Annotated in this window: 50 protein-coding genes and 1 tRNA gene (2 of these 51 cut by a window edge); 19 read left to right on the forward strand and 32 right to left on the reverse strand. The window is 64.8% G+C overall.

The window, feature by feature from the left end; genetic code table 11:
• Positions 1 to 824, reverse strand: partial view of a DMT family transporter gene (locus tag JQ592_RS12780; RefSeq protein WP_211403206.1) — the 5' portion only. It extends 76 nt beyond the left edge of the window; 824 of the gene's 900 nt are visible here — the first part of the coding sequence; it begins with the start codon at positions 822 to 824; its stop codon lies beyond the left edge, outside the window.
• A gap of 89 nt (positions 825 to 913) precedes the next feature.
• Between JQ592_RS12780 and JQ592_RS12785 the strand changes: the two genes are divergently transcribed.
• From JQ592_RS12785 to JQ592_RS12795, 3 genes are all read left to right on the forward strand, one after another.
• Positions 914 to 1777, forward strand: a complete 864-nt coding sequence (locus JQ592_RS12785; RefSeq protein ID WP_211403207.1) for a LysR family transcriptional regulator — start codon at positions 914 to 916, stop codon at positions 1775 to 1777.
• A 75-nt stretch (positions 1778 to 1852) separates the two neighbouring features.
• Positions 1853 to 2533 (forward strand): site-2 protease family protein, encoded by a 681-nt coding sequence (locus tag JQ592_RS12790; RefSeq protein ID WP_211403346.1) that lies wholly within the window; start codon positions 1853 to 1855, stop codon positions 2531 to 2533.
• A 63-nt stretch (positions 2534 to 2596) separates the two neighbouring features.
• Entirely contained in the window at positions 2597 to 3019 is a 423-nt protein-coding gene (locus JQ592_RS12795) for a hypothetical protein (RefSeq protein WP_211403347.1), read from the forward strand.
• On the opposite strand, the gene JQ592_RS12800 is transcribed toward JQ592_RS12795, so the two are convergent.
• The 6 genes from JQ592_RS12800 to JQ592_RS12825 form a co-directional block, all read right to left on the reverse strand.
• Complete coding sequence (locus JQ592_RS12800) at positions 3007 to 3840, reverse strand: energy transducer TonB family protein (RefSeq protein ID WP_211403208.1); 834 nt, start codon at positions 3838 to 3840, stop codon at positions 3007 to 3009. The genes JQ592_RS12795 and JQ592_RS12800 overlap by 13 nt on opposite strands.
• Before the next feature lie 8 nt (positions 3841 to 3848).
• Positions 3849 to 4304, reverse strand: coding sequence for a TonB system transport protein ExbD (exbD, locus tag JQ592_RS12805; RefSeq protein ID WP_211403209.1), 456 nt, complete (start codon positions 4302 to 4304; stop codon positions 3849 to 3851).
• Positions 4305 to 4307: 3 nt separating this feature from the next.
• Positions 4308 to 5288: a tonB-system energizer ExbB gene (exbB, locus tag JQ592_RS12810; protein WP_211403210.1), complete on the reverse strand. Its 981-nt coding sequence runs from the start codon at positions 5286 to 5288 to the stop codon at positions 4308 to 4310.
• Positions 5285 to 5974 (reverse strand): Fe2+-dependent dioxygenase, encoded by a 690-nt coding sequence (locus JQ592_RS12815; protein WP_211403211.1) that lies wholly within the window; start codon positions 5972 to 5974, stop codon positions 5285 to 5287. The genes exbB and JQ592_RS12815 overlap by 4 nt, the downstream gene beginning before the upstream one ends.
• A 2-nt stretch (positions 5975 to 5976) precedes the next feature.
• Positions 5977 to 8379 (reverse strand): TonB-dependent receptor, encoded by a 2403-nt coding sequence (locus JQ592_RS12820; RefSeq protein WP_211403348.1) that lies wholly within the window; start codon positions 8377 to 8379, stop codon positions 5977 to 5979.
• Between the two features lie 226 nt (positions 8380 to 8605).
• A complete protein-coding gene (locus JQ592_RS12825) occupies positions 8606 to 8845 on the reverse strand; it encodes a hypothetical protein (protein ID WP_027571757.1) in 240 nt (79 codons plus the stop codon).
• 380 nt (positions 8846 to 9225) lie between these two features.
• Here JQ592_RS12825 and JQ592_RS12830 point away from each other — a divergent pair, with 380 nt between their 5' ends.
• The 3 genes from JQ592_RS12830 (at position 9226) to JQ592_RS12840 (ending at position 14175) form a co-directional block, all read left to right on the forward strand.
• Positions 9226 to 10398, forward strand: a complete 1173-nt coding sequence (locus tag JQ592_RS12830) for an efflux RND transporter periplasmic adaptor subunit (RefSeq protein WP_211403212.1) — start codon at positions 9226 to 9228, stop codon at positions 10396 to 10398.
• Positions 10395 to 13541 carry a multidrug efflux RND transporter permease subunit gene (locus tag JQ592_RS12835; RefSeq protein WP_211403213.1) on the forward strand — a complete coding sequence of 1049 codons (3147 nt, stop codon included), beginning with the start codon at positions 10395 to 10397 and terminating at the stop codon, positions 13539 to 13541. The genes JQ592_RS12830 and JQ592_RS12835 overlap by 4 nt, the downstream gene beginning before the upstream one ends.
• Positions 13542 to 13605: 64 nt before the next feature.
• Complete coding sequence (locus tag JQ592_RS12840; protein ID WP_211403214.1) at positions 13606 to 14175, forward strand: invasion associated locus B family protein; 570 nt, start codon at positions 13606 to 13608, stop codon at positions 14173 to 14175.
• Between the two features lie 49 nt (positions 14176 to 14224).
• Here JQ592_RS12840 and JQ592_RS12845 read toward each other — a convergent pair whose 3' ends face one another.
• The 6 genes from JQ592_RS12845 to JQ592_RS12870 all read right to left on the reverse strand — a co-directional run bounded on the left by JQ592_RS12845 (position 14225) and on the right by JQ592_RS12870 (position 19536).
• Complete coding sequence (locus JQ592_RS12845; protein ID WP_211403215.1) at positions 14225 to 14944, reverse strand: ABC transporter ATP-binding protein; 720 nt, start codon at positions 14942 to 14944, stop codon at positions 14225 to 14227.
• Positions 14941 to 15708, reverse strand: a complete 768-nt coding sequence (locus JQ592_RS12850) for an ABC transporter ATP-binding protein (protein WP_211403216.1) — start codon at positions 15706 to 15708, stop codon at positions 14941 to 14943. The genes JQ592_RS12845 and JQ592_RS12850 overlap by 4 nt, the downstream gene beginning before the upstream one ends.
• Entirely contained in the window at positions 15698 to 16699 is a 1002-nt protein-coding gene (locus tag JQ592_RS12855) for a branched-chain amino acid ABC transporter permease (protein ID WP_211403217.1), read from the reverse strand. The genes JQ592_RS12850 and JQ592_RS12855 overlap by 11 nt, the downstream gene beginning before the upstream one ends.
• A complete protein-coding gene (locus JQ592_RS12860) occupies positions 16699 to 17562 on the reverse strand; it encodes a branched-chain amino acid ABC transporter permease (protein WP_211403218.1) in 864 nt (287 codons plus the stop codon). The genes JQ592_RS12855 and JQ592_RS12860 overlap by 1 nt, the downstream gene beginning before the upstream one ends.
• 65 nt (positions 17563 to 17627) lie before the next feature.
• Positions 17628 to 18881 (reverse strand): ABC transporter substrate-binding protein, encoded by a 1254-nt coding sequence (locus tag JQ592_RS12865; protein WP_211403219.1) that lies wholly within the window; start codon positions 18879 to 18881, stop codon positions 17628 to 17630.
• 292 nt (positions 18882 to 19173) lie between these two features.
• On the reverse strand, positions 19174 to 19536 hold the full coding sequence (locus tag JQ592_RS12870) for a DUF1428 domain-containing protein (protein WP_211403220.1): 363 nt from the start codon (positions 19534 to 19536) through the stop codon (positions 19174 to 19176).
• Positions 19537 to 19751: 215 nt separating this feature from the next.
• Here JQ592_RS12870 and JQ592_RS12875 point away from each other — a divergent pair, with 215 nt between their 5' ends.
• From JQ592_RS12875 to JQ592_RS12885, 3 genes are all read left to right on the forward strand, one after another.
• Positions 19752 to 20816 (forward strand): DUF3616 domain-containing protein, encoded by a 1065-nt coding sequence (locus JQ592_RS12875; RefSeq protein WP_211403221.1) that lies wholly within the window; start codon positions 19752 to 19754, stop codon positions 20814 to 20816.
• 31 nt (positions 20817 to 20847) lie between these two features.
• Positions 20848 to 22884 carry a hypothetical protein gene (locus tag JQ592_RS12880; RefSeq protein ID WP_211403222.1) on the forward strand — a complete coding sequence of 679 codons (2037 nt, stop codon included), beginning with the start codon at positions 20848 to 20850 and terminating at the stop codon, positions 22882 to 22884.
• 71 nt (positions 22885 to 22955) lie between these two features.
• The gene (locus JQ592_RS12885; protein ID WP_211403223.1) at positions 22956 to 24182 is read left to right on the forward strand and encodes a peptidase S8/S53 subtilisin kexin sedolisin; all 1227 of its coding nucleotides are present in this window, start codon (positions 22956 to 22958) and stop codon (positions 24180 to 24182) included.
• A gap of 53 nt (positions 24183 to 24235) precedes the next feature.
• Here the strand turns inward: JQ592_RS12885 and JQ592_RS12890 are convergent.
• Positions 24236 to 24309: transfer RNA gene (locus tag JQ592_RS12890), tRNA-Gln, on the reverse strand.
• Positions 24310 to 24495: 186 nt separating this feature from the next.
• The gene (locus JQ592_RS12895) at positions 24496 to 24816 is read right to left on the reverse strand and encodes a hypothetical protein (RefSeq protein WP_211403224.1); all 321 of its coding nucleotides are present in this window, start codon (positions 24814 to 24816) and stop codon (positions 24496 to 24498) included.
• Positions 24817 to 25373: 557 nt separating this feature from the next.
• On the opposite strand from JQ592_RS12895, the gene JQ592_RS12900 reads away from it, so the two are divergent.
• Genes JQ592_RS12900 through JQ592_RS12910 form a run of 3 tightly spaced genes read left to right on the forward strand, consistent with a single transcriptional unit; the run spans position 25374 to position 29376 of the window.
• On the forward strand, positions 25374 to 27407 hold the full coding sequence (locus JQ592_RS12900; protein ID WP_211403225.1) for a BTAD domain-containing putative transcriptional regulator: 2034 nt from the start codon (positions 25374 to 25376) through the stop codon (positions 27405 to 27407).
• A gap of 36 nt (positions 27408 to 27443) precedes the next feature.
• Complete coding sequence (locus tag JQ592_RS12905; protein ID WP_211403226.1) at positions 27444 to 28403, forward strand: phosphatase PAP2 family protein; 960 nt, start codon at positions 27444 to 27446, stop codon at positions 28401 to 28403.
• Positions 28390 to 29376 (forward strand): G1 family glutamic endopeptidase, encoded by a 987-nt coding sequence (locus JQ592_RS12910; RefSeq protein WP_211403227.1) that lies wholly within the window; start codon positions 28390 to 28392, stop codon positions 29374 to 29376. Before JQ592_RS12905 ends, JQ592_RS12910 begins: the two co-directional genes overlap by 14 nt.
• A gap of 47 nt (positions 29377 to 29423) precedes the next feature.
• Here JQ592_RS12910 and JQ592_RS12915 read toward each other — a convergent pair whose 3' ends face one another.
• From JQ592_RS12915 to JQ592_RS12940, 6 genes are read right to left on the reverse strand one after another with little or no spacing between them, the layout of a single operon-like run.
• Positions 29424 to 30395 (reverse strand): Bug family tripartite tricarboxylate transporter substrate binding protein, encoded by a 972-nt coding sequence (locus JQ592_RS12915; protein ID WP_211403228.1) that lies wholly within the window; start codon positions 30393 to 30395, stop codon positions 29424 to 29426.
• A gap of 59 nt (positions 30396 to 30454) precedes the next feature.
• Entirely contained in the window at positions 30455 to 31585 is a 1131-nt protein-coding gene (locus JQ592_RS12920) for an iron-containing alcohol dehydrogenase (RefSeq protein ID WP_246820381.1), read from the reverse strand.
• A 13-nt stretch (positions 31586 to 31598) separates the two neighbouring features.
• Positions 31599 to 32636 carry a 4-hydroxythreonine-4-phosphate dehydrogenase PdxA gene (gene pdxA / locus JQ592_RS12925; RefSeq protein WP_211403230.1) on the reverse strand — a complete coding sequence of 346 codons (1038 nt, stop codon included), beginning with the start codon at positions 32634 to 32636 and terminating at the stop codon, positions 31599 to 31601.
• Positions 32633 to 33739, reverse strand: a complete 1107-nt coding sequence (locus JQ592_RS12930) for a four-carbon acid sugar kinase family protein (RefSeq protein ID WP_211403231.1) — start codon at positions 33737 to 33739, stop codon at positions 32633 to 32635. Before JQ592_RS12930 ends, pdxA begins: the two co-directional genes overlap by 4 nt.
• Before the next feature lie 2 nt (positions 33740 to 33741).
• Positions 33742 to 35181, reverse strand: a complete 1440-nt coding sequence (locus tag JQ592_RS12935; RefSeq protein WP_211403232.1) for an FAD-binding oxidoreductase — start codon at positions 35179 to 35181, stop codon at positions 33742 to 33744.
• Positions 35182 to 35209: 28 nt separating this feature from the next.
• The gene (locus JQ592_RS12940) at positions 35210 to 36133 is read right to left on the reverse strand and encodes a dihydrodipicolinate synthase family protein (RefSeq protein WP_211403233.1); all 924 of its coding nucleotides are present in this window, start codon (positions 36131 to 36133) and stop codon (positions 35210 to 35212) included.
• A gap of 120 nt (positions 36134 to 36253) precedes the next feature.
• Between JQ592_RS12940 and JQ592_RS12945 the strand changes: the two genes are divergently transcribed.
• Positions 36254 to 37099, forward strand: a complete 846-nt coding sequence (locus JQ592_RS12945; protein WP_211403234.1) for an IclR family transcriptional regulator — start codon at positions 36254 to 36256, stop codon at positions 37097 to 37099.
• Positions 37100 to 37212: 113 nt separating this feature from the next.
• Here JQ592_RS12945 and rnz read toward each other — a convergent pair whose 3' ends face one another.
• From rnz to JQ592_RS12970, 5 genes are all read right to left on the reverse strand, one after another.
• Positions 37213 to 38115: a ribonuclease Z gene (rnz, locus tag JQ592_RS12950; protein ID WP_211403235.1), complete on the reverse strand. Its 903-nt coding sequence runs from the start codon at positions 38113 to 38115 to the stop codon at positions 37213 to 37215.
• Positions 38116 to 38167: 52 nt separating this feature from the next.
• Positions 38168 to 39151, reverse strand: a complete 984-nt coding sequence (locus JQ592_RS12955) for an antibiotic biosynthesis monooxygenase (RefSeq protein ID WP_211403236.1) — start codon at positions 39149 to 39151, stop codon at positions 38168 to 38170.
• Positions 39152 to 39162: 11 nt separating this feature from the next.
• Positions 39163 to 40560 carry a guanine deaminase gene (gene guaD / locus JQ592_RS12960; protein WP_211403237.1) on the reverse strand — a complete coding sequence of 466 codons (1398 nt, stop codon included), beginning with the start codon at positions 40558 to 40560 and terminating at the stop codon, positions 39163 to 39165.
• A 15-nt stretch (positions 40561 to 40575) separates the two neighbouring features.
• On the reverse strand, positions 40576 to 41793 hold the full coding sequence (locus JQ592_RS12965; protein ID WP_211403238.1) for a multidrug effflux MFS transporter: 1218 nt from the start codon (positions 41791 to 41793) through the stop codon (positions 40576 to 40578).
• A gap of 212 nt (positions 41794 to 42005) precedes the next feature.
• Positions 42006 to 42779, reverse strand: a complete 774-nt coding sequence (locus JQ592_RS12970; RefSeq protein WP_211403239.1) for an alpha/beta fold hydrolase — start codon at positions 42777 to 42779, stop codon at positions 42006 to 42008.
• A gap of 144 nt (positions 42780 to 42923) precedes the next feature.
• Here JQ592_RS12970 and JQ592_RS12975 point away from each other — a divergent pair, with 144 nt between their 5' ends.
• From JQ592_RS12975 to JQ592_RS12990, 4 genes are all read left to right on the forward strand, one after another.
• On the forward strand, positions 42924 to 43574 hold the full coding sequence (locus tag JQ592_RS12975) for a GntR family transcriptional regulator (RefSeq protein WP_211403349.1): 651 nt from the start codon (positions 42924 to 42926) through the stop codon (positions 43572 to 43574).
• Complete coding sequence (locus tag JQ592_RS12980) at positions 43571 to 45100, forward strand: aldehyde dehydrogenase (RefSeq protein ID WP_211403240.1); 1530 nt, start codon at positions 43571 to 43573, stop codon at positions 45098 to 45100. Before JQ592_RS12975 ends, JQ592_RS12980 begins: the two co-directional genes overlap by 4 nt.
• A gap of 74 nt (positions 45101 to 45174) precedes the next feature.
• Positions 45175 to 46542, forward strand: a complete 1368-nt coding sequence (locus tag JQ592_RS12985) for an MFS transporter (RefSeq protein WP_211403241.1) — start codon at positions 45175 to 45177, stop codon at positions 46540 to 46542.
• 163 nt (positions 46543 to 46705) lie between these two features.
• Positions 46706 to 48202: an amidase gene (locus JQ592_RS12990; RefSeq protein WP_433996416.1), complete on the forward strand. Its 1497-nt coding sequence runs from the start codon at positions 46706 to 46708 to the stop codon at positions 48200 to 48202.
• On the opposite strand, the gene JQ592_RS12995 is transcribed toward JQ592_RS12990, so the two are convergent.
• Entirely contained in the window at positions 48203 to 48808 is a 606-nt protein-coding gene (locus JQ592_RS12995) for a TetR/AcrR family transcriptional regulator (RefSeq protein WP_211403243.1), read from the reverse strand.
• A gap of 200 nt (positions 48809 to 49008) precedes the next feature.
• Here JQ592_RS12995 and JQ592_RS13000 point away from each other — a divergent pair, with 200 nt between their 5' ends.
• On the forward strand, positions 49009 to 50253 hold the full coding sequence (locus JQ592_RS13000; RefSeq protein WP_211403244.1) for an efflux RND transporter periplasmic adaptor subunit: 1245 nt from the start codon (positions 49009 to 49011) through the stop codon (positions 50251 to 50253).
• Positions 50254 to 50438: 185 nt separating this feature from the next.
• Complete coding sequence (locus JQ592_RS13005; RefSeq protein WP_211403245.1) at positions 50439 to 53639, forward strand: efflux RND transporter permease subunit; 3201 nt, start codon at positions 50439 to 50441, stop codon at positions 53637 to 53639.
• Between the two features lie 111 nt (positions 53640 to 53750).
• Here JQ592_RS13005 and JQ592_RS13015 read toward each other — a convergent pair whose 3' ends face one another.
• The 5 genes from JQ592_RS13015 to JQ592_RS13035 all read right to left on the reverse strand — a co-directional run.
• Complete coding sequence (locus tag JQ592_RS13015; RefSeq protein ID WP_211403246.1) at positions 53751 to 54263, reverse strand: hypothetical protein; 513 nt, start codon at positions 54261 to 54263, stop codon at positions 53751 to 53753.
• 98 nt (positions 54264 to 54361) lie between these two features.
• Positions 54362 to 54808: a MaoC family dehydratase gene (locus tag JQ592_RS13020; RefSeq protein ID WP_211403247.1), complete on the reverse strand. Its 447-nt coding sequence runs from the start codon at positions 54806 to 54808 to the stop codon at positions 54362 to 54364.
• A gap of 390 nt (positions 54809 to 55198) precedes the next feature.
• Positions 55199 to 55621, reverse strand: coding sequence for a hypothetical protein (locus JQ592_RS13025; protein WP_211403248.1), 423 nt, complete (start codon positions 55619 to 55621; stop codon positions 55199 to 55201).
• Positions 55622 to 55633: 12 nt separating this feature from the next.
• On the reverse strand, positions 55634 to 55855 hold the full coding sequence (locus tag JQ592_RS13030) for a hypothetical protein (protein ID WP_028135731.1): 222 nt from the start codon (positions 55853 to 55855) through the stop codon (positions 55634 to 55636).
• A 199-nt stretch (positions 55856 to 56054) separates the two neighbouring features.
• A protein-coding gene (locus JQ592_RS13035) for a lytic murein transglycosylase (RefSeq protein WP_211403249.1) crosses the window boundary here: on the reverse strand, positions 56055 to 56853 show its 3' portion. 17 nt of this gene lie beyond the right edge of the window; only the last 799 of its 816 coding nucleotides appear in the window; its start codon lies beyond the right edge, outside the window; it ends in the stop codon at positions 56055 to 56057.

Below are 56853 nucleotides of genomic sequence, written 5' to 3' on the forward strand. Positions count from 1 at the left end.
ATGCCGGCCGCCAGATTCCAGCGCAGCGGTTCGTTCAGCAGCCAGGCCCCGATCAGCGAGGCCGTGATCGGATTGACCGTCACCGAGATCGCGACCCGCGTCGGCGTCGTCCGCTCCAGCGCGAAGGCCCAGAGATAGAACGTCAGCGCCGCGCCGAAAGCACCGAGATAGAAAGCCGCCAGCCATTGCGGCGTGCCGAAGCCGGTGACCGGTGCAAAGCTGCCGCGCACATGGGAAAGCAGGATGAGGCAGATGGCGCCGGCCGCCATGCTCATGGTCGTGAAGGCGATCGGGCCGGAGCGCCGGATCATCGGCTTCGACCAGATGCCGTAGAGCGCCATGCATAGCGCGGCCGCCATCATCAGGAGATCGCCGCGCCAGGCGCCTGACGGCGCCGAGGCAAGGTCGGAGAGCAGCGCGACCGCAACGCCGGACGTCGCGATCACGACACCGATCGACTTGCGCCAGGTCAGGGCTTCGGCGCCGAGAGCGGCGCCGATCACGAGCGACAACAGAGGAAGCGTCGACAGGGCGAGCGCACCACGCGCTGCGGTCGTGAAGATCAGCGACGCATTGAACAGGATCGGGAACAGCGCGAAGAACAGGATGCCGAGCCCGATTGCCGCAACCCAGTCCCCTCGCTCCGGCCAGCGATCGCCGCGCAGCAGCGTCAGGGGCAACAACAGGAGAAAACCGATGCCGAACCGGAATGAGCCGATCGCCAGCGGATCGATGCTGCCGACGAGATAGCGCGTCGCGCCGATCGAAGTCCCACCCAGCGCGCTCGACAGCACCGCGGCCAGAACGCCAAAAATCTCGCCCACGCTTCCTCCCGTTGATGCCTTGAAAGCAGCATAGGAGGCGCGCCGAAACAGGGAATGGAATTTCCGTCATGCCAGGATAAGTTTTCGTCATGACCGCACCTGTTCTCGATCCCGATCTGCTGAAGGCCTTTCTCGCGGTCGACGAGCATCGTTCGTTCACGCGCGCGGCCCATGTGCTCAACCGCACGCAATCGGCGGTGAGCGTCCAGATCAGGCGGCTGGAGGAGCGACTGGGCACCAAGCTGTTTCAGCGCACCAGGGCAGGCGTCGTGCCGACCGCGACGGGCCAAGAGTTGCGCGCCTATGCGCGGCGCATTCTCGCGCTCAACGCGGAGGCGGTCGGGGCGCTCCGCGCACGCAAGGCCGACGCCGTGGTGCGCCTCGGCGTGATGGACGATTACGGCACCATCATCATTCCGCCCCTGCTGGCGAGCTTCGCCAAACACTATCCACTGGTCCGGGTCGAGATCGAGACGGGACTGACGGCGACGATGCCGGCGCGGCTCGGCGATGCCTACGATCTCGTCATCGCCATGCATCCGCAAGGATGCGGCGACGGCGAGCTATTGAGGCGCGAGCAGGCGGTCTGGGCCGCCGCCTCGTCCTATCGGGTCGCGGCGCAGCGTCCCCTTCCCGTGGCGCTCTATCCGCGCGGCTGCCTGTTTCGCCAATGGGCTGCGGAGGCGCTCGACACCGCGGGCCTGCCCTGGCGTCTCGCCTATGTCAGCCGGACGCTCGCAGCGGTCGAGACGATCGCCGCTCAAGGTCTCGCAGTGACAGTGGTGAAGGCCGGGACCTTGCCACCGAGCCTCCGCGCGCTGTCCGATCGTGACGGCATGCCGCCGTTGCCGGCGGCGGAGATCCGCCTCCACCGCGCACGCGACCTGTCGACCGCAGGCTCCCTTCTGGCGGATCATTTGCAACGGGCAATTTCGGAATTGGGCGCCATATAACGGTAGATCGCGAAGGCTTGTGGCCCTATACGGCCTGCTTTGCGAAACGCGCAGACAGAACGGACGGATGAGCTGGTGAACATTTCCTTCTATGACATTTCCGTCTGGGTGCTGCCGCTGGTGCTGGCCATCACCTTCCACGAAGCCGCGCACGCCTTCGTCGCGCACCGTCTCGGGGACAACACGGCCTCGCAGCTCGGACGCGTCAGCTTCAATCCTATCAAGCACATCGATCCCTTCGGCACCCTGGTCCTGCCGGCGATGCTGCTGTTTGCGCATTCGCCATTCCTGTTCGGCTATGCCAAGCCGGTGCCGGTGAATTTCCGCAAGCTCAACAACCCCAGGCTCGACATGGTCTGGGTGGCACTGGCCGGGCCCGCGACCAATATCCTGCTGGCGCTGGCGGCGGCTCTCGCCCTCCACGCCCTGCCCTTGGCACCGGCGGGGTCGGCGCAGTGGATCTTCGACAATCTCAAAAATGCGCTGGTCATCAACGCGATCCTGGCGGTGTTCAACATGATGCCGATCCCGCCGCTCGACGGCGGCCGCGTCGCGGTCGGGCTGCTGCCGCGGCCACTCGCCTTGCCACTGGCCCGGCTCGAGCCGTTCGGTATGCTGATCCTGATCGGCCTGTTGATCCTGCTGCCGCTCGCGGGCTCGCAGTTCGGTCTAAATCTTGATGTTATTTCAGCAATACTGCGAACGTTGACCGGTTATGTGATTCAGGCTGTTCTCTTCCTGACCGGCAATGCGTAGTTGAACAGACCACTCCGAATACACGCCGAAGGGCCAGAGGCCGACTTGGTCAAAGCTGCCGATATGCTGATCGCGCGACGCGCGGACACCCGTGCCCGCGCCGATTTTGCCACCTGGAAGATGATGGCCAAGCTCAACGGGGCGTCCGCGCTGCCTCCGGAGGCCCAGGAGTTCCTCAGCAGCTACAAGAACCTGCTGGCCCAGATGAGCGAGGGCGAGGCCAGCGAAGCCACCATCGTCGCGATCTACAAGGCCTACTACGCAGAAATGGGCGGCGGCGGAACTCCGCCCGATGTCCGCCCGCGCCAGGCCGCGCCGGCGGCGGACAATGTTACCGCTTTCCGACGCCCGGCACCGAAGCCGAAGACGACCAGCTTTTTCGGGGCTGGCACGGCCGCCGGAACCCAGAAACGGCCGTTGCCGGTGGCGCTGATCTTCGCCTGCCTCGTCGTGGTCTATGTCGGGATCCGGTATTACTGGCGCTGAGCCTGGGCCGACTTCTTCTTTTTCTTCTCGTCCGCCGGCTTGAAGGTGATCGGGACCATGCGTTCGAAGCGGTCCTCGGTTAACCCCGCCGGAGGTGTCGGAAAAGGATCGGATTTGTGAACCATGGCGATCGCAGCCGCATCGTAAGCCGCATCACCGGATGACTCCAGGACGTCAACCGACAGCACGTTCCCCCTTCGGTTGAGCGCAAAGCTCACTTTTACGGTCTGATTGTTGGGCTCCTTGCCCTCCGGATTGACCTTGTGCGCCGAAAGATGCGCGCTGATCTTCCGGTTCCAGTCGGCCGTCAGCTTCAGGAGGTCCTTGCCGATGCCGAGTACGGGCGCCATCGCCTTCTCGGCCTCGCGGGTGGCGTCCTCGAAGGTTTGCCGCTCCATGGCGACTGACTTCTGCGACGCTTCCATGGCCGGCGTTTCGACCGCGGCCAGCTTCGGATCGTCGTCCTGCTCCTTCTTCGGCTTGTTTTCGGTAACGATCCGGTCGGCCTCCTCGACCTGTTGCGGCCGGTCCTGCGGCAGATCCGTCTCCTTGACCTCGGCCTTTTGCTCAGGCAGCGCCGGGCGCTCTTCCTGCTCGTCGGAGTCCGTAGGCCCGGGCGGCATGTCGGTCTCCCGCGCAGGCGGCGACGTCATCTCGACCGCGAACTCCGCTCCCGCAGCGCCGAGTCCCTCGTCGCCATCATCGGCCTGCAGGTTTGCGAGCGCGAGCGCGGCCCCACCCAGATGGAGCGCGACCGCCGCGATGGCGGCCAGGATCCACAGCTTCCGGGATGATCTGGGTTCGTGCTCGACGTCGGACATGGCAATCCCTATGGCTGCGCCGCTGCCGGTCCCGCCTGCCCGGCCGGACCTTCCAGCGCAACCAGCTTCACCCGCGTGTAGCCGCCGGAGCGCAACAGCTCCATGACGCCCATCAACTCGCCATAGGGCACGGAGCGGTCGGCGCGCAGGAACAGGTACTTGTCCTTGCTCATGTCGGACATTGAATCGAGCGTGGCGATCAAATCGGCCCGGGGGACGGAATCCTCTCCGATCGCCAGCGCCAGATCGCGCTTGATGCTGAGATAGGTCGGCTTGTCCGGCTTCTTCTGCGGCGTCGCGCTCGAGGTCGGCAGGTCGATCGGCAGATCGACCGTGGAGAGCGGCGCTGCGACCATGAAGATGATCAGCAGCACCAGGATGACGTCGATGAACGGCGTGACGTTGATGTCATGCGTTTCCGAGAAATCGTCGTCGTCATCATTGTCTGTGAGCGAGACGGCCATGGTTCACTCCGCTGCGCGCGAATGCACGCTGCCGTGGCTACGGTCGAGATCGCGCGAGAGCAGCCGGGCCGCCGCGCCCGAGGCACGGCTGACCAGCTCGAGATAGCCCTTCGTCACGCGCGAGAAGTGATTGTAGATGATGACGGCAGGAATGGCGGCGACGAGGCCGATCGCGGTGGCGAGCAGCGCCTCGGCGATGCCGGGCGCGACCACGGCGAGGTTCGTCGTCTGCGACTTCGAGATGCCGATGAAGCTGTTCATGATGCCCCAGACCGTGCCGAACAGGCCGACGAAGGGGGACGTGGAACCGATGGTGGCGAGCACGCCCATGCCGATGCGGATGCGCCGCGCCTCCGCGCGCACGATCTCCTGGAAGCTCGAGGCTGCGCGCTCCTTGATGCCGGCATCGCTGGACAGGCCGGCCGACATCCGCGCCTCGCGCAGCGCCGCCGCCAGGAACGACGGCAGAATGCCCTCCTTGGCGCCGAGCGCCATCTGCGCCTCGGCGAGCGAGCGCGCCTCCGCGACCTTCTTCAGCGCCGAACGAAGCTTGGCCGAGGCGACCGACAGCTCGATCGACTTCGCGATCAGAACCGTCCAGGTCATCAGCGATGCAAAGGCGAGCCCGATCATCACCGCCTTCACGATGACGTCCGCCGACATGAACATCACCCAGGGCGACAATTCCTTCATCGCCGGGGCAGTCGACACAGCCTCGGACTTCGCAGCCGTCGGTGCGGCGGCCGTAGGGGCTGCGGCGGCCGAGGGAGCCGCAGGCGCCGCCGTTACGGGGGCGGTAACGGGCGCGGGCGCGGTTGCCGATGGCGCCGCCGCCGGAGCGGCCGCGGCCGGCTGACCCTTCGACTGGGCCGGTGCCGGCGCGGCCGGCTGGGTCTGTGTCTGGGCAGAAACAGGCGATGCGAGCCAGGCGGCCGCCAGAAGGACGGCTGCGGCTAGGCTGGCTTGGAAGGTCATGGTCTTCATACTTCGGCCCAGTAGCGAATGAGATTGTGATAGATACCCGTCAATTTGACCGTTTCGGGATCGTCACGCCCGAGCCGTTCCACCAGCGCCTGTATCGCGGTGTCGAGGTCAAAGATCATGCTCCGGGCTTGATCGTCCCGTATCATGCTCTGGAGCCAGAAGAAAGACGCAACCCGCGTTCCCCTCCTCACCGGCGTGACGAGGTGGAGGCTGGTCGAGGGATAGAGCACGCAGTCGCCGGCTGGCAACTTGACTTCGTGCGAACCGTAGGTGTCCTCGATCACAAGTTCGCCACCGTCGTATTCCTCCGGCTCGGCCAGGAACAGCGTCACCGACAGGTCTGTGCGGATGCGAAGGCCGGTCAGACGGTCACCACGGATCGCATTGTCGACATGCAGGCCGAAATGGTGGCCGCTATCGGCCGCATAGCGGTTGAACAGCGGCGGAAAGATCTGGAGCGGGATTGCCGCCGCGATGAAGCGCGGGTTCGACGTCAGCGCCGAGATGATGCGGTTGCCGAGCTTGCGCGCAACCTCGCTGTCCGGCGGCAATTGCTCGTTGCGCTTGACCATGGCCGACTGCGCACCCGCGGTGGAGCGGCCGTCTTCCCACGCGCTGGCGTCCATGATGCGGCGGAAATCCGCCACATCATCTTTGCTCAGGATGCCAGGCAGGCACGTCAACATGATCAGAACTTCGCCGTCGTCACGATGTAGAAGGCCCGGCCCGGTGCGACCGCCACGAACGGTACGTTGCTGCGATAGAACGAGTCGTAATAGAGCTTGTTGGTCAGGTTCTGCGCGTAGAACTTCATGGTCCAGTTCTGGTCGATCTTCTTTTCGACGAACGCATCGAAACGCCAATAGCTCGGCAGCTCGTTGGTATTGGCCGCGAAGGTGCCGCCATAGACCTTGGAGCGATACACCGCCTGGCCGCCGAGCTCCCAGCCGTCGTCGAACTTGTACTTGGTCAGCATGCTGAACGACTGGTGGGCAATGTTGGCGAGCTGCAGGCCGAGATTCGAGGCGACGCCGCTCTGCGTGACCTTGGACTGCATCAGCACCAGGCCGCCAAAGATGCTCCAGCGGTCGGTGATCTTACCCTCGGCTTCGATGTCGATGCCCTGGATCCTGTAGGCAGCGCCCGACGTCAGCAGGCCGTTGACGGTCTCGCGCGCGTTGTCCTTGGTGGTTTGGAACAGCGCACCGGTCACCAGCAGGTGGCGATCGGCGAGCTCCCATTTGGTGCCAAGCTCGATCGCCTTGTTCCGCTCGGGCCCGAGCAAGATGGTCGAGTTGGCGGGAACGCCGCCGTAGTCGGTGCCGGTCGCGTCCAGCTCCGAGCCGAACGGATTGGCCGAGGTCGCGTAAGCCGCATAGACGCTGCCGATCGACATCGGCTTGTAGACCAGACCGACATTGTAGTTCACCAGATCAGCATTCTGCTTCACATAGTTCGAATTGTTCGACGCGCTCTGGCTGTAGCCGTCGTAGCGCACGCCGCCGTTCACGATGATCGTGTCCTGCCAGTTCGCGGTATCCATGACATACACGCTGCTGGTGTTGACACCGTAGCGCGTGGGGTTTCCGACCAGCGAGGGAATGCCGAAGGGAATGTTGGTGTACTGGGGCGAGTAGAGATTGACCCCCGTCACGGCGCCAGTGCTGGTGAAAGCGGAGCCGGACAGTTCTGATGCGAGGCCGGCATAACGGTCGATCGAGATGTTCTCGTTCGAATATTCCACGCCGAACACCGCGGTGTGCTTGACCCCGCCGGTGTCGAGCTTGAACGTGGCCTCGTTCTGGTTGGCCCACACATCCACGTTCTGGTAGCGGCTCTGCGCGCTCGCCGTCGTGGTCCAGAGCAGCGGATTGGCGTTGGTCGTCACCGGGTTCTGCGGCAGCGTGCCGATATAGTTCAAGAGCGAGTGCTCGCCGCGCACCTTGCTGGTCAGCGTGATGGCTTCGTTGACCTTGTACTCGATCGTGCCGGTGCCGAAATCCTGTCGCGCGGTCTGGAAGTCGCGGTTGAGGAAGCCGTACCAGTTGCCGCGGGGAATGCCCGCCGACGTCACCGGCACGTTGCCCTGCTTGTAATAAGGCACGCCGAAATCGGGATAGCCGCTGAGATCGGTGTGGACGTAGTTCGTCGTGATCTTGATGTCGTTGGTCGGGGTGTACTTGGTCGAGATGAAGCTGCCCCAGCGATTGTCGGTCACGTAGTTGCGCCCGGCGACGTTGGCGTCCTGGAACAGGCCGCCCGTGCGCACCGAGAAGGTCGGGTCGATGACCTGGTTGACGTCGAGCGTGACGCGCTTGGTCATGTCGGTACCGAACTCGGTATCCATGCGCTTGAAATTGACGTCGCCGGCCTGCTTGGTGACGATGTTGATGGCGCCGCCGGCGGTGCCGCGGCCAGCATAGGACGACGCCGGGCCGCGCAGAATCTCGATCTGCTCGGTGAAGAAGTTCTCACGGATGGAGACCGCGGGATCGCGAATGCCGTCGATGAAGACGTCGTTGCGCGCGTCGAAGCCGCGGATGAAGAAGCGGTCGCCGAACGCGTTGCCGCCCTCGCCCGAGCCCAGCGTCACGCCAGCAGTCGAGCGCCCGATCTCCTTCAGCGTCGTGGCGTTCTTGTCCTCGAGCACCTCCTTGCTGAGCACCGTGATGGTCTTCGGCGTGTTCAGCATCTTCTCGGGAAACTTGCCCGAAGCCTGGACGTGGTCGACCTTGTAGGGCGCCGCCGGATCGGAATAGGGATTCCGGTCCACCTCACCGGCCGGTGCCGCGGGAGCGGCCTGCTTCTGCGCCGCCTGCTGCCGCTGCGCGGCGCGGCGAAGCGCGTTGCGCGCGCGGACCTGATCAGGTGTCGGCTTCGAGGCCGTCGGACGCGGCCGCTGCACCGGAGCATCGACCGTCACCGGCGGCAGGTTCGACTGCTGCGCCTCTGCGCCGCTCGAGACCGACGCCGCCGCGATCAGGCTCGCGACCGCCGAGACCTTCTTGCCGGAAATCCCCGAAGACTTTTCATCCACCGGATTGAATACTGCGACCGAACGCAACGATTTCGGTGCGACCACCTGCCCCATTACAACACGCCCCATCTTCATGTTCGCTCACTCACTTCGACGAGCGATTGGGCTGTTGGTATCGGCGGCAAAATAGTGGGTCAATGCGGGCAAGCCGCGAGAACCTTTGAATAAGTCCAGATCAAAACGATTCTAAATTGAAGTTTGAAACGGTTCTAAAGATAGATTGGACTCGTTCTAAAACGCTCGCGGAAAATACCGCCAATCGGCGGTGATGCTCACACCATCAATCGCTGCTCGGCGGCTTCATCAGCGAGAACAATTCGTCGACAGTCTTTTGCGCGACGGCGCGCACACGATCGGTGCTGTCCATGCCGGCGATGTTGACGCCATTGACCACGGCTTTGATCTCGTCGCGGAAGTCAGTGAGGAAGCGCAAGGGATCGCGCTGCTCGTTGGCGACGCGCGCAATCAATCCCGTGATCAGAATCTGGCACGCGATCAGCTTGCCGTTCAATTCGTCCATCCTGCGCTCCCTTTGTGGCGGCGCCGATATGGACGATGCCGATTTTCCTGACAACCGAAACGGGACCTGCGCGATTTAGAACCGTTCTTGCAAAGTGCGCACCCGGCGGCCTGACCGAGACGCCTCGCCAGTCCCGCCGCATCCCCCGCGAGCATTGCCTTATTTTTACTCGCCGATCGCTCGCGTTGATAAAAATGCAGCACTGCACACCGGCGCGCCAGAGAGTTGCCTAGGCGGTGCAAAGCTTTCCAATTGTTTAGATTTCTCACCCGATAGTGCTGTTTACACTGGAACTTGGCGTGTATTATACAAACGCCCTGGAACCCTACGATTGCCCCAAAATTCGTAAGCTAGGGCACAAGAGCCGACAACGAGCCGACATGAAAAAAACACGGCCGATCCTCTGGATTCTGATCCTCGCGGCCGTGGCCTCCGCGGGTTACTATGGTTGGCAGAAATACGGCTCGCCGGACGCCGGAAAATCCCAGACAGCGCAGAAAGGTCCGCCTCGCGCGCCCGCCGTTCCCGTGAGCGTGGCGCCGGTCCAGAAGGTCGACTTTCCGGTCTATCTGACCGGTCTCGGCACGGTTCAGGGCTTCAACACCGTCCAGGTCCGGAGTAGGGTCGACGGCCAGATCGACAAGATCGCCTTCAACGAAGGCCAGATCGCCAGGGAAGGCGAGCTTCTGGCCTCGATCGACCCCCGCCCCTATCAGGCTGCGCTCGACCAGGCCAAGGCCAAGAAGGCGCAGGACGAGGCGAATCTCGCCAACGCCAATCTCGAGCTCCAGCGCGCCATGAAGCTCGGTGAATTCGCCACCGCGCAGCGGGTCGACACCCAGCGCTCCACGGTCGCCCAGCTCACTGCCCAGATCGCCGCCGACGAGGCCGCAATCGCCAACGCCCAGACCCAGCTGGACTACACACAGGTCAAGGCGCCGATCACCGGCGTTGCCGGCCTGCGCCAGGTCGACGTCGGCAACATCGTCAACGCCTCGACACAGACCGGCATCGTCACGATCTCGCAGGTCGAACCGATCTCGGTGATCTTCACCGCGCCGGAAGACCAGCTTCCCTACATCAGCGAAGGCCAGAAGGCCGGCGCGCTCAAGGTGATCGCGTTCACCACCGACGGCAAGAAGACGCTAGCCGAGGGCAAGCTCGCGGTCATCAACAACCAGGTCGACACCACCAGCGGGACTATTCGGCTCAAGGCGGTGTTCGACAACAAGGACCACACGTTGTGGCCGGGACAGTCGGTGTCGACGCGCCTTCTGGTGCGGACGTTGAAGGATGCGACGGTGGTTCCGGATGACGCGGTCCAGCATTCCACCAACGGCCTCTACGCGTACACCGTCAATCAGGACAACAAGGCCGAAGTGCACAAGATCAAGGTCAGCTACGCCATCGACGGCCGTTCGGTCGTCGACGAAGGGCTCACGCCCGGGCAGCAGGTGATCACTGGCGGTCAATTCAAGGTGCAGCCCGGAAGCCTCGTCTCGACGACGGTGGCAAGTTCGGAACCGGGACAGAACAAGGTACGACGGGAATGACCGAGGGCGGGATTTCGGCACCTTTCATCCGTTATCCCATCGGCACCTCGCTGCTGATGGCCGGCATTCTCTTTGTCGGTCTCGTCGCCTATCCTCTGCTGCCGGTCGCGCCGCTGCCGCAGGTGGACTTCCCGACCATCCAGATCACCGCCAATCTGCCGGGCGGCAGCCCCGAGACGATGGCCTCGTCGGTGGCCCAGCCGCTGGAGCGCCAGTTCGCCCAGATCCCGGGCATCGCCCAGATGACCTCGACGAGTTATCTCGGCACGGCGTCGATCACCATCCAGTTCGACCTCAACCGCAGCATCGACGGCGCCGCCAACGACGTGCAGGGCGCCATCAACGCCGCCAGCGGCCAGCTGCCGAAGAACCTGCCCTCGCCGCCGACCTACCGCAAGGTCAACCCGGCCGACGCCCCGATCCTGCTGCTGTCGGCGACGTCGGAGACACTGCCTCTGACCAGCGTCAGCGACGCGGTCGACGCCCAGCTCGCCCAGCAGATCAGCCAGCTGTCCGGCGTGGCCCAGGTCTTCATCGGCGGCCAGCAAAAGCCCTCCATCCGCATCCAGGTCGACCCGGCGAAGCTCGTCGCCAAGGGCCTGTCGATGGAGGACGTGCGCAGCCAGATTGCGATCACCACGGTCGACAGCCCCAAGGGCAATATCGACGGCGAGAAACGCGCCTACACCATTTACGCCAACGACCAGCTCACCCAGTCCAAGGACTGGAACGACGTCATCATCGCCTATCGCAACGGCGGCCCGTTGCGCATCCGCGACATCGGCCAGGCGGTCAGCGGCGCCGAAGACGCCAAGCAGGCGGCCTGGGCCAACGGCAAGCGCGGCGTGTTCCTGGTGATCTTCAAGCAGCCGGGCGCCAACGTCATCGAAACGGTCGACAGGATCAAGGCGACCCTGCCTCGCCTCGTGGCGGCGATCCCGCCCGCGATCAAGATTGAGCTCATCAGCGACCGCACCACGACCATCCGCGCAGCGGTCGAGGACGTCCAGTTCACGCTGCTGCTGACCATCGCCCTCGTGGTCATGGTCATCTTCATCTTCCTGCGCAGCTTCTGGGCCACCGTCATCCCCACCGTCACGGTTCCACTGGCGCTATTGGGCGCGTGCGCGCTGATGTGGGTCGTCGGCTATTCGCTCGACAATCTGTCGCTGATGGCACTCACGATCGCGGTCGGCTTCGTCGTCGACGACGCCATCGTGATGCTCGAGAACATCACGCGCTACATCGAGGAAGGTGAATCGCCGATGGCGGCCGCCTTCCGCGGTTCCAAGGAAATCGGCTTCACCATCGTCTCGATCAGCATCTCGCTGGTCGCGGTGCTGATCCCGCTGCTGCTGATGGGCGGCATCATCGGGCGCCTGTTCCGCGAATTCGCGGTCGTGCTGGCGATGACCATTTTCGTCTCGATGTTCGTGTCGCTGACCCTGACGCCGATGATGGCCTCGCGCTTCCTGCGCGCCCATGGCGAGGTGCAGCACGGCAGGTTCTATCAATGGAGCGAGCGCGCCTTCGATTCGATGCTGCGCGGGTATGAATACGTGCTCGATCACGCCCTGGCCTGGCGGCGCACCACGCTCGCGATCTTCTTCGCCACGCTCGGCCTGTCGATCTACCTGTTCGTCCTGATCCCGAAGGGCTTCTTCCCGCAGCAGGACGTCGGCCTGATCACCGCGACCTCGGAAGCCTCGCAGGACATTTCGTTCAGGGAGATGGTCCGGCGCCAGGAACAGCTCGGCAAGATCATCCTGGCCGATCCCGACGTGGCCAGCGTTGCCATGTCGATCGGCGGCAGCGGCCGCGCCGGCAACAACGGTAACCTATTCATCACGCTGAAGCCTCGCGACAAACGTGAGGCCTCAGCCCAGCAGATCATCGCGCGACTGCGTCCGCAGTTCGACAAGGTCGAGGGCGCCCGGGTCTACATGCAGGCGGCCCAGGACGTCCGCCTCGGCGGCCGGCCGACGCGTACGCAGTTCGAGTTCACCCTGCAGGATGCCGATCTCGCCGAGCTCAACGACTGGGCGCCGAAGATCCTCGCCAAGATGCAGACGCTGCCTGAGCTGCGCGACGTCGCCACCGACCAGCAGACCCAGGGCACCACGGTCCAGCTCAAGATCAACCGCGACACCGCATCGCGCTACGGCATCCAGCCGCAGTTGATCGACGACACGCTGTATGACGCGTTCGGACAGCGGCAGGTCACGCAGTATTTCACCCAGCTCAACACCTACAAGGTGATCCTCGAGATCCTGCCGGAGCTGCAGGGCAATCTCGACAGCCTGAACAAGCTGTATCTGAAATCGCCGCTGACCGGCGACCAGGTGCCGCTGTCGACCTTTGCGACCTGGACCACCGATCCGGTCCGCCCGCTCTCGATCAGCCACCAGGGCCAGTTCCCGGCGATCACGATCAGCTTCAATCTCGCGCAAGGGACCGCGCTCGGTCAGGCCACGGAAGCCGTGCAGCGGGCGATGGCCGAGCTCGGCGCGCCGCCGACGCTGAATTCGAGCTTCCAGGGCACCGCGCAGGCGTTCCAGCAATCGCTCGGCACCGTGCCGCTGCTGATCCTCGCAGCCCTCGTTGTGGTGTATTTGATCCTCGGCATTCTCTACGAGAGCTACATCCACCCGATCACGATTCTGTCGACCCTGCCCTCGGCCGGCGTCGGCGCGCTCGCGATCCTGATGGCGGCCGGCTTCGACTTCAGCCTCATCGCGCTGATCGGCATCATCCTGCTGATCGGCATCGTGAAGAAGAACGGCATCATGATGGTCGACTTCGCGATTGCCGCCGAACGCGACGAGCACAAGACGCCGGCGGAATCGATCCGGCAGGCCGCGCTGTTGCGCTTCCGCCCGATCATGATGACGACGATGGCGGCCCTGCTCGGCGGCGTGCCGCTGATGCTCGGCCACGGCACCGGCGCCGAGATCCGCCAGCCGCTCGGCTACGCCATGGTCGGCGGCCTGATCGTCAGCCAGGCGCTGACGCTGTTCACGACGCCCGTGGTCTATCTCTATCTCGACGAGCTCAACAACTGGTTCTCGGGCTGGGGCCGTACGGGTGACGGCGAAGGCCACGAGACGCACGAGCACGGCACCGTCAAGCAAGCCGCCGAGTAAGCTTGCGCCGCGGCTCCCGCGACGCTACAGCGAGACCCCCGGTTCACGCCAACGCGGTTTCGCCATGCCCATGCAATCCAGACTTGCCGCCCTCGCCGCTGCTCTCCTGTTGTCGACCGGCGCAGCGTATGCCCAGCAGGGCGCCAAGAAAAACGGCGCGCCCCCTGCTCCGGCAGCGCAACCCGCGCCTGCGCCCACGCAGCCGCAGGCTGACGGTGCTCCCGGGCAGCCCGGCTGGATCGTCCGCTGCACCAGTGCCAGCCGCGAGGCGCCGCTCGAATGCGCGATGGAGCAGAACGCGGTGCTGACCAAGACCGGCCAGACCGTGATCCTGATCAACATCCGCATCGCACCCGACACCCGCACGCCGATCGCGCTGCTGCAATTGCCGCTCGGCCTCAACCTTCCCGTCGGCGCCAAGCTCCAGGTCGACGAGGGCAAGACGTTCGACCTGCAGATCCAGACCTGCGAGAGCCGCGGCTGCTACGCCTCGACGCCAATCGCAGCGGACCTGCTCGCAGTGTTGCGGTCGGGCAAGCAGCTGAAGGTCTCCTTCCAGAACATGGCCAAGGAGACGATCGCGATCCCGATGCCGCTCGGCGATTTCGCCGCCGCCTACGACAAGATCAAGTAACGGATACGGCTCGCGGACCGCCTGTTGCTGCTGCTTCAGGCCGGCTTGCTCAGTCCACGCCGAGATAGGCTTTCTGCACCTGCGGATCCTGCGCGAGCGCAGCCGACGTGCCTGACAGCACGCTCTTGCCGACCTGGAGCACCGTCGCGAAGTCCGAGACTTCCAGCGCCAGCTCGATCGATTGCTCGGCGAGCAGGATCGTCAGGCCCTCGCGATGCAGGCGGCCGAAGGTCTCGTACATGGATTCGACCACCGCCGGCGCAAGGCCAAGCGACGGCTCGTCCAGCATCAAGAGCTTCGGGTCGCTCATCAGCGCGCGGCCGACCGCGAGCATCTGCCGCTCGCCGCCGGACATGGTGCCGGCGCGCTGGTTGCGGCGCTCCTTCAGGCGCGGGAAGATTTCGTAGACGCGCTCCAGCAGCGTCGCCTGCCGCGACTTGTTGTGCAGCGGTGTCGCACCTAACATCAGGTTGTTCTCGACGCTCTGCTGCACGAACAGCCGCCAGCCCTCCGGCGACAGCGCCAGCCCCTTGCGCACGATCGCAAACGCCTTCTGTCCCGCGATCTCCTCGCCGCGAAAGCTGATCGATCCGGAATGCACGGGAATGAGACCGGCGATCGCATTCAGTGTCGTGGTCTTGCCGCCGCCATTGGAGCCGAGCAGCGCGACGACGCTGCCTTCCGGCACCTCCAGCGAGACGTCGGAGACGCCGATGAGGTCGCCATAGCGCACCTCGAGATGCTCGATCCTGAGAAGCGCCCCGCTCATAGATCCGGCCCGCCCATCAGCTCGACCGGCGTATGGCCGGCGGCGGCCTTCGCGGCGCGCGTTCCGAGATAAGCCGCGATCACGGCCGGATTGGACGTAACCTCGCGTGGGCTGCCGCGCGCGATCTCCTTGCCCTGGTGAAACACCATCACGCGGCTCGCGAGCGACATGATCACTTCCATGATGTGCTCGACGATGACGAGCGTGATGCCGGAGCGATGGATGTCGCGGACGAGATCGATCGCGAGCCTCACCTCATGCGCGTTGAGACCGGCCATGGCCTCGTCGAGCAGCAGCACCTTCGGCTCGGTCGCAAGCGCGCGGGCGATCTCCAGCCGCTTGCGGCCGGGCGTGCCGAGCGAGCGCGCCGGCGCATCGGCAAGCCTGATCATGCCGACACGCTCCAGCACCGCACGCGCCCGGGTCTCGGCCTCCTTGCGATGCGGGGTGCGCAGGAAGGCACCGATCATGACGTTCTCGAGCACCGTCATGCCCTCGAAGGTCTGCGGCACCTGGAAGGTGCGCGCAAGCCCGAGCCCGGCGCGCTGCTCCGGGGCGACGTCGGTGATGTCGGCCCCCTCGAACAGCACGCGGCCGGAGGTGGTCTTGAGGTCGCCGGTGAGGCAATTGAAGAAGGTGGATTTACCCGCGCCGTTCGGGCCGATCAGGCCGAGGATGTCGCCCTGCTCCAGGGTCACGGAGGCGTCGTCCACCGCCTTGAAGCTGCCGAACGCCTTGGTGATGCCGCGCGCCTCAAGGAGCATGGCTTGCTTCCGTGTCGGTCTTCGACGTGTCAGTCTTCGAAGTGTCAGTCTTGGGCTTGCCGCGCCGCATGAGCAGGCTGAGCAGCCCGCCCGGCTGGAAGCGCGCAATCAGCACGATGATCGCGCCATAGACCACGAAGGTGAGCCCGGCGCCTTTGCCGCCGAGCCAGCTGTTGGAGATCTCTTCCAGCGGCACCAGGATCGCAGCGCCAACGAGCGGCCCGAACAGCAGCCCTGCCCCGCCGAGCGCCGCCATGATCAGGATCTTCACCGAGATCAGGATCCCGAGCCCGGACTCGGGATCGACGAAGCCGAACATCATTGCATAGAGCGCGCCGGCAACGCTGGTCAGCGCCGCGCTCAGCATGTAGGCGTAGAGTTTCGTGCGGCTGGCCGGCGCGCCGAGCGAGCGCGCGGCGCGTTCGGAATCCTTGATCGCGCGCAGGTAAAATCCCATCCGGCTGTTGGTCATCCACCAGGTGATCGCAAGCGTGATCGCGAGGATGGCGAGGAAGAGATAGTAATAGGGCAGCGCCGACAGGAACGAGAGATCGAAGATGTTGCGCGGCACGGTCGGACCGGAGAGACCGACGGCCGCGCCAAGCCATTCGGTGTTGGTCACGATCAGCCGCATCGTTTCGGCGACCGCGATCGTCGCCATGCTGAAATAATGCCCGGACAGCCGCAGCGTCGGCACGCCGACGATCGCGGCGAGTCCCACCGCCAGCACGATGCCGCCGGGAATGCCGAACAGCGGCGACAGGCCGAATTTGGCGTAAGCGCCCATCGCGGCGTAAGCGCCGCAGCCGAAGAACACGACATGCCCCACCGAGACCTGCCCGGCATAGCCGCCGACGATGTTCCAGGCGGAGGCCGCAATCGCATAGAGCACTACCAGCGCGCCGAGGCGCTGCTGGAACGGCGAGGACAGCAGCAGCGGATAGGCGATCGCAAAGGCTGCGACGACCGAGAGCCAGATCCAGCGCCGCATCACATCTTCCCCATCAGGCCCTGTGGCCGGAACCAGAGGAAGAACAGGAACAGGACATAGACGACGATGTCCTTGTAGATCGCGCCGATCAGATAGCCTGAGAGCGACTCGATGACGCCGATCAGGAGTCCTGCGACAAGCGCGCCGGGCACGCTGCCGAAGCCCCCGAGCGAGACCGTGACGAAGGCGACGATGCCGAGCGTCTCGCCGACGGTCGGCACGATGTAGAAGAAGTTCGCGATCAGCGCGCCGGCAAGACCGGTGGCGCCGGCCGCGATTGCCCAGGCGATCGCCTGCATGGTGTCGGGCCGGATGCCCATCAGCTGGGCCGCGGTCGCATCTTCCGCCACCGCCAGCATTTTCGAGCCGAGCGAGGTGCGCGTCAGCAACAGATGCAGGCCGAGCGTCACCAGGAGCGCGACGACACCCGCGAGCAGCCGCGAGGCCTCGATGCGCAGGCCGGCAAAGGCATAGGTGCCGCCCACGATGTTCGGCGGCATCGACAGGAAGTTGGCGCCGAACCACCAGAACACGGAATAGCGCAGCAGCAGCGCGAGGCCGAAGGTGCCGAGGATCTGCGCCAGCATCGGCCCCTTCATGATGTCGCGGATCAGGCCGAAATAAACCACGACACCGAGCGTGGCGAGCACCAGCGTCGCCAGCGGGGCGCCGAGAAGCGGCCCTCCCCCCATCAGGGTGTAGACGACATAGGCGACGTACATGCCGAGCATGACGAAGTCGCCATGCGCGAAATTGACGATGTTCATCATGCCCCACACAAGCGTGAGGCCCGAGGAAAACAGGGCGTAGACGGCGCCAAGCAGAAGGCCGCCGATAATCACCTGCACGAGAACAAAGGACATGAGCTGCGCTGCTCTACCAAGCCTTGTGAAAAAGGCGGGACTAGCCAAGTCCCGCCTTCGCGTGATCACCAGCCCTTGTAGGGCAGCATCGGCGCCTTCTGGGCATTGGCCTTCGGCCACACCGAGACGTAGTTCTCGCCGTCCTGAAGCTGGATGATGTAGGCCGAAGCCAGGATGTTCTGGCCCTTGTCGTCGAACTTCACGCCCTTGTAGCCCATGATGAGCTGTTCGGGCTTGAGGTCGGTCGCCTTCAGCGCGGCCTGGATCTTGGCCGGATCGGTCGAGCCGGCGCGGTCGATGGCGTCGACCAGCGCGAAGAAGCCCTGCATCTGGCGGCCGACGGTGTCGTCCATCTCCTCGCCGCTCTTCTTCTTGTACATGTCGGCGACGATGGCAGACGGCGATCCGGACGGACCCACTGCCCAGGACGAGCGGTTGAAGACGCCTTGTGAGAGCTTGCCGACCGCCTTGATGAAGGACGGATCGGAATAGCCGGCGTCGTCCGCGAGCAGCAGCGGCGGCTTGTAGTCGAGCGACTGCATCGTCTTGGCGAACAGGATCGCGTCCGACGTGTAGCTGATCATCAGCACGACATCGGGCTTCTTCTCCTTGAGCTGAAGCACCTGGGCCTGCACATCGGTGGCGTTGACGGGATAGGCGATGTCGATGACCCCGTTGCGCTCCTTCGCCTTGAATCCGGAAGCGATCGTGTTGGCGACCGAGGTGCCGTATTCGGTGTTGTCATGGACCAGCGCGATGCTGTCGGTCTTGGCGCCGGCCGCCTTCATGTCGGTGAGGAATTCGTCGTAGATGCGGACGAAGTCCGGCGCGATCGGCGTGGTGCGGAAGAACCATTTGAAGCCGCGCTCGGTGAGATTGGCGGCAACCGATTCCGGCGTGAGGAACGGGATGCCGTATTTCTCGGCAATCGCGCTCGATGTCAGCGTGATGCCGGACTGATAGGCGCCGAGGATCGCGGCGACCTTCTCTTCCGTGATCAGCCGCAGCGCCTGGTTCTGCCCTGTCGCCGGGCTACCCTGGTTGTCGGCGAACACCACCTCGACCTTGGCGCCGCCGAGGCCGGCAAGGCCGGCGTTCTTCGCCAGCGGGAGACTGCCGAGCTCCGGATGCGCGTTGTTGATGATGTCCATGGCGACCTCGAGCGCCGCCTTGGCGTGCGCGCCGATCGAGGCCGTGCCGCCGGACATCGGCAGGATCGCGCCGATCTTGACGACCTTGTCCTGCGCCTTTGCGCCCGGGACGAGCGCAAGGGACATTGCGGCCGCGCAAAGCAGCCCTGTGACCTGCTTCGATGTCATGAAATCAGACCTCCCAAAGGGTTTCCCCAACCAAGATTTTTTGGAGAGCTTGGGCGAAACGCCTGCCTCCGTTGATTATGCCTGGCTGCGGGAGGATGGCATGCCGACTGGCGACCGGCAAGGTGAAACGGACTGCGACGATGCTGCATGAGCGGGGGTGGCAACTCCGACGAGGACCGCCGGTGCAAGAACGTGTAGCCCGGGTGAGCGCAGCGACACCCGGGACAACCGTGACCGCGACCCCGGATGTCGCTTCGCTCATCCGGGCTACGGATCTCCCGCTCCACTTCGCTCAACTAATTACGTCGCTCGCCCTCAACAGCGTCGTGAAGCCGCCATAGATCATGCGCTTGCCGTCGAACGGCATGTCGCCGTGCTTGAGCCGCGGGTCCGCCATCACCTTCTTGTTGACGGCGTCGCGCGTCTCCCGATCGCGATAGACGATCCAGGCGAACACCACGACCTCGCCTTCCTTCGCCATCACCGCGCGCGGAAACGACGTCAGCTCGCCATAGGGGACGTCGTCACTGACGCACTCGACATAGTCGAGCGCGCCATGCTCCATCCAGACCGCGCAGGCCGTTCGCGCCAGGGTCTTGTAGGCCTCGATCTTGTCCGCGGGGACAGCCAGCACGAATCCATCGACATAGGGCATTCCTGATCTCCTTGGGTTGTATGTATCCCAAGGACGATCGGCGGCGCGGCGATCCGACCCTGACAATGTGATTTCAGATGAGGCAAACCGTCGCGAGCGCCGGCGCGGGCCGGCATAGGCGGCCCGACGCACTTGGCGGTTGCGTAGCAAAATTTGACACGTTTGCGATGCAAGTGCATGCTGCTTTTTTTATTGGTTGTTTTGGGGAATTGCGCATGGTCCGGATTGCTCACGCACTGCGCTTGCTGGCCATCACCACTCTTTCGTCGGGCGTGGTCTTCGGGCTGGCGGCAGCACAAACCCCCGGCCAGATCGTAACCTACCGCGGCGCTTGCGACGGCTCGGCTGCGGTTGCGCTCGATCCGGATCGTTTCGCCGTCGCTGACGACGACAGCAATGTCCTCAACATCTATCGGATCGGAACGCCGGACGCTCTGACACTCAATCTCGATGGGTTCCTCGAAGCGCCGCTGAAGAAAAAACAACCTGGACCAGACGGCAAACCGGCTTTCAAGGAAGCCGATATCGAGGGCGCGGCGCGGATCGGCGATCGCATCTACTGGATCGGTTCGCACGGCCGCGATTCCGACGGGGATGCTGAGCCGGGCCGCGCGCGCTTGTTCGCAACACGCATTGTGCCGGATCCGGCGGGGCCTCGTCTCGAGCAGGTGAATGCTGCCGCCTACAAGAACTTGCGCGAGGACATGTTCGACGACGAGAAGTTAAAACCCTTGAAACTCGCCGAGGCCTACGCGCCGGACAAAAAGAAGAACGGGCCGCCCCCGGAGTCGGACAACGGGTTCAACATCGAGGGGCTCGCGGCGACGCCGGATGGACGTCTTCTGATTGGATTCCGCAACCCGCGCCCCGGCAACAATGCCGTGGTGATCCGTCTCGACAATCCGGCCGAGGTGGTGGACGGCAAGAAACCCGTCTTCGGCAAATCATGGCAGCTGGAAAACCTCGAAGGACGGGGCATCCGCAGCATCGAACGGATCAACGACACCTATGTCATCGTCGCCGGCCCCCATCTCGATGCCGAGAATTCGAGCATAAAGCCGCCGTTCGCGCTCTACACCTGGAGTGGCCGGGAGACGGACAACAAGCCGGCCGAGATGAAGGGCGTGGCGATCCCCGCCGATTTTACACCCGAGGCGGTGTTTGCGATTCCAGGCAGCTCGAACATGATGCTGCTGTCCGACGATGGCAACAAGACGTGCAAGAAGGCGGACAAGTCCGAGAAATCCTTCCGGGCACTGACCCTGCCGGCGCCAAAATGACAGTTCGCCGTGGTTCGGCAGGAGTGCTCCGGTGAAAGTATCGCGATGCCCTTTCTTGCAGCTAGCGGCGGCACTGCTGCTGCTGACCGTGCCCGCTGTTGCCCATCCGCTCGACCGAGGTCTCGCGATCGTCGATCCCGCGGTCGTCGAGAAGCTCGATCGCGATTTTGGCGTCGCCCAGATGCTCGGAGGCGTTGCGCCCGGTGGCGGCACCATCAGCAATGACAAGCTGTTCGCGCGCCCGGGCATGGCCGAGGTTCGCAAATACATTCTGCAGCGGATCGAGGACTACAATCAGGAATTCAACCACGGTCACGACGACCCGCGCGTGCTCGACGTGCGGTTCGTGCAGGGGGCGATCGCGCGCTTTCAGCTCGCCGGTGTCGTCAACCGTATGGACCGCGGATTCGTCGGCGAATTGAAAGAGGCTTGCGGCGAAATCCGGCTGATCTACCGCCTGTTCTACAAGGGCACCGCCACGGTGGGAAACATCTCCGCCCCAGTTGAATCGCGTCTGCCGATGACGCTCAATGTCACCTTGAAAGCGAACACCGGAGACGGCTGCGCTGCCGCGGCGAAGCGCTGGCTCGATGCGCCACCCGAGACGGCCTCGGTCGCCGAGCAAGTGCAGCACTTCAAGACCAAGGGGGCGCTGGCAGGCGTCAAGCCGGCGCAGATCGACCGGCTCGAATTCAATTACCAGATCCTGCGGCGGCCAGCCGGCGAGGCGGACAATGGGGTCGGCGACTTCGGCGGCCGCGCCGAGTATCTGCTGTCCGTCTTCCGCTGGAGCAAGCAGGACAAGGCCTTTGTCCGCAACCGGATGGAGAACCAGATCGATCCGGAGCGATTCCAAAAAAGTGCCGCCGATCGCAAGGCGTTGAACGATGCCGTGATGCTGCTCGACTTCCTGCGCGACCTCGACAACGGCCGGGCCATGCTTCCGACCGCGCTGACCACGCGCGAAGCGATATCGATCTCCCCGGGCGGGCAGACCCGCACCCGTAACCGGCCGTTCGATGACTTGATGGACGAGGCGCGCTTCCAGCAGTTGATGGCGCAGCTGAAGGCCAAGGGCGAACGACTGCAGAATATCGCCTCGTTCGAGGGCTTCGTGGCGCGGCTCAATGACCTGACTTGCGCGGGCTGTCACCAGACCCGCGCCATCGCCGGCTTCCATTTTCCCGGCGCCGACTGGGCCGCCGCGCCGAAGATCAACGCGGTGTTCGTCGCAGGCTCGCCGCATTTTTACGGCGACCTGCCCCGCCGCCGCGCGATCGTCGAGGCTTATGCGAAGGGTGCCGCACCGAATTTCCGCCGCAGCTTCGCAGCCCGGCCCGAGCCCTCGACGGTCGCGGCGCTGGCGGGCACGCAAATCGCCGGCGGCTGGGGCGCGGTCTGCTACAAGCCGCCCGATCCGAACAAGCCGGATGGCTCCTTCACTGCGATGACGAGTTGCGCCGAGGGGCTGGAATGCCAGATCATCACGCGCAGCAAGCGGCACCCCGGGATGGGCATGTGTCTGCCGCCCGAAACATCTGTTCAGGTCGGCGACCCGCTCGAGATCACGACCGTCACGTACGGCGAAGGCAGCAATGCCTTTGACCACGAACATCTGAGCAAGCCCGAACCGGAAGCAGGACGCGAACGCGCACCGGGTGTCGGGGAATTGCCCGAGAATTCGACCACGTCGAAATATATCCGACAACATCAGCGCGGGATGAGCGGTTTTGGCGGCTTCCCGGCCGGCATGTTGCGAATCCGCGGATGCAGCGGTGCACCCGGTGAACAGGCCAGTCCTGACAACCCCGAATCCATCTGCGTGCAAATGGCCGATGACGGGTTCAACAAGTGCGTCAGCGAGAAACCGTTTTCGCTCTGTCTTGCGGCCAACGTTCAGAATCCGGTGGTCAAGCCGGGCGGCCCGCGTGCCTGCAACGTCGCCTCCCCCTGCCGCGAAGACTACATCTGCACAGGCAGCGAGAAAGCCGGAACCGGCGCCTGCATCCCTCCCTATTTCGTTTTCCAGTTCAGGGTGGACCGCCACCCAAGCAACATTTCCCCTTGATGCGCGCCGGAAGGGGCGCGCTGACAAGGTTCGTGAAACCTTCAATCGCAGATCTGACCAGGGAGCGTTGAATGCCGATCGTGGGAACGGGATGGGAGCTTCATCTCAAACGTCTTGGGATGCACAAGAGCGGCCCGAGGCAGCGCACCTATGGCAGCTATCAGGTCTATATCGACGGCCAGGCGCAACCGGGCCTGGCGGGATTCATCTGCGAAAGATTGGGGCCCGGCAACAACGTGACCGCAGGCAACGGCAAGCGCATCGAGGCGAAGACCTATCCGCTGTGGACGCAGTTCGGTCAGTACCGCTCTATCGGCTACTCGACAGATCAGGAGGTGGCGGGCAAACCGCCGATGCCCGCGATCCTGCTACTCGGAACCGGCGCGCGAACTGGCATTCTGATTCACCCCGCGCATCCGCCCAATCTTTATCTGTCGAGCATCGGCTGCCTCAATCCGACCAGCGCCGTCGGACCCGCAGATCTCATCGACTTCTGGGATTCACACCGCCGGGTGATCGCCCTGCTGGAGAGCCTGAAGACCTATGCGCCCACCGCTTTCGCCCATGAAGTCACGAGCCGGATCAAGGACGCCTCGATCGTCATCGACGGCGAACCGACGGAGCAGCTCACCGCGACGCCCGTCGCTGCTCTCGCGGCGGTGTCGGCAGAGACCGCTCTGTTGCTGCCGATCTCGAAGGCGTCAGCGCTGATTTGCGCCAGATGGCTGATGGACAATTTCGGCGACAGGATCACAAACGCCTGTACGGACAAGATCTACAAGCCAAAACATCTGTGCGCGATCGTGTGCCAGGAGACCGCCTACAAGTGGATTCCGTGGATCGGCACCCAATCGGTCCAGACGATCGTCGAGCGGGCCGTGTTCGATGCGAGCGGCGATTACCCCGGCACCTCGCGCGGCCCATTTCCGAAGAACACCGCGGCGTTCCGCGACAAATACGGAGATTCCTTCGCCGACCTACTGATCGAGGAAGCGAACAAGACCCGTCGCCTGCAGGGCTGGGGCGACAAGTCCTGGGTCTACAAGGGCTACGGCCTGTTTCAGTACGACCTGCAGCATGTGAAGACCGCGGAAGGCTTCTTCAAGAACAGGGAATGGTACAGTTTCGACAATTGCCTGAGCCGCGTTGTCGAGGAGCTCGACGACAAGCTGGCCGCCCAGGGCGGAGACCTCTGGAAGGCCATCAAGGCCTACAACGGCTCGGGTCCAGCCGCCGAGAAATACATGCAAAACGTCAAGGCGTTCACGGAATACTGCGAGGAGGTGACGGGGGCCTGATCATGTTCGCGGAGCGTGCTGGAACGCCGCGCCGCCGGTCTTCGCCGGATAGCTGGCTGGGGAACCTGGATTCGAACCAAGACAAACAGAGTCAGAGTCTGTTGTGCTACCGTTACACCATTCCCCAACGGAATAGCCGAACAAATTCAATGGTTTACTGACTTTGTCCGACTGCGGCCGGAAGCGCGTTTGGCGCAAATCACGGCTCAGGCGTGGCAGCCTTCTACCCGGTCATATCTGGGCTGGCAAGCGCTCCGGTGGATGGCCTGTCAGCCCAATGCGGGGTCCGGGATACGACCGGCGCGAACGTCCCCTAATGCGTGCGGCCAATGCTGACGACGATCTCGCCCCGGCCATGTGCGATCATCACCTGACCATATTCGTCCTGCGGCGGGCTCTCCTCGTAGCGGAGCGGGATGGTGGTGATCTCCTCCTGCGCCACGCCGGCCGGCTGCTCCGCGTTCACATCGAGGATCAGGATCTTCGGATTGATCCCCTGCGGTGAGCGCCTCGTCAGGCGGGCCTGCCAGCCATTGCTCGGGACCCGCACGTCGCCGATCATGATCAGCCTGGGCGGCGCACCCGGCGCGCGGTCGATCCAGGCCCTGAAAGTGTTTCTCAGCAGGACAGTCATGATGCACCTCTCCCTCGCCAAGTTGCGCGATCCTGCGATCGCGGGCGAACCATAGGCGGGCCAGCGAAGCGAAACGTGAATGGCCCGTGAATCGGGCGAGCCGGCGAGCTCCCCGCGGCGAAGACCACGAGCCTGCCACCACACGATACCGACCGGGGCGGAGCCTGTGCCGGTTCGCGACACATGTCGGCCGGCGAACAAGTCGGACTTACTCGCGTGTGAGTTGCCGACGGCTTGCGACCCGCATCGCGCGCTTGGTGCAGTTGAGCGAAAACTCGCCATTCACGCTCATTTCACGCTGGTCGGCTCCAACTGAGGAGCGATTTTCATTTCGCCCGCAAGGTCGCATTCCGACCGATCAGCAACCCTTGACCGTCTGACAACCCAAGATGTACCATTTCTGCATTGCACCAGATCCGGCGGGCTGCATTCCTGAGCTCACGAGTCATTGGCTTCGCGGACAACGCGAACCGATTATCTGCATTTCACCAAGCCTAAGCTCCCGGGACCTGCCCTCCTGTATTGTCGTCGACGATGTCGACGGGGGATGGGACGAGATGTCGGGAGTTGGCGGCGACAAGGCGGCAGGCGGGAGCGCGACCGGCCGCCTGCGGCTGAACATCATCGAAGCATTTTCAGCATCGGTGGACGGACACGAGATCGCGCTCGGCCGAAAAGCGCAAGCGCTTCTCGGCTACATGATGCTCTCCTCCGCACGCCAGTTGCCCAGAACCAAACTGGTCGGCCTGCTCTGGAGCGAGAAGGAAGACCCGCTCGCCAAGGGTTCGCTGCGTCAATCGCTGAGCCAGATCCAGCGCGAACTGAAGACGCGCGGCTGCACGCATTTCCATGCCGATCAGATGCACGTGGCACTCGATATCGAGCAGGTGGCATGTGACCTGACGGAAATCATCGCGGATGCCGAGCGCGGCATCGTCCATCCCACCCTGCTCGCACACGAACGCCTGACCGACAACATTCTCGACGACCTGGAAAGTGTCGATCCGGCGTTTTCGGATTGGCTTGCAGAGACGCGACCGCTGATCCACGAACGGTTGACCGATGCCCTGACGAGGCTGCTTCCCGATGAGGGCCAGAGCGATGTCACGCCCACCGCGGAGGCTGCGGCAAAAGCCATCTACCGGCTGGATTCCGAGAACGAGCGTGCCATTCGCGTTCTCATCAGGAGCCACATCGCGGCTGGAAGTATCGGTGCGGCGCTCGCGATCTATGCACGGCTCTGGCGCCAGCTCGAAGACACCTACGACATCGAGCCGCACAAGCTCACGCAGGAGCTGATTGCCGGTCTGCGACAGCAGCAACCCGAGACGGTCACGCAGCCGGTCGTGTCCTCGGCAGCAGCCCCCGCGCTCGGCCTCGCAGGATTTGCCGTCAGCCGGCCATCGGTCGCCGTTCTCCCCTTCCGCGCGCTGTCGCCGGCGCTCGAGCCCCAGTTCACGATCGGTATCGTCGACAGCGTCGTGCAGGCCCTGTCGAGCCTGAAGGAGCTGTTCGTGATCTCGCGCGGCTCGACCATGATCCCGATGTCGCAGACACCGGATCTGCGCGCCATCGGCCGCGATCTCAATGCGCAATATCTGCTGCACGGAAGCATTCAGCGCGCCGGCGATCAGATCCGGATCTCGACCGAGCTCGTTGCCGCCGAAACGGTCGAAGTCGTTCGTGTCGATCGCCTCAGCGGGACTGCGGCCGACGTCTTCGACCTGCAGGACCGCATCGCCGTCGAGGTCATACGCTCGCTGGCGCCTCAAGTTCGCGACCGGGAGCTACATCGCGCAATGCAAAAAAGGCCCAACGATCTCGACGCATACCAGTTGGCCCTTGTCGGCTACGACCAGATGTTCAGCCCTGACTACACGACATTCGTGACGGCGCGAACCAACTTCGAGCGGGCGCACATGCTCAGCCCCAATTGGGCGCCGCCGCTGTCCTACAGCGCGATCTGGCACATGCAGCGCGTGGCGCGCGGATGGTCCGCGAATGCACCGAACGAGCTCGACACCGCGCGGGCGCTCGCCGAACGGGCGCTGGAGCGCAACTCGGCCGATCCGCTCGCCAATGCGGTGGGCGGCTACACGCTGTCGCAATGCAAGCACGATCATGTCGAGGCGCTCAAACAGCTCGACCGTTCCATCGAGCTCACCCCGAACCTCGCGCTCGCATTCGCATACCGGGCTGCCGTGCATGTTCGCTGCGAACGATATGCGGACGCACTCAGCGATGCGGCGATCAATCTACGCCTGTCGCCGCGAGACCGGCACGCCTGGTTCGCGGAGATGATCTCGGCTCAGGCCCACTTTGCCATGAATGATTTGAGCTCGGCCATCGAACACGCGACGCGGGTCGCGACGCTGCTGCCCAGCAACCAGGTGAACCTGCGCGTTCTCGTTGCTGCACTCGTGGAAAGCGAACGTCTCGACGATGCACGGACTTTTGCGCGGCCGCTGATCACGGACGGCCAGCTCGACCTGAAATGGATCGCGACGTCACCATGGCCAAAGCCGCCCCTGGCGCGCATCGAAGCAGCACTTTCACGGCTGGCGTCGACACTCCGGCACGGAAACACCTGAGGCAGCACCGACAAATCGCAAACAGAGGAGGCACATATGGCGGGCGGATACGGAGGATATGGCGGGTACGGCGGCTACGGCGGCTACGGCGGGTATGGCGGATACGGAGGATATGGCGGCTATGGAGGATACGGCGGCACCGGCGGATCGGGCGGCGCCATGTTCGCCGATCGCGCCAATCTTCCATTCGCAGGGGATCCTGGAATCAGCGAAGTCACATTCAATGCCGCCGGTTTCGGCACGCGGCTCTGGTCGACCCGGTGGTACGCGTGGGTCGTGATGTCCGATCTCGCCAGTCGGGCAGATTGGCTCGAGCGACTCGGCGGGTTTGCACTGCTTGGCGCGGGACCGACGCCATGGGACGGCGATCTCGAAGTCGACATTGTCGAGTTGAGAAGGATGACCGCCGTACCACTCTCCGAGCGCGCCGATGCAATCGACGAAATCGTGACCGAGGCCGACGAGTTCATCAACAAGTTCCTGCACCTCGTGTCCGCCACGGCGACGACACATCCGGCGACATCGCGCATGTTGATCGTTGCCGATGCCCTCACCGCCCTGATCACGATGCACTACAAGGCGCATTTCAATCGTCCGCGCCCTACGCAGGTAGTCCCCGGACTGATGTCGCCGATCCAGCACGGCGGGCACGCCTCCTTCCCTAGCGGCCACGCCACCCAATCGCACGTTTTTGCGGCGCTCCTCACGGAAGTGATGCCGAAGTGGCTCGGTGATCCAACTCTGGAAGCTCCTGAGATAACCACGATCGCAAAGTCGCTCGGCGTTCTCGCCGACAGAGTTTCGCGGAATCGCGAGATCGCCGGCCTACACTATCCGTCGGATACGAGGGCGGGAGTGAAGCTGGCGACGGCGATCACCAAAAAAATTCTCCTGGATCGGACCTACCTGCCGAAGTTCGCAGAGCTCGTCGACAATGCGAAGCGCGAGTGGAAGGACACCGGCGTCTTCACGGGAGGAAAAAATGCCGGAGAATGACAGCTACGGCTTCTACGAAGTCGTGCCCATCGGCTTCAATCTCCTCGACGCGACACCCGACAAGCTCGATCTCTACGGCATCCCACAAAAGCCGGATTCCGCCGCCGAGCCGCGCCTGTTCGAGTTCTGGAAAAGGCTCGTGTCGTCGCCATTCACAGCACGACGACCAACATTCAGCACCATCGATCCTCCGCTGCTGGGAGGTCCGCTCCAGTCGCTGATGAACTGGTCAGGTGCACTCATCGCTCCGTCCGCGCCGGAGCGGATCGTCTTCGCCGCGGCTGGATGGAATGCGCCGAAGGTGAGCCTGCCGTCGGCACCGGCGCTTTTCACGCCCGCAAACGATCCAAGATCGTTGTTATGGGTGGGCCTCGACGGCCACAACGGCGCCATTGCGAACATCTCCCTGCCTCAAATCGGCACCGGCCACTGGCCGAACCACAAGCCCCAGCACTTCGTGTGGTGGGAGTGGTGGCGCAACTCTGCGTTGGACGGAGGGACCGGCGCGCCCCCACAAGCAATCACGCTGATCGACAACCTCCCGATCGACGCCGGCGACGAGATCCTTGCCGGTCTTGCCGTTCAGGTCAGCGGAGACGTGCTCTTCTTCATCAAGAACCAGAGCAGCGGCGAGTTTCGCTCGTTTCTCGCCCGGCCTCCAGGCGCAATCCTGCCGCTTGGATCATCGGTGGAATGGGTGGTGGAGCGGCCGACAGACCCCCCCAGCCGCAAATTGTTCCCGCTTCCAGCTTATGGTTCGGTGGATTTCAGATATTGCCTGGCGCGAGCAACAACCAATGGGCCACTCGCGCCGGGGCGCTTGATGACGCTGGACGACAAGGCGCTCATGATCCACATGCGCGAGGCTTTCGCGGATCCCTATCGTACCGTTTCCGTCTCGACCCCGGAGCTACGGCGGAATAAAGATGGCTCGGTTGACGTGACGTGCACTTTCAATGAGCCGACAAACTGATTGGCCGCCATCCGGTCCGGAGCCATCTCTGATGTCGTTCTCCACCCCTACTCCAGCTTGATGTTCGCGGCTTCAATCACCTTCTTCCAGCGTGCCGTTTCCGCGGCGATGTAGGCTGCGAACGGCTCCGAATCCACCGCCACCGCAGCAGCACCGAGCTCGGCCATCTTCTGCACCGTCTCCGGCTGCTGCATGAAGGCGCGGATCTCCGCCGAGAGCTTTTCGACGATCGGCTTTGGCGTGCCCGCAGGCACGAAGAAGCCGTGCCAGGCCACGGCCTCGAAGCCCGGCAGGAATTCGGCCATCGCCGGGACTTGCGGATCGAAGTCGGCCCGCTTCGGCGTTGCCGTCGCCAGCATCGCGAGCTGGCCGGTCTTCACCTGCGGCAGCAGCAGCGGCACGTTGTCGAAGGCAAGATCGATCTGGCCGCTGAGCAGGTCGGTCAGCATCTGGCTCGAGCCCTTGTAGGGCACGTGCACCATCTTGGTGCCGGTCATCTGCTGAAACAGCTCGCCCGCGAGATGCTGCGAGGTGCCGACGCCGGCCGAGCCGAACGAAACCTTGTCAGGGTTCGCCTTGAGGTACGCGATCAGCTCCGGCACGGTGCGCGCCTTGATCTTGTTCGGATTCACCACGAGCACGTTGGGCACGACGCTGATCTGGGCAACGGGGATCAGATCCTTGTCCGGCTGGTAGCTCAGCTTCGGGCCGTAGAGCGACGGGTTGATCGCAAGCGCGGAGGTGCTGGCGAGGCCGAGCGTGATGCCGTCAGGCGCCGACTTCGCCAGACGCGTCACGCCGAGAATCGAGCCGGCGCCGCCGACGTTCTCGACCACGAACGGCTTGCCGAGCTTGACCTGCAGATGGTTCGACACCATACGCGCAAAGATATCGGCCGTGCCGCCGGCGGCGAAGGGAACGATCACCGTCACCTGCTTGGACGGATAAGCGTCCTGCGCCTTCACCGGCGACGTCGCCAGCAGCACTGCCGACACAAGACCAAGCCACATCGATCTCATCGAAGTTTCCTCTTACTTTCACTGTGTTGTTGATTTGCTGCCGCGCGCGGCGAAGATGGCTAGAATGCGACCTCGTACATGTTCAGGATCGCATCCCGGCTCAAATCGCGCGGATTGTTGTCGAGCAGGCGGCGAATGGCGTGCGCCTCGTCGGCCATCACGCCGAGATCGTTTTTGGGCACGCCGAGCGCGGACAGCCGCATCTCGATGCCGAGATCCTTGCAGAACGCGTAGGTCGCCTCGAACGCGAACTTCGGATCGCGTTGCTCGGGCAGCCCCAGTGCAGCCAGCACGGCGACTGTCTTGTCTTCTACCGCCGGCATGTTGAAGGCGAGCGTGTGCGGGAAGATCACAGCGCAGGCGAGACCGTGCGCGACGTGGTGGCGTGTGCCGAGCGGATAGGCTACCGCGTGACCCGCGGTCGTATTCACCGGTCCCAGGCAATAGCCGCCGTAGAGCGAGGCCAAGGAAAGACCGGCGCGCGCCTCGCGGTCGCTGCCATCAGCCACCGCGCGCTTGAGATAGCGTCCGACCAGCCGCGCGCCTTCGAGCGCGTAGAGATCGATCGTCGGATGCGCCTTGCGGCTGGTGTAGGCCTCGACGCAATGCGCCAGCGCATCGACGCCGGTCGCGGCGGTGACCTCCTTCGGCACGGTCATCGTCAAGTCCGGATCGACGATGGCGATATCGGCGAGCATGAAGCGGCTCTGCACCGCCTGCTTGTTCTGGCTGACGGGATCGGTGACCAGCGCGCGCGTACCGGCTTCGCTGCCGGTGCCCGAGGTGGTCGGGATCTGCATCAGCGCCACGCTGCGGCCGGCGACCTTCTCCGGTCCGACGATGTCGGCAAAGGCCACGTCACTGGTGCACATCACCGCAACCAGCTTGGCGAGATCCATCGCGCTGCCGCCGCCGAAGCCGACGACGAGGTCGGGCCTGGCGTCCTTCGCCATCGCCACCGCCTTCTCGAGATTGGGCAGGTCCGGCTCAGGCTTGACGTCGCCGAACACCTTCACGGCCCCCGGCAGCGCCAGCGTGTCGACACGGCGCGCATTGAACGGATCGGAAATCACCAGCGGCCGCCTGGCGCCGATCCGCTCGGCGAAACGCGCCGCAGCGGTGATCGTGCCGTTGCCGAACTCCAGGATGGTGGGGCGTTGGATTTCGATGGGCGTGAAGGCGTTGGTCATCGTGCGGTCGATCTCATGATTTGGATGCGGAGGCGCCGGCGGCCAGCCGCTCGGCATAATCGATGGCCTCGATCAGGCTATGCTCGTTGGCGATGCCCTTGCCGGCAATGTCGAAAGCGGTGCCGTGATCGACAGAGGTGCGGATGATCGGCAGGCCCAGCGTGATGTTGACGCCGGAGAGCTCCTGCCAGCGGCCGGTCGCCGGATCGACCTGGAAGCCGAGCAGCTTGACGGGGATGTGCCCCTGATCGTGATACATCGCGACCGCGGCGTCGAACTGGCCGGCGCGCAGCTTGACGAAAATGGTATCGCCCGGCACGGGGCCGACGACGTCGAGGCCGTCGGCGACCGCTTTGGCGATCGTCGGCGCCGATACGTCGATATCCTGCCGGCCGAACAGGCCGCCCTCGCCCGCATGCGGATTGAGCGCGGCGATCGCGATCTTCGGCCTGGCAATGCCGAGGCGGCGCAACGCGTCGTTGGTGAGGTCGATCACCATGCGCAGGCGCTCCGGCGTCAGGCGCTTCGGCACGTCCTCCAGCGCAACATGGGTCGAGACATGGCTGACGCGCATGTTGCCATGGGCGAGCAGCATCACCGAACCGCGCACGCCGGTGAGATGCGCCAGCATCTCGGTATGGCCGGGGAAATGGTAGCCGGCCTTGTTGAGCGCTTCCTTGTTGAGCGGCGCCGTGACGATCGCCGCGGTGCGGCCGGCCTGCGTCAGGCGCACGCCTTGCTCGATCGCCTTGTAGGCGAAGCGGCCGCCATCGGCACTGAGCACGCCGGGCTTGATCGGATCGCCCTCGGCGTCGGCCTGCAGGTAGCAGAGATTGGGCCATTCGGGATCGTCGGCCGTCACCTCCGGGATCGCGACGTCGGCGCCGAGCGCCGCCCTCGCGCTGTCCAGCGCCGCGCCGCTGCCGATGACGAGCAGGCGCAGATCGCCCTTCGCGATCCGGTCCTTCAGCCCGACGCAGGCCTTGACGATGATCTCCGGCCCGATCCCGGCCGGATCGCCCATGGTGATGGCAAGATGACGAGAGGTCATATCGGACTCTCCATTCTGAGCGGATGATTGTCCCGGAGCAGGTCACGCCACAGCTCGCTGGGACCGAATGCACCGGATTTCGAGATGACATCCACGCCGGACCAGCGCCCGCCTTGCAGGATCGAGCGCGGCAATCCGGGAACGATACGTCCTGTGACCTGAAGGGCATGCGCGCCAAGGGCAACACAGGCGGCTTTCAAGGTCTCGCCGCCGGCGACAATCAGTGTACCGGGCGGTTCGAGCGCCGCAATCAGTGCCGCCATTTCGCGCGCGATCCGCTGCGCCGCTTCAGTGCGCGTCAGGCCTTCGGCGAGAGAGAATTTGACCATAGCCACGCCGTCGTTGCCCAGCTTGCGCTGGACGCGCGTCGCGTCCTCGCCTTCCGCAAGCGCAATCGTCGCCTCGCCGCACGCAGCCAGCTGAGAGGCGGTGGCGGGCTGGTCGGAGCCAAACAGCCCCAGCACCGGCAGCTTCAACTGGCCCGGCGCATCGGCACGGTGGCTGCGCGCGAGCGCGCCGGCCAATCCACCGCTTCCGCACCACAGCACGGGCGCCGGCATGCGTCGGCCCATCTCGACGACGCGGTCGAGGTCGATGTCGCTCTCGGCATCGAACACCTGAACGCCGCCCTGCGCCAATGTCTCAGCCTGCCCCTGCCGCGCCTCGATGCCGTCTTGCCTCAACTGATCCAGCAAATTGTCGCCGACCCGATGCCACTCGCCTTGCACCGTGCGCGCGAATTGCTGTCCGCCTGCGGTGCGGCGCCCCTGATAGTCGAACGCGGGTGCGACCACGCAGGACGCCCAATGGCCGCTGCGCAGGCAGGCGCCGAGCTCGGCCGCCCAGGCCCCTCGAAGCAGGCTGTCGACCTTCTTGTAGGCAATCGTCGCGCCCTGAAGCTGCGGCGCCAGCCGCTCGACGATCTCGGCGCTCTCTGCCTTCGATCGCTCGCGGGTACCGCTGTCGATCGCGAGACTCCCGGAGACGTGCGTCGTGGGTGCCTCCGGCCAGGTGACGTCGAACGATCCGCACAGGCCAACGAACTCCGCAGCGGTGTCGAGCGCACCGGTCAGATCGTCAGCAAGCAGGCGGACGCTCGTCATCGTCATCTCGCTCCCGCGCCAAAGATCTTGCCAGGATTCATCAGGCCATGCGGATCGAGCAATTGCTTGATGTCGCGCATCAGCTCGATATCGAGGGGATCGGCAACCCGCGCAAGCCTGCCGCGATTGGTGATGCCGATGCCGTGCTCGGCACTGATCGCCCCACCCTGCGCCGCGGTCTCGTCGTCGACGATCTCGTTGATATCAGCCACCAGCCTCGCCGTCGCATCCGGGTCCTGGCAATGCACCCGGTCGATCAGGGCCACGACGTGGATGTTACCATCGCCGATATGGCCGTGCATCACGACGTTCGCATGCGGCACGGCCGCCTTGATCCGCGCCTCGACATTGTTGACGAAGGCTGCCTGCCGCTCCAGTGGCACCACGCTGTCATGCGACACCACATAGCCGCTGCGCTTGTTGCCTTCTGACACGCTGTGCCTGACGGCCCAGATCGCCTTTGCCTGCGCCAGATTGGAGGCCAATATGGCGTCCTCGGCGAGCCCGGCTTCCATCGCGTCTGCAAGCACCGTCGCCAGCGGCTCGTTGAGGTCGACGCCTGCGAGCGTGTCGGTCAGCTCGACGATCAGATACCATGGCGTCGTCAACTCGAAGGGAATGGTGACATGCGGCACCGTCGCGGCGATCGCCTCGATCTGCGAGCGCGACATGATCTCGAGGCTGCCGAGCCGGTCGCCGACCGCGCCGCGCAGGCGCTGCATGATCTCGAGCGCCTGCTCCACGCCCTGCAGCTTCAGCAGCGCCAGGGCTGCGCTGCGCGGCGGCGCGAACAGCTTCAGCACCGCCGCTGTGACGATGCCGAGCGTGCCCTCCGCGCCGATGAAGAGCTGCTTCAGCGCATAACCCGTGTTGTCCTTGCGCAGCGCGCGCAGGCCGTTGAAGATGCGGCCATCAGGCAGCACGACCTCCAGCCCGAGCACGAGATCGCGCGTCGGACCGTAGCGCAGCACGGCGGTGCCGCCGGCATTGGTCGCGATGTTGCCGCCGATCTGGCAGGAGCCCTCGGCGCCAAGGCTCAAGGGAAAATAGCGATCGACGTCCTTCGCCGCGTTCTGCACTTCGGCGAGGATGCAGCCGGCCTCCACCGTGATGGTGTTGGCGAGTGGGCTGACGTCGCGCACGGTGCGCATGCGGTCGAGCCGGATCACGACATTGCCCGCGTGATCGTCCGGCGTCGCCGCCCCGCACATGCCGGTGTTGCCACCCTGCGGCACGATCGCGAGCCGCCTTGCGGCGCAGAACTTGACGACAGAGGCGACCTCGGCGGTCGAGCCGGGCTTCACCACCGCGACCGCGCGGCCGTGATAGCGCCCGCGCCAGTCCACCACATAGGGCTCCTGGTCGGGTCCGGACACGATGACGTGCTTGTCGCCGACGATCGCGGCGAGCCCGGTCAGCGCATCCTGGAAAGCATCGGACATCGGTTCGCCTCGTCGCCCGCGCAAAATCCTAGACGGTAGCGGCGGCAAATGCAGCCGCATCGGCTAGCAGCTCTTTCGCTTGAGCCGGCGGCAGCGACTCCAGCGGCGGCCGCAGGCGCTGCCATCCAGCATGGCCGGTGCGCTCGGCAACGATCGCCTTCAGCGAGGGCATCTGCGGGAAGCGCGAGACCAGCTCGCGCGCTTTCACGATGCGCGCCTGTGCCGCCTTGAGCGCCGCATCATCGTCGCTGTCGCGAAAATGCTTGTAGACATAGGCAAGGTCGCGCGCGATGAGGTTCGAGGTCGCGGTGATGCAGCCCGCCCCGCCCTTGCGCAGCAGCGGCAGGAGCAGAGGATCTGCTCCGACGAGAACCGAGAAGCCCGGGAAGCGCTCGACCATCGCGGTCATGTTGGCGAAGTCGCCGGAGGAATCCTTGATGCCGGTGAAGATGGCCGGATAGGCCTTGCGCAGCCGCTCGATCAGCGCGTGCGAGATCGGCTGCGCCGACATCTGCGGGATATGATAGAGCACGACCTTGAGCCTGGCATCGCCGATGCGCTGCACGACCTCGCTATAGGACGCGTAGATGCCGTCGTCGCTGACGCCCTTGTAGTAGAACGGCGGCAGCATCACCACTGTGTCGACACCGACCGAGAGCGCGTGACGCGTCAGTGCAATGGTCTCGGTGAGCGCGGCGACGCCCGTTCCGGGGAGAAGCCGCTGCGGCGCGATGCCGGCGGCCACCACCGCCTCGAGCAGCGCCATGCGCTCGGCCGCGGAGAAGGAGTTCGCCTCGCCGGTGGTCCCCAGCAGCGCAATGCCGTCGCAGCCTTCGTCCAGCAAGTAACGGCAATGCGCGACGAAGCGCGCATGATCGGGAGCGAGCTCGGCGTCGAGGGGCGTCAACGCGGCGGAGAACACGCCATGAGGGTGCAGCGATGATGTCGACAAACTTCCTCCGATCGTCAAATCGATATTGTTCGGAATGCGAACATTTGTTATGATCTGTTCCGTTGGTAGGATCAGGCTGACGCCGCGTCAAGGGCAGCCGTCATGGCGGGGCATTCGGGCATGGCCAAGATTGAGAGCAAGGCTGAGAGCAAGGCCACAAAGCGCAAACCCGAAGCGATACCGAAAAATCCAAAGAATTACGTCGCTTCCGTCGGCAAGGCGTTTGCCGTGCTCAAGAGTTTCACCAGCGAGGCCTTCGAGCTCACCCTGAGCGAGATTGCCGCACGGGCCGATCTCGATCGCGGGACCGCGTTCCGGCTGATCCAGACCCTGATCGAGCTCGGTTACCTCCAGGCGGTTCCGCAGAGCCGCCGGTTCCGCCTCGGCGTCGCCTGCCTCGATCTCGGCTATACCGTGCTGTCGCACGGATCCTTGCGGACCATCGTCGAGCCGCTGCTGCGCGAGCTCGTGCCTGCGGTGGGCGATGCGGCCTCGCTCGGCATCCTCGACGGCGGCGACGTGGTCTATCTTGCGCGCCTCGGTGCCGGCCTCGATCGCCACAAGATGGACCGCCGGCCGGGTACGCGCATCCCGGCCTACAGCGCCGCGCTCGGCCACGTGATGTTGGCGCATCTGCCGCGGGACGAGCAGATCGCGCGTCTGGACTCGCGCCCCCGCGTAAAGCTGTCGGAGCGAACGCTCACCGACCTCGATGCCCTGCTCGCCCGGCTCGATCAGGTCAAGAAGAAGGGCCATGCCATCTCCGACGGCGAGAACGCCTATGGCCTGCGCACGCTGGCAACGCCGATCTTCGACGCGCAGGGTCTGGCGATCGCCGGATTGAGCGTCACCGTCGATGCGATGCGGATGGACATGCCGGCCTTTCGCGACCAGGCGCTGCCGCGGCTGGTGCAGGTGACGCGCCAGGCGCAGGATCTCGCAATCAAGTCGGGATTGTCGAGCTGAGCACGGTCGCGGGGAAAGCGCGATGAGATTGCGATGAATCGCCATCGCGCTTTAGGTTATTGTTTGAGCATGATCTTTTCGGAAAACCGCGGCGCACTTTTCCGGATCATGCTCTAGATGACCATATGGTCGAAGTCGGCGGCGATCCGGCTGTTTGGAAAAATCCTTGCAGCCTCGGTCAGAATCTCGTCGTCTTCGTAGCGCCCTGACATATGAGTCAGCACGAGCTGCTTCACGCCGTTCGCGGCCGCAAAGGAAGCCGCCTCTGCTGCAGTGAGGTGGCCGTAATTCCGCGCCGTCGGCGCGTCGCGCTCGAGGAACGTTGCCTCGATCACCAGCATGTCGGCGTCAGCGACATGCCTGGAGAGTCCATCCGTCGTCTCGGTGTCGCCGATCACGACAAGCTTCTTGCCGCCGCTCGGCGGCCCCAAAACATCTTCCGGATCGATCGTGCGGCCGGCGATGACGATTGGCCGGCTGGCGGCCAGCTCGCCGCGCATGGGACCATCGGGAACGCCGAGTGCCGTGAGGCGATCGGACCGAAGGTGACGGCGCGCGGGACTCTTGAAGACGAAACCGAAACTGTCGGTGTCGCGGTGGCGGATCGGAAAGCAGTCGATGGTGAAGTCGCCGGCGTCGATGACCTGGCCTTCGGTCAGGGCTGCGAATTCCACAGCGATCGGCGCCCTGCCCGCGCCCCACAGGCCCGCAAGCATGCGGATGACGATGTCGAGCGTGCCTTCCCCGCCGTGAATGGTCATCACGTCGGAGGTTTGCCGCAAGCCCAGCGTCGAGAACAGGCCGGGGATGCCGAGCACGTGATCGAGATGCGCGTGCGTCAGCAGGATGCGGTCGAGCCGCCGAAAGCCGGCGCCGCTGCGCAGCAGCTGCCGCTGCGTGCCCTCACCGCAATCGACCAGGATGCGTTGGCCCGCGGCCTCCACAAGGAGCGCCGGATGGTTGCGCTCCGCCGAGGGAACGCTGGCCGAGGTGCCAAGAAATGTCAGGGCGAACATGGTCGTTGATGTCCCGCGACCGCCCTTCTCCGCGACGTTACGGTGGACGGCCTCACCGTCCCCAATGCCACGCGAGCAGCAGCGCGTACAGGCCCATCGACGCCGCATAGAGCACGGCAAGCAGCGCATAGCCGGCGACCTGGCGACTGATCGCCGCCTTCGGCGCGACCCACCAGTCGAGCGCCCTGAAGGCGGCGGGCACCAGCCACCAGCCGAGCAGCTGGGTGCTCACGAAATTGCCGACGAACAGCGACAGCCAGACCGGCACGCCGTGGCTGTCGATCAGCGGATGGCTGATGAAATAACCCCAGAGGTACACCACGGGATAAAGCACCAGGAGAACGATCAGGTTGCTCTTCCAGATGAAGACTGGCCCCTGCTCCGGAGCCTGCGTCTTGCCGGCCGGGAACCAGAAATTGAAGCCGTAGCTCGCCCGCTTCACGTTCATGCCGGCGTTGAAGCGCGCGCCCTCCTTCAGCAGCGTCTGCCGCAACGGCGAGTCGAGCCAGGCATTGAGATTGGCATCGCTGTCGAACGACAGAATGATGATCCACTCGTCATGCAGGCCCGGAATCGGCCGCTCGATCTTGTGGCGCAGGAAGCCCTTGAACTCGGCCTCGGCCGCCTGGATGCGCTGCTGCCATTTCAGGAACGCGTCCTCGAGCCCGTCGGGGACCTTGAAGGAGATGACGGCGGACACCGCGTTGTCGCGCTGAACGCCGGTGTCGGGCAGGATGTGAACGTCCTCCGAGCCGACAAAGAAGCGCTGTACCTCCGCGATCAGCTTCGCCCGCGCCTCGCTCTGGAGCCAGGCGCGCGCGGCGGCCGGGCTCGCAAAGCGCAAGATCGTCACCCAATCGACATGCGCGGGCGGCTGCGGCGGCACCACCTCCTGGCTGAGAAAGCCGGGCCACGTCTTGAGCACCTCGCCGACCTCGCCGTTCCACCGCGCGAACGCGGCAAAGCCGTCGTCGGCGATGCGGCGCTGGATGACGAGGGCAACCGGCTGGCCGGCTGTATCAGGGGATGCGCTCATCGGCGGCCGTCTCAGCTCTTCTTGTAGAGACGCTTGCCCATGACCCAGGTCTCGTCGACGCAGCGGTCGTCGCCGACCATCATGACGGCGAACAGCATGCTCGCGGCCTCGTCCATCGTGCGCGGGCCGGCACCGTCGGCGATCAGCGACTGGTGCCACGCTTGCGCGATCTGCCCGCCGTTCGCATCGAGAGCGACGAAATCAGCCTCCTTGCCGGGCTCGAAATTGCCGAGCTTGTCGTCGATGTAGAGGCCCTCGGCGCCGCCGAGCGTGATCGACCAGAAGCCGCGATAGGGCGAGAGCTTGTTGCGCTCGGCCTCGGCGAGATCCTTGCGCGCCGGATCGATGCTGCCGTCGAGCAGCGTGTTGTTGCACATGCCGACCTTGTAGGCGTCGTCGAGCACGGAGATCATCGAGAAGCGGTTGCCGCCGCCGACGTCGGTGCCGAACGACATCTTCACGCGATGCTCGGGATCGGTGGCGCGGCCAAGGCGGAACAGGCCGCTGCCGAGGAACAGGTTCGAGCACGGGCAGAACACCACCGCCGCGCCCTTCTTCGACATGCGGCGGAATTCGTTGTTGGAGAGGTAGACGCCGTGGCCGCCGGAGAATTTCGGCCCGACCAGGTCGAACTTCTCGTAGACGCCGAGATAGTCCTGGCAGTCCGGATGCTCGACCAGCACGCCGCTGCATTCGGCCGGGTTCTCGGAGATGTGGGTGTTGACCCAGCAATCCGGATGCTCGTGCTTGAGGCGCTGACACGCTTTGAGCAGCTCCGGCGAGGCGCCGAAGGCGAAGCGCGGCGTGATGGCGTAGAGGTTGCGGCCCTTGTTGTGATACTGCGCGATCAGGCGCTTGCTGTCGCGATAGAAATTCTCGGGGGTATCGATGAAATCGGCCGGCGCGTTGCGGTCGATCCCGGTGAGGCCCGCGATGACGCGCATGTTGCGGCGGGCCGCTTCCTCGAACAGTTCCTCGGTTGAAACCGGCGAGGAGCTGGTAAAGGCCTGGCATGTGGTGGTGCCGGAGGCGAGCAGCGCGTCCAGGAAACGCTTCACGCCTTCGCGCGCGTAGTTGCGATCCCGGTATTTGAGCTCTTCCGGATAGACCCACTTCTGCAGCCACGGCAGCAGCTGCTCGCCATAGGCACCTAACACGCGGGTCTGCGGCAGATGGATGTGGCCATCGATGAAGCCGGGGACGATGATGCGGTCCTTGATATGGGTGATCTCGACGCCCGGATGTGCGGCGGCGATCTTGTCATAAGGGCCGAACGCCTTGATGACTCCGTCAGTGACAACCATGAGGCCGTCCTGGTGAAAGCGCGCGGCCGCCTGCTCGTTGCCGACGTGCTTCCAGGGATCGTCGACGAAGTCGAAGAACGCGCCGCGAATACCAACGGTGGTCATGATCAGATTCCTTCCTTAAGGCTGTGTGGCCTGCCGCGTCGCAGGCAGCGAGATCGCAAGCAGCGCGCCGGCGACGGCGCAGAGGCCGAGATAGAGCCATCCGATCGGCGCCTGCGTCGCCTCGGGCAGCACCGCCGCGATCGCCATGGCGCCGCTGACGGCGAGATAGCAGAGCGCGCTGATGAGGCCGCCGATCAGGCCGTGGTCGCGCTCGAACAGGCCGAGCGCCATCCCGTACATCATCGGGCAAAGGACACCGCAGCCGCCGAGCACCAGCGCGCCACCGATCGTGATCGACATGAAATCGAGACCGAGGGTCATGCCTGTTGCGGTCAGGACCACCGAGCCGGCGAGAAACAACGCGAAGGCGCCGAAGCCCAGCATGCGGGCCGGCATGAAGCGCGCGAAATGTGCGCAGCCGAGCTCGCCGGCGAGATTGACGCCGCCAAGGCCGAGCGCGACGAGGCCGTAGATGGCCGCGGAATGGCCGAGGCCGGTCTGGTAGAAGAACGGCGCAACGACGCCGAACGCCAGCTGTGCGCTGGCCGCGGCGGCGAACACCAGCACGAAGGCCAGGAAGCCCGGGCGGACAAGCGCGTCGCGCAGAATGCCGGCGGTGCGGCGTGGATCGAACGGCGCGCGACGCTCGGCCGGAAACGTTTCAGGCAGAAGAAACACGACGATCGTGGCGACGATCGCCGCGGCGATGGCAATGACGACGAAGACGCCACGCCACGAGGTCAGCTCGACGATGAAGCCGCCGGCCGCCGGCGCCAGCACCGGTGCAAGCCCCCAGGCGGCACCCAGCAGGCCGGAGATCGCGGTGAGCTCGCGGCCGCGGAAGCAATCGGCGGCGACCGCGTAGGCGACGACGAGACAGGTGCAGCCGCCGATGCCTTGCAGGAAGCGCAAGCCCAGCAGCAGCGAGGCGCTGGTGGCGAGCGCGCAGGCGATGCTCATCGCGATCAGCACCGACAGCCCCGCGAGCAGGACGTTGCGGCGGCCGAGCGTGTCGGAGGCGATGCCAACAGGCACCAGCGCCAGGCTCATGCCGAGCATGTAGGCGGTGACGGTGTTCTGCATCGACGCCGCGTCAGCGGCGAGATCCACCACCATCTGCGGCAGGCCGGGCGTATAGGCGTCGAGCGGAATCTGGCTGAACGGCACGACGCACAACAGGATCGGCACGATCCCACCCTTGGCGCGACCGGCGTCCGAAGCAAGTGCAGTCATGGCTTACGCCCCCTCGATCCCCGCGGGCCCCCATCTTTTCGTGCGCGCAATGAGAGGCGACGATGCAGGTTGCGGAATTGACCCGCGGAACGTGCCAGAACTGTGTGTAGAAACTCTTAGAGGTGGCCTATCGATACGGCTTCTGATCGTGAACGTGCCATCGCGCTCCCGCCATTAACCGTTCGGAAGCCATCGCCGCTCCCAAGCACGGATCAAAGCAGGAAGCCCTCGAGAGCCGCGAGGAACTGCCGCGGCGCCTGAAGTTGCGGCACATGCGCGCAACCCGGAATGATCTTGAGTTCGGCGCGCGGCAATGCGGCGGCCAGCTCATGCGACATCGGTGGAGGCGTCGCTTCGTCGTGCTCACCGACCAGAACGAGCACCGGAACCTTCACCGCGGCAAGCTCAGCGCGGAGATCAAGGCCGGCCAAAGCGTCGCACGCGGCGCGAAACATTTCGGGATCCGTTCGCAGAAAGGCTTCACGACGGTCCCGCATCAGGTCGGGGTGCCGCTGCTGAAACTCGGGAGCGAACAGGCGCCGCATCGCGACGTCGGTGATGGCCTGCAGCCCCTTGTCCCGCGAGACCTTCGCCATGTTGCGAAACGCCTCGCGGCCGGGCTCGGAGAACGCCGCACCGCTGTCGGCGAGAATGAGCTTGCTGACGATCGCCGGATGCCGGATCGCCATCTGCAGGGCGACGAAGCCACCATAGCCATTGCCGAGCACGATCGCCGGCGCACCGCCCGCAGCGTCTTTGACAGCCTCTGCCATCCGGTCCGCGACCGCAGCAAGGCCGCCTTGAACCGCGCGTGAGCGGCCGAACCCCGGCAGCTCCGGCACGATTGTGCGAAACGACTTCTCGAGTTCCGGCACGATTGCATCAAAGCTCGCGCGATCCGACAACAGCGAGTGGAACAGAAACAGCGGCGGCCCCTCGCCCGATTGCGCAGCGTTGACGGTCCCGTTGGCGAGAAGCCTGTCCATGTCCGGTCTTTCCTCACTTCATCGCTCGTTCGCGCGCCCCGAAAGCCCCCGACTGATAAATCACCTGTCAGGGAATTCAAGCATTTGGCTCTTGACGTGAAATATCACGACTGAGATATTAACGCCAAGGAGACAAGGAATATGATGCTTTTGCGCGAAAATATCTACGATCGCCTCAGGTCTGATATTTTAGCATGTCGCTTAGCACCAGGCGATGAAATGCGCGAGCAGGACCTGGCCGAGCGCTATGACGTGAGCCGGCAACCGGTCCGGGATGCGCTTCTGCGGCTGCAGCGCGAGCACCTCGTCACGGTGCAGCCGCGCCAGGGCTATCGGGTCACGCCGATCTCGCTCTCGGATGCCCGCGACCTGCTGCGCTTCCGTCTTGCGCTGGAGCCGGCCTGCGTCGCCGAAGCGATCGAGAGCGCGCCCGACAGCGTTTTGAAGTCGCTCGACGAATTCCGCCGCTTCTCCGGCAACCACGAAGACTTCATCGCCTACAATCGCGGCTTCCACAGCGCGCTCGCCAATGCGTCCGGCAATCGCCGCATGGCGACGGCGCTGTGCGACCTGATCGGACAGGCCGACCGTCTGGTCCGGGTCAGTATCTCCAATCTGAAGGGCCACGATCCGGCAAAACTCGTGGCCGAGCACGTCGCCCTGATCGATGCCATGCAGCGGCGCGAAACGAGAACCGCGGCGCGCATCATCAAGGCCCATATCGGGGCCACCGAAAAACGCGTCCTGCCGGCGCTCAAGCGCAACGCCGTCATCGTGGAAGAGAGGTCGTCATGAACATCCCGTCAAACCCCGCGTCGATCGACGTCGAAATCCACGGCAATTTCGTCGACGGACGTGAAGTCGAGGCCGGAGGCGGCGCAATGCTCGATGTCCGCAATCCCGCCACCGGCGACGTGATTGCGCGCATTCCCAACTCGACCGCCGAAGACATCGACCGCGCCATGCGAAGCGCGCGCGCCGCGTTCGAAGGCAAGGCCTGGGGCGGCATGGACACGCGTGCGCGCGCCCGGCTGGTCAACAGGCTCGCCGATGCCTTCGAAGCCAATCTCGACAGCCTGTACCGGCTGGAGACCCTCAACAACGGCCGCCCGGTCAACGAGACCCGCGCCCAGCTCTCCCGCCTACCCGACTTCTTCCGTTACTTTGCCGGCGTCGCGCTGTCGCGCCGCGACTCCGTGATCCCCGTCGAAGGCGCCTATCTGAACTACACGCTCCGCACCCCCATCGGCATCGTCGCCAATTGCACCCCGTTCAACCATCCGCTGATGATCCTGTGCAAGTCGCTCGCCGTGGTGCTGGCGACAGGCTGCGTCACCGTGGTCAAGCCGTCCGAATACACGCCGCTGACGACGCTGAAGCTGGCGCAGATCTTCACCGAAGCGGGCCTGCCGCCCGGCGTCTTCAATATCGTTCTCGGCCTCGGCCAGAGCGCGGGCAAGATGCTGGCCGAACACGGCGACATCAACAAGCTGGTCCTGACCGGCGGCACCGAGGCCGGCCGCATCGCCGGCAGCGCGGCCGCAAGAGTCTTCGCGCACCAGACCATGGAGCTCGGCGGCAAGACGCCGGTGATGGTGTTCGACGATTTCGACGTCGACCGCGCGGTCAACTATGCCGCGTTCGGCGCCTTCATCGGCGCCGGGCAGACTTGCGTTTGCGCCTCGCGCCATCTGGTCCAGGCCTCGATCTATGACGAATTCGTCGAGAAGCTGCAGGCCAAGACCCGCACGATCCGCGTCGGCGATCCCTTCGACCCGAGCACCCAAATGGGTCCCGTGATCTCGGCCAAGCAGCGCGACCGCGTTCTCACCTACGCAGGCTATGGTCATGCCGATGGCGCGCGTCTCGTCACCGGCGGCGTTGCCGCGAAGGTGCCGGGCCACGACAACGGCTATTTCGTCGAGCCGACGGTGTTCGCCGACGTCAAATCCGACATGCGCATCTTCCAGGAGGAGGTGTTCGGTCCCTTCACCTCGGTGACGCCATTCAAGGACGAGGCCGATGCGCTTCGGCTTGCCAACGACTCGCCCTTCGGCCTCGCGGCCGCGATCCGCACCCGCGACGTCGCGCGCGCCCACCGTGTCGCCGCCTCCGTCAAGGCCGGCATCGTCTGGATCAACGATCACCACCGGCTCGATCCGGCATCGCCCTGGGGCGGCGTCGACGATTCCGGCATCGGCCGCGAATGCGGCACCGAGAGCTTCAACGACCATTTCAACACCAAGAGCGTGATGGTCGCGACCCACGAGCAGCAGTTCGACTGGTATCGCGACACGGCCAATCAGAAGCGACTGAACTAGCCAAACTGCAAGCGGCAGACCGCCCATAGAAGGCGGGCCGCATCAACGGGGATAACAGGCAAGGGAGAGCGTCAATGTCGACATCGGTGAACGCAGGCGGCCGTCTTGATCGGCTTCCGATCGGACCATTCCATCGCCGCATCATGCTGCTGATCGGCATCGGCATGTTCTTCGATGGTTTCGACATCTATATCGCCGGGACCGTGCTCAGCGTGACGCTGAAGACGGGCTTTTCGACCCTCGCCCAGAACGCGGCCTTCATCTCGGCGACCTTCGTCGGCATGATGCTGGGATCGTTCGGCACCGGCTTCCTCGGCGACCGTTACGGACGCCGCTTCACGTATCAGTTCAACTTGCTGCTTTTCGGCATCGCCTCTCTTGCCGCGGCGTTCTCGCCGAACATGGCCTTCCTGATCGCCTGCCGTTTCGTGATGGGCGTCGGGCTCGGTGCGGAGAACGTCGTCGGCTATTCGACGATGACGGAGTTCGTGCCCGCGCGCACCCGCGGCAAATGGCTCGGCTTCACGGCCGTGTGCGTGGTGACGGGCCTGCCCGTCGCGCTGCTGGTCGCATCCGTGCTGGTGCCGCAATTCGGCTGGCGCTCCATGTTCGTGCTCGGCGGCCTCGGCGCGCTCGTCGTGTGGTACATGCGCAAGTCACTGCCGGAATCCCCGCGCTGGCTGGAGGCCGTGGGACGCACCGCCGAGGCGGAAGCCCTGATGCAAGCCATCGAGAAGGAGGCGGCGCAGGGTCAGCCCCTGCCCGCGCCGGCACCCACGATACCGGCCCCGGTCGCTCCCGATCTCGGCACGCTGTTCACCGCGCCCCTGCTGTCTCGGATGATCGTCGGCGCGGTCTGCCTGATCACGATCAACACCCTGCTCTACGGCTTCGTGACCTGGCTGCCGGTGTTCTTCGTCAAGCAGGGCCTCTCGATCGCGACCTCGTTCGGCTATTCACTGCTGATGGCACTCGGCGCGCCGATCGGCTCGGCCATCGGCGCATTGACCGCGGACCGCTGGGGCCGCAAGCCGACCATCATCGGCGCCTCGCTGATCGCGGTGGTGCTCGGCATTCTCTACCCCATGATCTCGGACCCGATCCTGCTGCCGGCCGTGGGCTTCGCGCTGACCGTGCCGATCTACGTGCTGGTCGCCCTGCTGTTCGGCATCTACATCCCCGAGCTGTTCCCGACCGAGGTCCGCCTGCGCGCTTCCGGCATCGTCAATACGCTGGGGCGCGGCGCCACGATCGTCACGCCGTTCCTCGTCGTGTCATTGTTCGAGTCGCGCGGCGTCGCCGGCGTAATGGCGCTGATGATCGGACTGCTGCTGGTGCAGATCATCACGGTCTGGGCGCTCGGCATCGAGCCGCGGCACCGCAGTCTCGAGGAGCTGAAGGCGGAAGAATCGGCCGCACCGGTGCTGAAGGAAGCCTCCTGAGAGCCTGCCGCAGGCGGGCGTCTCGAAGGATGGGCCAAAGCCCCGTAGCCCGGATGAAGCGATAGCGTAATCCGGGTCCTGCATCCGTGTCGGGACATGTCCCGGATTGCGCTGCGCTCCATCCGGGCTACAAGGTCTCGGCCGGGATACAATGGAGCGCGTGATGACCGCAGACGCCACTGACCTGAACTACGGCTCGATCGGCGCACTCCTCGGCGCCCTGCACGCGCGCAAGATTTCTGCGTCGGAGCTGCTTGACCACACCATCGCCCGCATCGAGGCACTGGACGGGCCGATCAACGCGATCATCGTTCGCGACTTCGATCGTGCCAGAGACGCCGCGCGCGCCGCCGATGCTGCGCTCGGCCGCGGCGAGCGGCTGCCGCTGCTCGGCATCCCCGTGACCCTCAAGGAACCGTTCAATGTCGCCGGCTTGCCGACGACATGGGGCTTTCCGCATTTCCGGGATTTTCAACCGGCCGAAGATGCTCTCGTCGTGTCGCGGCTGAAGGCGGCGGGCGCCGTCATCATCGGCAAGACCAACATCCCGATCGGGCTGCGGGACTTCCAGAGCTACAACGAGATCCATGGAACGACAAACAACCCGTGGGACCTCGGCCGCTCGCCCGGCGGCTCCTCGGGCGGATGCGGGGCGGCGCTGGCCGCAGGCTTCGGTCCGCTCTCGATCGGCTCGGATATCGGCGGCTCGATCCGGGTGCCCTCGCATTTCTGCGGCGTGTTCGGACACAAGCCGAGCCTCGGCCTGGTGCCGCTGCGCGGATATGGTTTGCCGCCGGCGCCGCCCGTCCCAGGCCAGGGCGATCTCGCTGTCGTTGGCCCGATGGCGCGCACCGCCGCGGACCTCGCATTGTCGCTCGACGTGATCGCCGGCCCCGACGAGACGCGCGACGGCATCGGCTATCGCCTTGCGCCGCCTCCGCCGCGACATGAGCAGCTCAAGGATTTCAGAATCCTCGTGATCGACACCCACCCGCTGATGCCGACGGGCGACGCCGTGCGTTCGGCCATCGGACGGTTGGCCGAACGGCTCGAACGATCAGGCGCGCAAGTCGCGCGCTCGAGCACGGCGCTGCCCGATCTTGCCGAGTCTGCGCGGCTCTACATGAAGCTGGTCAACGCCGCCCGCAGTCCGCGCCTGACACCGGCCGCCCTCGCCGAGGCGCAAGGACTTGCCGCGGCACTCTCGCCCGACGACCGCAGCCTTCAGGCTGAACGCGCCCGCGGCTGGGCTATGCTCCATCGCGAGTGGCTCGCGACGGACGCGGCGCGCCTGCAGTTGCAGCAGCGCTGGCACGAGCTGTTCCGCGAGTTCGACGCGGTGATCTATCCGGCTGCCGCTGTGCCGGCCTTTCCGCATGATCATTCCGAGCCGTTCGATGCGCGGCAGCTCGACATCGATGGCAGGCTCTACAACTACTCCGATGCGTGCTTCATCTGGGCAGACCCCGCCTCGACCTGCGGACTGCCGGCGACCGCCGTCCCGATCGAGCGCACGCCGACGGGCTTGCCGATCGGCGTCCAGATCATCGGGCCGTATCTGGAGGATCGCACGACGATTGCGCTGGCCGGCCTGATCGAAAGAGAATTCGGCGGCTTCGTCCCGCCGCCGCCGCTGTCTGCAATGCAATCTGCGAAATAGCTACGTTCTGTCGACCGACTGCGCCTCAACCGCCTGCACGGCGACATCAGCCACTTGCCGTAGCGCCTCACGATCGGCGCCCGATGAGGCCATGACGCCCATGCCGACCGACACCGCCGAGACATAGCGCGCGAGCGCGGCGGGATCCGACGTCGGCTTGAGATCACCTTCGGCCTTGGCGCGGATGAAACGATCGCGGAGCTGGTCCTCGTTCTGGGCGCGGCGGGCGGCGAGCTCGAAGGGGACATTCTCGGAGCCGGTGCCGCAGGCGATGCCGCCTTGCACGAGCAGACAGCCGGGCGGGTTGGCGGGATCGGTCTGCTTGTCGGCGATGCCCATCAGCATCCGCGCGGCGACCTCGCGGGCGGTGGGGGCTGCGACCACCTCGTCCATCCAGGCGCCGCGCAGCTTGGTGTAGCGGTCGAGCGCGGCCTTCAGCAGGCCTTCCTTGTTGCCGAAGCAGGCATAGAGGCTCGGCGGGTTGATGCCCATGGCCTCGGTGAGCTGGGCGATCGTGGCGCCCTCATAGCCATGGCGCCAAAACACTTCCATCGCCTGGTCCAACGCCAATTCGGCGTCGAATTCGCGGGGGCGTCCCATGCCCATGTCTTTGGTCTCCTCACAATCGGCGCTTCGCCCCAATCAACGCCCGATGCTATCTACTTGTTCTCACTTTATTTTCTCTTTCGCCTTCCCATTCTTGCGGTAAGCGGCTACAATTTTCTTAGCGAACGGTACATAAGTATCTTGCGCTGCGATATCCAGCTCCACATCTGTAGTGAACACTACATATCTGGAGCGCGCAAATGCCCCCCTCCCAAATGACCTCCCGCACCGGCCGTATCCGCCGCCTTCTCGGCGGCGTCGCCATCGTGGGCGCCCTCGCCGTGGCCGGCTCGATCGCGACCGGCCATTACTTTCGTGGCGCGCAGGCGACCGCAACGGCAGCCGCGGCTGAACAGGCCGTCCCCGTGACGGTCGCACTGATCGAGCCAAAGCAGACCGTGCTGTGGGATGATTTCTCCGGCCGGCTCGAGGCGATCCAACGCGTCGAGCTTCGCCCGCGCGTAGCCGGTGCGATCCTGTCGACGAACTTCACCGAAGGCGCGCTGGTGAAGGCCGGCGAATTGCTGTTCAAGATCGATCCGGCGCCCTATGCGGCCGAGGTCGACAAGGCCGCCGCCCAGCTCGAGGCCGCGAAAGCACGCGTTGTCTTTACACAGAGCGAGCTCGAACGCGGTGCGCAGCTGGTCGGCAACGCGGTCGTCACCCGGCGCGACTATGACCAGCGCGACAACGCCAATCGCGAAGCAATCGCCAACGTCAAGGCGGCCGAAGCGACGCTCCAGACCGCCAAGCTCAATCTCGACTACACCGAGGTGCGCGCGCCGGTAGACGGCCGCGTCGGCAAGATCGAGGTCACCGTCGGCAATCTCGTCGCCGCCGGCACCGCCTCCCCCGTGCTGACCACGCTGGTCTCGGTCAATCCGATCTACGCGTCCTTCGATGCCGATGAAGAGGTCGTGCTGCGCGCGCTGAACTCGATCGCAGATAGCACCGGCCAGCGCGGCAAGCTCGACCAGATCCCGGTGGAGATGGCGACGTCAGGCGGCCTCTCGGCGAAGGGCCACATCCAGCTCATCGACAACCAGGTCAACGGCCAGAGCGGCACCATCCGCGTCCGCGCGGTCTTCAAGAACGAGGACGGGCGTCTCATCCCCGGCCAGTTCGCCCGCGTGCGCATGGGGCAGCCGAAGCAGCAGACGCTGGTGATGATCGACGAGCGCGCGATCGGCACCGACCAGGACAAGAAGTTCGTGATGGCAGTCGGCGACGACAGCCGCGCGGTCTACCGGCCGATCACGCTCGGCGGTGCGGTCGATGGCCTGCGTATCGTCACCGCTGGCCTGAAGCCCGGCGACCGCATCGTCGTCAACGGCTTGCAGCGCGTGCGTCCCGGCGCCCTCCTCAAGACGGAGATCGCACAGATGGGCGCGCGTGGACCGCAGCAGGCCTCCAACCACAGCAACCAGGACGTGGTGCAACGCTAGTGCACCCCGTCATTCCGGGGCGCGCGTAGCGCGAACTACGGTGCGCAATCGCGCACCTGAGAATCTAGCAGTTACGAAACTCCGACCACTTCATCTCTGGATTCCGGGTTCGCGGGCTTCGCCCACGCCCCGGAATGACGGGGGAGCGGTCGGAGAACAGCAGGATATTGCCCAGGGGCAAAGCCATGAATCTCTCAAAGTTCTTCATCGATCGTCCGATCTTTGCCGGCGTGCTGTCGGTCCTGATCTTCCTCGCAGGGCTCATCTCGCTGTTCGCGATGCCGATCTCGGAATACCCCGATGTCGTGCCGCCTTCGGTGCTCGTGCGCGCGACCTATCCCGGCGCCAATCCCAAGGTGATCGCGGAGACGGTGGCAACGCCGATCGAGGAGCAGATCAACGGCGTCGAAGGCATGCTGTACATGTCGAGCCAGGCGACCACCGACGGCGCGATGACGCTGACGGTGACGTTCCGGCTCGGCACCGACCCCGACAAGGCGACGCAGCTGGTGCAGAACCGCGTGCAGCAGGCCGAGCCGCGCCTGCCGGCCGTGGTGCGCCAGCTCGGCATCATCACCAAGAAGTCCTCGCCCGACCTCACCATGGTCGTGCATCTGTTGTCGCCGAACGGCCGCTACGACATGACGTATTTGCGCAACTACGCGGTGCTCAACGTCAAGGACCGGCTGGCGCGGATCGACGGCGTCGGCGACGTCCAGCTCTATGGTGCCGGCGACTATTCGATGCGGGTCTGGGTCGATCCGCAGAAGGCGGCCGAGCACGGGCTGACCGCGAGCGACATCGTCAAGTCGATCCAGGCGCAGAACGTCGAGGCCGCCGCCGGCGTGGTCGGCTCCTCCCCGAACGTCAAGGGCATCGACCTGCAGCTCTCCGTCAATGCGGAAGGCCGGCTCGCGAACGAGGAGCAGTTCGGCGACATCGTGGTCAAGACCGGCACGCGCGGCGAAGTGGTGCGCTTGCGCGACGTCGCGCGCATCGAGTTGGGGGCGTCCGAATATGGCCTGCGCTCGCTGCTCGACAACAAGCAGGCGGTGGCGATCCCGATCTTCCAGGCGCCCGGCTCCAACGCGCTGCAGATCTCCGACCACGTCCGCGCCACCATGGCCGAGATCAAGAAGAACATGCCGGAGGGCGTGTCCTACCAGATCGTCTACGACCCCACCCAGTTCGTGCGCTCCTCGATCGAGGCCGTCATCCACACGCTGCTGGAGGCGATCGCGCTGGTGGTGCTGGTGGTGATCCTGTTCCTGCAGACTTGGCGGGCCTCGATCATTCCGCTGCTGGCCGTGCCGGTGTCGATCGTCGGCACCTTTGCGGTGATGCACGTGTTCGGCTTCTCCATCAACGCGCTCAGCCTGTTCGGCCTGGTGCTCGCCATCGGCATCGTCGTCGACGATGCCATCGTCGTGGTCGAGAACGTCGAGCGCAACATCGAGGCCGGGCTGTCACCGCGCGATGCCACCTATCAGGCCATGCGCGAGGTGTCGGGGCCGATCATCGCGATCGCGATGGTGCTGATCGCCGTGTTCGTCCCCCTCGCCTTCATCTCCGGCCTCACCGGGCAGTTCTACAAGCAGTTCGCGCTGACGATCGCGATCTCGACGGTGATCTCCGCCGTCAACTCGCTGACGCTGTCGCCCGCGCTATCTGCCTTGCTGCTCAAGGGTCACAACGAGCCGAAGGACAAGCTCACGATCATCATGGAGAAGAGCCTTGGCTGGTTCTTCCGCCGCTTCAATCGGGCGTTCACCTACTCGTCGGAGAGCTACAGCGGCACCGTGACCAAGGTGATCTCGGGCAAGGCCGCGGTGATGGGCCTCTACGTGATGCTGGTCGGCCTCACCGCCTTCCTGTTCCAGCAGGTGCCGAGTGGCTTCGTGCCGGGCCAGGACAAGCAATATCTGGTCGGCTTCGCGCGCCTGCCCGACGGCGCCACGCTCGACCGGACCGAAGAAGTCATCCGCAAGATGAGCGACATCGCGCTGACCCAGCCCGGTGTCGAGAGCTCGGTCGCCTTCCCGGGCCTCTCGATCTCCGGCTTCACCAACTCGTCCAACGCCGGCATCGTGTTCTCGACACTGAAACCGTTCGACGAGCGCAAGGATCCCTCGCTCAGCGGCCCTGCCATCGCGGCCGAGCTGAACAAGAAATATGCCGGAATCCAGGAAGCCTTCATCGCCATGTTCCCGCCGCCGCCGGTCAACGGCCTCGGCACCATCGGCGGCTTCAAGCTGCAGATCGAGGATCGCGCCGGCCTCGGCTATGACGCGCTGAACGAGGCGACCAAGGCCTTCATGGCGGCGATGCAGAAGGCGCCGGAGATCGCCGGCGTGTTCTCGAGCTTCCAGGTCAACGTGCCCCAGCTGTTCGCCGACATCGACCGCACCAAGGCGCTCCAGCTTGGCGTGCCCGTGACGGAAGTGTTCAACACGTTGCAGATCTACCTCGGGTCCTACTACGTCAACGACTTCAACAAGTTTGGCCGCACCTATTCAGTCCGGGTTCAGGCCGACGCGCCGTTCCGCGCGCGCGCCGACGACATCAGGCAGTTGAAGGTGCGCTCGTCCTCGGGCGACATGGTGCCGCTGTCGGCGCTGCTCAAGGTCCGCCAGAGCGCGGGGCCCGAGCGCGCGATCCGCTACAACGGCTTCCTGTCGTCCGACATCAACGCGGCCGCTGCGCCAGGCTTCTCCTCGGGACAGGCGCAGGAGGCGGCGACGCGGATCGCGGCGGAGACGTTGCCGCCCGGCTTTGCCTTCGAATGGACCGACCTGACCTATCAGGAGTTCATCGCCGGCAATTCCGGCATCTGGGTGTTCCCGCTGGCGATCCTGCTGGTGTTCCTGGTGCTGGCCGCGCTCTATGAGAGCCTGACCCTGCCGCTCTCGATCATCATGATCGTGCCGATGGGCCTGCTCGCTGCGATGTTCGGCGTCTGGATCTCCAAGGGCGACAACAACGTCTTCACCCAGATCGGACTCATCGTGCTCGTGGGGCTCTCCGCCAAGAACGCAATCCTGATCGTCGAATTCGCGCGCGAGCTCGAATTCGCTGGCCGCACGCCGATCCGCGCGGCGATCGAAGCGAGTCGCTTACGGCTGCGTCCGATCCTGATGACGTCGATGGCGTTCATCATGGGCGTCTTGCCGCTCGTGCTCTCGACCGGCGCCGGCTCGGAGATGCGGCGGGCGATGGGTGTCGCGGTGTTCTCCGGCATGATCGGCGTCACCGTGTTCGGCCTATTCCTGACGCCGGTATTCTATGTGCTGCTCAGAACCATCACCGGCAACAAGCCGCTGGTGCATCACAGCAGCGACATTAGCGCGGCGCCGGTCCAGGGGCTTCACGAAGTCGAAGGTCACTAGATCAGCGAAATCCCCGACACCAGCAACAGAACGAGCACGGTCTTGCGAAAGACCGTCTCGTTGACGCGGTGAAAGGCGATCACGCCGATCCTGACGGCCGGCGCCGGCAAGTTATTTCCGGTTCTCCTCGCAGAACTTCAGCGCGGCGAGCGCCTCGCCGGCGCGCGGGATCTGCATCTCGATGCTGTCCTCGTCATCGTCCTCGAAATCGAGCGTGAGGCGCTTGGCCTTCGCGAGCCGGTCCATGATCGACTGGTCGTACTCGAAGATGCCGCGCACGGTGGTCTTGTCCATGACCTCCCACTTCGCCTTCCTCATGATGTCGGCGTCATCGGTGCCGACATCGGCCCGGAGGATCTCGCCGACCTTGTCCCATTCCCAGCCGTCGTAGATCATCACGATCACGATCGCCTTGTCGGAGTAGGTGATGACGATGACGTAGTCGCGGTTCTCGTCCTCCTTGTCCTTGTAGCCGCGGCTCGCATTGCAATGCGTGTCCTGGGTACGCTTCTCGATGGTCCAGTCGCCGACCTTGGATTGTTGCGCAAGCGCGGGCCTTGCGCTCAGGGCGGCTGCGCCCAACGCGCCTGCAAGAATTCCGGCGGCAAGAAAAAATCGTCTCATGTCAGCCTCCAGCGCGTTCCCCACGCCGAGATGACCACCTCTCCCGGCGGCTCGCAAGGGTCTCCGCCAGCGTGCGAGGCGAACGGCCAGCGGCCGTCCTACCCCCGTCGCGGCACGATCGCGATCGGGGTGAAGGTGTAAACCTCCTCGCCGTTCTGGTTGAACATCGTCCATTTCACCAGCGCGATGCCCTGCGGCTTCGACTTCGAGGGCGTCAGGCTCATGACCTCCCCGACCAGATGCAGGCGGTCGTTGGGCCGCACCGGCATGGTCCAGCGCAGCCCGTCGACACCGGCGCCGATCAGCGGATGCGGGCCGAACGGGCGGGTCTGGATCGCGAGCTTCATGGCCATCGCGGCGGTGTGCCATCCCGAGGCAGCGAGGCCCTTGAACAGGGTGTCCTTCGCCGCCTCATGGTCGAGGTGCATCGGCTGCGGATCGTATTCGGCGGCGAAACGCTTGATGTCGGCCTCGGTGACCTGAATTTCCGGGGATTTGAACCGCATTCCGATGGTGAGATCGTCGAACCACTCGACCTGCGCCATGATTTCTGCCTCGCAATATGGTGCGCCGCTGCCGGGGGCGCGCGGCTAATGGGATTTAGCCAAATTGCGATGTAACGGGTCCGCCGCGCACAAACCAGCCCGGGGTTCCCCCGCGAAACCTCTTTCCCGATGCGACGAAACACGCCTGAAACAGATCGCCGGTTAAGTCGTTGTCAAAATAAATACAGGGACGGCCACCATGCAATTCCTCCTTGACCTGATCTACGACTATGCCTGCTGCCAGAACCTCGTCGCGCAGCCGCTACGGGAGGACGAGCTATGATCGAGCTGATCTCCGCCCTTCTCGCCCTTTGCAGCATCGGCATCTTTGCGGCGCATGCGCTGGATGCCTATCGCACCACGCATTACTAAGTACCCCGCACCGGCGTCCTAAAACGGCCGCCGGTAAAAGTGCTCTGAATGCGTCGCCGGCGGAAACCTGTTGGCGAGCGCGAGCGCGGCCTTTTCCTCCGTCTCGAGCGCGATCTTCTGCGCGAGCATCACGTCGCCCGGCACGAGGAAGCCTGAGGGGACGAAGCACCAGCCCATCGTCGCGTGACCGGCATCGTCGACCTCGTGGACGTTGGCGGCCGTGCCATAATGGATGCGATACTTCTTGCCGGTATCGCAGCCGATGACATCGAAATACCGGTGCTGCTCGAACTGCGCCCGTTGCTCCGGCGTCAGCCATTCGGCCAGAAGCCGGCGCCCCCGCGCATCGGGCGTATTCTCGCCGAAGAAGCGCCGGTAGAGTTCGCGCAGCGCGTGCAGGCGCGCACGCGCGGGCGCGCGGAACCGGAGTGCCGCGAACATGAGCAGCTCAGATCAGCCGCCGACCAGGCGAGGATAGAACAGCGTTTCCTGCGCGGTCGGATCGAACGACTTGATACGGGTGACTTCGCCGGGTCCGGTTCGGAGCGCGGCGGTGAAGCCGGCTCCGGTCAGCTCCCGAAAGCGCCGTTCGGCTCGCGCCAGCGCTTCGGCATTGCCAGGATCAAACTCGTGGCGGGTGTCGCCAGTCTGGTCCATCACGATCTGGGTTGCCATAGTTGAGTCTCCTCATGCCCAGCCCTGAAACGGATCAAAGCAAACCTCGTGCCGTCGGTTCCCGAAGGCAACAACTTTCTCGCGCCGACGCATCACGCCTTGCTGAGCAAGAGCGTTTTCGAGCGAAGTGGACGCCGGTTCGCGCATAGAAAACGCCTCAAAACAAGAATCCGAAGCCTCGTTCGAAACAGGGCGCTCGTCACCGCGACGCCGCCGCCCCTCCCCCCTCGTCGATCTGCCGGCCCATCAGCGCGATGGCCTTCTGATAGACGCCGGCGGCATTCCAGGCCTCGATCGCCGCAAAATTCGGTTCGCCCGGCTGGTAACCGGCTCCCGCACGCCAGCCGTGGGCCTTGAGGAAATTGGCCGTCGAGTTCAATGCATTGGCGGCAACCTCGAGATTGCCGGTGCCATAGGCCAGGATGTTCTTGGGCATGAACTGGGTCTGGCCGACCTCGCCATGCATGGAGCCGCGGGTTGATCCCGACAGGGTGCCGCGGTCGATCAGCTTCAGCGCGGCATAGAGCTGGTCGGTGAAGAATTCGGGACGGCGGCAGTCATAGGCGAGCGTCGCGATCGAGGAGAGCATGTTCTGGTTGCCGCGCTGGCTGCCGAAGCCGGTTTCCATGCCCCAGATCGCGATCAGCGGCCCGGGCGGGACACCGTAACGCTGCTGGATCGATGCGAACAAGGCGGCCTGCGACTGCTTGAGCTGCCGTCCCTTGGCGACGATGGTGGTGGCGCCGCGCTTGGCGAGGAACTGATCGAGCGTCAGCGAGAAGCTGCGCTGGCCGCGGTCGGCGGCAATAGTGGCGCTGGCGTAATTGGTCTGCATCAGCGCCGAGAGCGCGGTGGGGCCGATGCCCTTTCCTTGCGCCTCCGCGCTGAACTCGCGCTTCCAGGCCTCGAAGCCGGCCGACGAGCTGCCGCATTGCGCGGCCTTGGCCACAGGCAGCGAGAGAAGCAGCGCGGTCGCGCCAATCACCGCGGTTGCGACT

The sequence above is a fragment of the Bradyrhizobium iriomotense genome, assembly GCF_018129405.1.
Lineage (GTDB): Bacteria > Pseudomonadota > Alphaproteobacteria > Rhizobiales > Xanthobacteraceae > Bradyrhizobium > Bradyrhizobium iriomotense_B.

Bases quoted from the DNA above. Each gene is read 5' to 3' on its own strand.
- JQ592_RS12845 (WP_211403215.1), bottom strand. From the start codon at position 14,944: ATGAGCGGGGCGCTTCTCAGGATCGAGCATCTCGAGGTGCGCTATGGC.
- JQ592_RS12815 (WP_211403211.1), bottom strand. From the start codon at position 5,974: ATGTTGACGTGCCTGCCTGGCATCCTGAGCAAAGATGATGTGGCGGAT.
- JQ592_RS12970 (WP_211403239.1), bottom strand. From the start codon at position 42,779: ATGGACAGGCTTCTCGCCAACGGGACCGTCAACGCTGCGCAATCGGGC.
- JQ592_RS13020 (WP_211403247.1), bottom strand. From the start codon at position 54,808: ATGGCGCAGGTCGAGTGGTTCGACGATCTCACCATCGGAATGCGGTTC.
- JQ592_RS12795 (WP_211403347.1), top strand. From the start codon at position 2,597: ATGCTGATCGCGCGACGCGCGGACACCCGTGCCCGCGCCGATTTTGCC.
- JQ592_RS12980 (WP_211403240.1), top strand. From the start codon at position 43,571: ATGAACATCCCGTCAAACCCCGCGTCGATCGACGTCGAAATCCACGGC.
- JQ592_RS12895 (WP_211403224.1), bottom strand. From the start codon at position 24,816: ATGACTGTCCTGCTGAGAAACACTTTCAGGGCCTGGATCGACCGCGCG.
- JQ592_RS12965 (WP_211403238.1), bottom strand. From the start codon at position 41,793: ATGACTGCACTTGCTTCGGACGCCGGTCGCGCCAAGGGTGGGATCGTG.
- JQ592_RS12820 (WP_211403348.1), bottom strand. From the start codon at position 8,379: ATGGGGCAGGTGGTCGCACCGAAATCGTTGCGTTCGGTCGCAGTATTC.
- JQ592_RS12875 (WP_211403221.1), top strand. From the start codon at position 19,752: ATGGTCCGGATTGCTCACGCACTGCGCTTGCTGGCCATCACCACTCTT.
- JQ592_RS12945 (WP_211403234.1), top strand. From the start codon at position 36,254: ATGGCCAAGATTGAGAGCAAGGCTGAGAGCAAGGCCACAAAGCGCAAA.
- JQ592_RS12840 (WP_211403214.1), top strand. From the start codon at position 13,606: ATGCCCATGCAATCCAGACTTGCCGCCCTCGCCGCTGCTCTCCTGTTG.
- JQ592_RS12785 (WP_211403207.1), top strand. From the start codon at position 914: ATGACCGCACCTGTTCTCGATCCCGATCTGCTGAAGGCCTTTCTCGCG.
- JQ592_RS12985 (WP_211403241.1), top strand. From the start codon at position 45,175: ATGTCGACATCGGTGAACGCAGGCGGCCGTCTTGATCGGCTTCCGATC.
- JQ592_RS13000 (WP_211403244.1), top strand. From the start codon at position 49,009: ATGCCCCCCTCCCAAATGACCTCCCGCACCGGCCGTATCCGCCGCCTT.
- JQ592_RS12825 (WP_027571757.1), bottom strand. From the start codon at position 8,845: ATGGACGAATTGAACGGCAAGCTGATCGCGTGCCAGATTCTGATCACG.
- JQ592_RS12855 (WP_211403217.1), bottom strand. From the start codon at position 16,699: ATGCGGCGCTGGATCTGGCTCTCGGTCGTCGCAGCCTTTGCGATCGCC.
- JQ592_RS13005 (WP_211403245.1), top strand. From the start codon at position 50,439: ATGAATCTCTCAAAGTTCTTCATCGATCGTCCGATCTTTGCCGGCGTG.
- JQ592_RS12870 (WP_211403220.1), bottom strand. From the start codon at position 19,536: ATGCCCTATGTCGATGGATTCGTGCTGGCTGTCCCCGCGGACAAGATC.
- exbD (WP_211403209.1), bottom strand. From the start codon at position 4,304: ATGGCCGTCTCGCTCACAGACAATGATGACGACGACGATTTCTCGGAA.
- JQ592_RS13025 (WP_211403248.1), bottom strand. From the start codon at position 55,621: ATGTTCGCGGCACTCCGGTTCCGCGCGCCCGCGCGTGCGCGCCTGCAC.
- JQ592_RS12935 (WP_211403232.1), bottom strand. From the start codon at position 35,181: ATGTCCGATGCTTTCCAGGATGCGCTGACCGGGCTCGCCGCGATCGTC.
- JQ592_RS12955 (WP_211403236.1), bottom strand. From the start codon at position 39,151: ATGAGCGCATCCCCTGATACAGCCGGCCAGCCGGTTGCCCTCGTCATC.
- JQ592_RS12915 (WP_211403228.1), bottom strand. From the start codon at position 30,395: ATGAGATCGATGTGGCTTGGTCTTGTGTCGGCAGTGCTGCTGGCGACG.
- JQ592_RS12860 (WP_211403218.1), bottom strand. From the start codon at position 17,562: ATGTCCTTTGTTCTCGTGCAGGTGATTATCGGCGGCCTTCTGCTTGGC.
- JQ592_RS13030 (WP_028135731.1), bottom strand. From the start codon at position 55,855: ATGGCAACCCAGATCGTGATGGACCAGACTGGCGACACCCGCCACGAG.
- JQ592_RS12850 (WP_211403216.1), bottom strand. From the start codon at position 15,708: ATGCTCCTTGAGGCGCGCGGCATCACCAAGGCGTTCGGCAGCTTCAAG.
- JQ592_RS12800 (WP_211403208.1), bottom strand. From the start codon at position 3,840: ATGTCCGACGTCGAGCACGAACCCAGATCATCCCGGAAGCTGTGGATC.
- JQ592_RS12995 (WP_211403243.1), bottom strand. From the start codon at position 48,808: ATGGGCATGGGACGCCCCCGCGAATTCGACGCCGAATTGGCGTTGGAC.
- JQ592_RS12900 (WP_211403225.1), top strand. From the start codon at position 25,374: ATGTCGGGAGTTGGCGGCGACAAGGCGGCAGGCGGGAGCGCGACCGGC.
- pdxA (WP_211403230.1), bottom strand. From the start codon at position 32,636: ATGACCTCTCGTCATCTTGCCATCACCATGGGCGATCCGGCCGGGATC.
- JQ592_RS12930 (WP_211403231.1), bottom strand. From the start codon at position 33,739: ATGACGAGCGTCCGCCTGCTTGCTGACGATCTGACCGGTGCGCTCGAC.
- guaD (WP_211403237.1), bottom strand. From the start codon at position 40,560: ATGACCACCGTTGGTATTCGCGGCGCGTTCTTCGACTTCGTCGACGAT.
- JQ592_RS12865 (WP_211403219.1), bottom strand. From the start codon at position 18,881: ATGACATCGAAGCAGGTCACAGGGCTGCTTTGCGCGGCCGCAATGTCC.
- JQ592_RS12975 (WP_211403349.1), top strand. From the start codon at position 42,924: ATGCTTTTGCGCGAAAATATCTACGATCGCCTCAGGTCTGATATTTTA.
- JQ592_RS12920 (WP_246820381.1), bottom strand. From the start codon at position 31,585: ATGACCAACGCCTTCACGCCCATCGAAATCCAACGCCCCACCATCCTG.
- JQ592_RS12835 (WP_211403213.1), top strand. From the start codon at position 10,395: ATGACCGAGGGCGGGATTTCGGCACCTTTCATCCGTTATCCCATCGGC.
- JQ592_RS12885 (WP_211403223.1), top strand. From the start codon at position 22,956: ATGCCGATCGTGGGAACGGGATGGGAGCTTCATCTCAAACGTCTTGGG.
- JQ592_RS13015 (WP_211403246.1), bottom strand. From the start codon at position 54,263: ATGAGACGATTTTTTCTTGCCGCCGGAATTCTTGCAGGCGCGTTGGGC.
- JQ592_RS12830 (WP_211403212.1), top strand. From the start codon at position 9,226: ATGAAAAAAACACGGCCGATCCTCTGGATTCTGATCCTCGCGGCCGTG.
- JQ592_RS12990 (WP_433996416.1), top strand. From the start codon at position 46,706: ATGACCGCAGACGCCACTGACCTGAACTACGGCTCGATCGGCGCACTC.
- exbB (WP_211403210.1), bottom strand. From the start codon at position 5,288: ATGAAGACCATGACCTTCCAAGCCAGCCTAGCCGCAGCCGTCCTTCTG.
- JQ592_RS12905 (WP_211403226.1), top strand. From the start codon at position 27,444: ATGGCGGGCGGATACGGAGGATATGGCGGGTACGGCGGCTACGGCGGC.
- rnz (WP_211403235.1), bottom strand. From the start codon at position 38,115: ATGTTCGCCCTGACATTTCTTGGCACCTCGGCCAGCGTTCCCTCGGCG.
- JQ592_RS12910 (WP_211403227.1), top strand. From the start codon at position 28,390: ATGCCGGAGAATGACAGCTACGGCTTCTACGAAGTCGTGCCCATCGGC.